Source organism: Micromonospora sp. SL1-18 (genome assembly GCF_047921505.1).
Classification (GTDB): Bacteria; Actinomycetota; Actinomycetes; order Mycobacteriales; family Micromonosporaceae; genus Micromonospora.
Window position 1 is genome coordinate 1 of the sequence record NZ_JBLROA010000019.1, and the last position, 57,671, is coordinate 57,671.

A 57,671-nucleotide genomic window follows, 5' to 3' on the forward strand; every position below is an offset into this window, starting at 1 on the left:
CCGCCGCGCGTCCCGCTGGCCCCGTCACGACTGCTCTCGACTGGAGCATTCTCGACGATGAGCAATTTGAGAGGCTTGTTTCAATATCCTTTCTGAGGCCAGTGGGTACGAAAATGTCCAATGGTTGATGAAGACTAGAGCGGCTGACCGAGGCCGGGATTTGCAAGCGACCCGGGTCAGGGTCGATCCGCTAAGTGGGACGCGTCGAGATCGCGTAATCATCCAGTGCAAGCACTGGCTGTCAAAATCAGTCACGCTGCCTGACATCAGTGACAATGTCTCTCAGATGCGCTTGTGGGAGCCGCCAGTCGTTGATGTGCTTGTGGTAGCAACCAGTGGGCACTTTACCGTTGATGCCGTTCAATGGGCAGAGAAAAGGGATGAAGCACGGGAGCGGCCAACCGTCGAGCTGTGGAGCCGAAGTCATCTAGAATCGCTTTTGGCACAGCGTCCCAATCTCGCTGTGACATTTGGTCTCCGCTAAGACGCCCATGCCATCCCGATGCTGACTCGAAAATCGGTGAGTGAGTGGGCAGGCGGCAGCACCCGGCGGCGCGTAGCGGAGCCGGGTCGGGTTGAGGGTTCTGGTTAGGCGATGGCTGGTTGCGGTGGGGGCTGGAGATCGACTTTCTGGCCGGTGAGTTGTTCGAGCTGACGGATGAGATCACGTTGACGGCGTTGCTTGCTGATCCTTGACTCGTGGAAGCCGGGGCCGAGGTCCTGGTAGCGGGCGTCGGGGTCGGTGAGCAGGTGCCAGACGATGGTCAGCTGAGTTGCCGGTCGCGACGATTGCCCGTTTCTTGCCTCGTCGGCGGGCCAGGCGACGGTAGCGTTCGCCGAGGAAGGTGTTGGTGCGGGAGAGTCCGGCGACTACCTCGCCGAGGGTGGCGGCCAGCCAGGGGTTGCCCTTGCCGGTGGAGTTGGCCTTCTTGCGGCCGGCTGACTGGGCGTCGATGGGGCTGAACTTGGCCCAGGACACCATGTGCGCGGCGGTGGGGAAGACGGTTATGTCCAGGCCGATCTCGGCGATGATCTCCTGCGCGGAGCGCACGCCGACTCCGGTGATCTCATCCAGCTTCTCCACCATCGCTGCGAAAGGGGCGATCAGCTCCTCTACCCGGGCGTCCAGGTCGGCGATGTCGGCAGCGAGGGCGTCGATGCGGCGCAGCATGGTGGCGCAGATGAACGCGTGGTGGTCGTCGAAGTGACCGGTCAACGCCTCGCGTAGTTGGGGGATCTTGCGGCGCATCGATCCGTGGGCCATCTCCGCGAGGGCCTTCGGGTCCCGTTGGCCGTCGATGAGCGCTTGCAGCATCTGCCGGCCGGACACCCCGTGCAGGTCGCTGATCACGGAGTCCAGTTTGATCTGCGCGTCTTCGAGGGTCTTCTCCAGGCGCTGCTTTTCCCTGGTCTGCTCGCGTACCAGGCTTCGCCGGTAGCGGGTCACATCCCGCAGCTGCCGGATCGGCTTGGGGTGCACCAGGCTAGGCCGGCACATCCCGCGTTCGACGACCTTGGCCAGCCACACCGCGTCGAGCCGATCAGTCTTCGGCCGGCCGGGCACGTTCTTGACATGTTTGGCGTTGAGCAGCCAGCACTCGAAGCCTTCTGCCTCGAGCAGGTAGAACACCGGCTTCCAGTAGTCCGACGTGGCCTCCATCGCGACCAGCTCGACCCGCTCGACCCGCAGCCAGTCCGCTAACTCCAGCAACGCCGGCGTCACCGCCGCGTACTCGCGTATCTCCTGCACACGTCGATCCGGCCTGGTGCCATGCGGCACCCGCACACACGCCACCAGACCCGCCTTGCCGATGTCGATCGCGCAGACCCGCGCCACGACCTGGACCGGTTCTTCAGTGATCTCCTCCACGGGCACCACCCTTCGTTGCCGGGCATCCCCCAGGTGGTCGCCCGCGGAAGCATGGGCGGGGAAGGACAGAGGCGGACTCGCGTGCTCGAAGCAACAATGCAGGGCCCCTAGATCACGCTTCCAGCGTCAGACTCCTATGCGGCTTCAAGATGCCAAGCATCAACGACGTCGGCGGGCGACCACCCCAAATTTTCACGCACGGCACGGGCGTCACGACAGGGGCATCGGAGACTCCTATGGACGTCAAGCTCCGTCGGCTGCCGTCTCACCGGCGGAGCTTGACCCCTTCGTCCCGAAAGAACGATCACGTGTCGACGACCTGCGCGAGTCGTAGGGTGCGCTGTCCGAACGGTCCGTCAGCATCCAGGGGCGTCCGTGGTTGCTCACGTCCGTCGTCACCCAGTTGGTCACCCAACCGAGATCATCAGCCGTCACAGCGGAGCCGCCCTGAGACCGTTTCGAGATCGGGTCTACGTACGTTCCACCTGTGTGGGATTCATCGAAGAACGACGAGGCTGCCTCACGTGCTGGAGCCGTTAGAAGGGACCGGACCGCGCGCGCGAGAGTCCGACGAATTGTATCGATCATGGGAGTTGTCGCTGCCGTCTTGCTTGGGGTGCTGCTGCTCCTCGTCATCGGCTTTTTTGCCCTCGTAGCCCTGGGGCTGAATCTCTACGCCCAGCACTCCTGACCAGTCAGTGCTGCACTGCAAGGGTGCATCCGCCTGCCATCACTGTCTGCCGTCGACCCGCCCTCTTGGGGACTGGGCCGCCGCCCGGCCCGCCACGTCAAGCGGACCTTGACGGCTTGTACGGACGCTGGCGGGTCGGGCGGTGGTCTGCTCGGCTCGCCCGGGTCGATGGCAGACGGGATGGCCCACCGCAACCACCCACGGACCGTGACCCGCCGACGGAGCCCCGGCCATCCTGGAGCCGGAGCGCCCCGCCGGAGGCGCAGTGACCGCAACCCGGCGACTGCTGCCAGCTCCGCCGACACGGCCGGCGTGCGCTCCCCTACGCCGCGCGGGCTCGTGGCCGCGCGGCCCGGCCGGTTGCCGGCCCACCACACCCCGGTCAACGGTCTGTCGTTCTGCGGCGGCCCCCGGGCTTCCCCGCTCTCCGCGCCAGCTGCCGGGCGTCAGGCGTGTCGGCCGCAGAGCGACAGCGGCAGCGGCCGGCGCGCGCCCAGGCGGCGGCGCGTGCGGCCCGTCAAGGGCCGCCTTGGAGACGTACAGAAAGTTTGAACCACTTTCGCCGGCAGCCGGCCCCTCGGCCACTCGCAGATCAGCGTCACCCTCAACATCTACGCGCACGTGGCCCCGGAGATCGCGCGGGAAGCCGCGTCACGGCTGGAGGGGGCGCTGTGGTCGGGTGAATGACGTTTGGCTGCTCGCTTGGCTGCTCGGCCTCGCGATCGCAAGCAGAAGGCCCAGGTCATGATCGGCGATCAAGCCGATGACCTGGGCCTTTATATGGAGCCGCCTGACGGAATCGAACCGTCGACCTACGCATTACGAGTGCGTCGCTCTAGCCGACTGAGCTAAGGCGGCAACGATCGCCAAGTGTAGTGCACGGCCCGCCCGAAGCCGAACGGGATCCCCGGTCCACCGAGAGACCCGGACATCGAGGCACATTCGGCACGATCGCGGGAGAGCGTTCCCGTTCGGGCACGACTACCCTGCGGCGGGTGAGCGACGATCACGCACCGCCGCAGCAGCCGACCCCCGAGGCGCACCCCGGTGAGCGGGCCACTCGCCGGCCGCGCAACCTCGATCCGCTGGAGCTGGGCTTCACCCCACGCAAGCCGGTGCCCTGGCTCGCGCCGCTGCTGCTGATCAGCACCGGCCTGCGTACGCTGCTGGCGATGCTGTTCGGGGCGTACCTGGACAAGCGGGAGCTGCAGAACGCTTTCGGCGACGGGACGTTCCGGCAGGTCGGGCCGGACGGCGGGCTCTGGCTGGACTACGTGGCCGACCTGGGCGACGGCTTCGACGCAACGTACTCGGTGGCCTACCTGCTCGCCCAGCCGGAGCTGGAGGTCGACGGGCACCGGCTGCCCCGGGCGCAGACCCTGGTCATGGGAGGCGACCAGGTCTACCCGTCGGCGGCATACGGTGCGTACGAGGACCGGTGCAAGGGGCCCTACCAGGCCGCGCTGCCGGTGGCGCCGCCCGAACAACCGACGATCTTCGCGGTGCCCGGCAACCACGACTGGTACGACGGCCTGACCGCCTTCCTGCGGCTGTTCGTCCGGTCCCGGGACCGGAACTTCGCCGGCTGGAGCACCGGCCAGTCCCGGTCGTACTTCGCCGTGGAGCTGGCCGCCGGCTGGTGGTTGCTCGGCCTCGACGACCAGTCCGGGTCGTACGTGGACGACCCGCAGCTCGCCTACTTCGACGAGGTCGCCCGAAAGCTCACCCCGCGGTCGAAGGTGATTCTGGCGGTGCCGGAACCGACCTGGGTCAAGGCCGTTGACCATCCGACGGCGTACGACTCGATCGACTATTTCATCCGTACCATCATCGCCCCGACCGGGGCGCAGGTGCGGCTGCTGATCTCCGGCGACCTGCACCACTACGCCCGCTACGCCGGCCCGGGGCGGCAGCTCATCACCTGCGGGGGTGGCGGCGCCTACCTCTACCCCACGCACACCCTCCCCGAGCGGCTGGAGGTGCCGCCCCGCGACACGCTGTCCCGCCGGGCCAGCCGCACCCGCGAGTACGACCTGGCGGCCCGCTTCCCGGAGAAGGCCCGCTCGCGGCGCTACGGCTGGGGGATCTTCGCCCGGCTGCCGTTCCGCAATCCGGGCTTCACCGCCCTGCTGGGCACCCTGCACACGCTGCTGATGCTGGCCATGGCCGGGGTGACTGCTGATCGGGTGGGCACCACCGAGCAGCGGCTGTTGAGCGTGCCGCTGGTGATCATGTTCCTGGTGACCATGCTGAGCGCGGTGTTCTTCGCGAAGCCGCCCGGCGCCAGCGGAAAACGGCACGTCCGGCGCTGGATCCTCGGCGTTTCGCACGGGCTGGCCCACGTCACGCTGGCCGCCGCGGGCACCTGGCTCTGGCTGATGCTGCCCTTCTACCACTGGCCGTGGCCGTTGCCGGCCGCCGCGGCAGCGGTGGTGTACGGGCCGGTGATCGGCCTGGTCGCCAGCCAGCTGGTGGCGCTCTACCTGCTGGTGGCCGGGACGTTCGGGGTGAACGTCAACGAACTCTTCGCCGGCCAGGGCATCGAGGACTCGAAGTCTTTCCTCCGGCTCCGGATCGACCCGGACGGTACGCTGACCATCTACCCGATCGCCCTGGACAGGGTCTCCCACGCCTGGCAGCTCAACCCCGACCAGTCCCCCACCGCCTCCTGGCTGACCCCCCAGCAGCCCCTCGCCCCCCGCCTGGCCGAACCCCCCATCATCCTCCGCTGACCAGCCCGCCCAGGTCAGGAGTTGTAGTGCTGGTCGTGGGCTTGGCGGGGGGCGCAGACGGAGGCTCGGCTGCACGAGCAGCGGGCGCCATCGGCATCCAGGCGGACGGTGACCGAATCCCTCGGGATGCTGTGGCCGACGACCTTGCCCTCCCCCTCGGGCGTGGAGACCCGGCTGCCGATCGCCGGGGCGGACTCCTGGAACCGCTGGTACAGCGGATGCTCGTACTTGAGGCAGCACATCAGCCGGCCGCACGCGCCGGAGATCCGCAGCGGGTTGAGCGGGAGATCCTGCTCCTTGGCCATCCGGATGGTCACCGGCTCGAAGTCGGTCAGGAAGGTGGCGCAGCACAGGTCCCGGCCACAGGAGCCGATCCCGCCCTGCACCCGCGCCGAGTCGCGGGCGGAGAGCTGCCGCAGCTCGACCCGGCAGTGCAGGGTGGCCCCCAGGTCGCGCACGAGCGAGCGGAAATCGACCCGGTGCGGCGCGGTGAAGTAGATCGTGGTGCGCTCGCTGCCGGACTCCGGCGTGCCGAAGACGTGGTCGACCGCCACCACCTTCATCGGCAGCCCGTGCTCGCGGATGAGCCGCTTGGCGGCCACCTTGGCGTCGGCCTTGCGCCGGCGTAGCTGCTCGTCGCGGCGCAGGTCGTCCTCCTGAGCCAGCCCGGCCAGCCTGGGGACGCCGGCCGTGTCCTCGTCCACCCACTGCGCGGCCCAGACGCACTCCGCCACCTCGGGCCCCTCGTCGGTGGGCACCAGCACCTTGTCGCCCACCTGCGGGCGCAGCTCGCCGGGGTCGAGGTAGTAGAGGCGCCCGTACCGGTTGAAACTGACCGCGCAGAGCATGCCCATGCCCACCAGCCTACGACCCCGCGGCGGTTCCGGCCCGGCCGCCTGTCGCCGTCCGGTCACCCGGCGCAGTTATCCATCACTGTCGACTCGACCGAGCCGGCCCCGCCCCCTCGTGTCGATGATCCTCGCCCGGACGGCTGAAACATGCGCCAGCCGGACGACAAACGACCGCACACGGCGTTGAGTGGAGGCAGACCTGCGGGGGGTGCAGGGGGTACCACGGCGTCGCCGGCCGACACTGCCGGCGGCGCCGTGGCGCTTGTGCGCGGCCCGAACCGATTTGCTAGCCGATACGCATGGTCGAGTTGATGGTCCGGACGTCGGCCGTCCGCTCCCGCCACGTCGTCTCCGCCAGGCTCGGCGCCCACTGGCGCAGCAGCGTCTCCGCGCCGTCGTATGCCACGCCGAGCACGCCGAGCACCCGCGTGGCGATCTCCGCCGCCGCGAGCGCCCCGGCCCGCTCGTCGCCGCCGGCAGCGTCGGCGGTGTGCACGGTGACCGCCTCGGCCGAGCGCAGCACGTCGGCCAGCGCCCGGGCCAGCGCGAGCCGGCTCCCCTCCACCCAGTCGGCCAGCGCGTCGGCGTAACCGGCGGTCGACTCCAGGCGCCCGACCAGGCTCTCCGGCCCCTCGTCGAGGTGGCGGAGCAGGGCGGTGCGGGCCTCGTCGTACGCCGACGCGGCCGGCCCGGACCAGGCGACCGGATCGGCGAGCATGGCGCAGGCCTCGTCGTACCCCCGGACCAGCCGGCGCACCGCGTGGCCGGCATCCGCCAGCGGCGCCGGGTGCAGGTCGAGGAACTCGCGTACGGCCGCGCCGGGGAGCACCTGCATGCGACGCAGCAGTGGCCAGAGCCGGTGCCCCTCGGGCGCGCCGGCGGCGAGCAACCTGTCGACCCGGGCGAGCAGGTCGAGGCCCGGCTCGGCGAGGCGGTCCAGGGCGTCCATCAGGCCTCCCGGGCGAGCCGGCGGCGAGCGGACTCGTCGGTGGCCACGTAGCGGTCGGCGGCGGCGCGCAGGGCGGCTGCGGCGGCGGCCAGCCGGGTCGCGGCGGCGTGGGCTTCCCGGGCCCGGTCGCCGGTGGCGGTGGTCCACTGCTGATGCAGGGCGCGGCCGATCTCGCCGGGGCGGCCCTCGGCGTGCGTGCCGAAGGCGGGGTGCGGCGGGTCGGTGGCGGTCACCGTGCGGGCCAGGGTGGCGAGGGTGGCGCTGGCCTCGTCAAGGCCGGTGGCCAGCACGCGCAGCGTCTCCATGTCAGGCTCCCGCCAGCGGCCGGTACGCCGCGAAGGTCTCGTTGTGCAGCTTCTCCCGGGCCCACTGCGCCGCGTCGGCGGCGGCGGTGACCGCGGCCTGCACCGAACCGGCGACGTCCCGGGGGTTGCGCTGGTGCAGCGGGGCGAGGAAGCGGACGCCGGTGATCCGCCCACCGGCGGTCACCACCACCTCGACGAGCCCGTCGGGCGAGCGGACGGTGACCTCGACCGTCGCGACCGCCTGGTCGAACTCGGCCTGCAGGGTCTCGATGCGCCGGTAGCGCCGCACCGCCTCCTCGATCCAGGCCTCGTCGATCTCCCCCCGCGGCATGGGCGGACTCCTCCCCGGCTGACCATCACTGAGTGTGCCGCCACGGTCACCGCGGCACCCCGGACCGTACCGCACGTCAATCGCGCGTGTCGATGCCCTGTGGACAACGCCGGAAGCGGGGACCTAGCCCTTCCAGAGGGCGAGCATCATCGCCTCTACCGCGATCCGCGGCTTGACGTTCGCCTCGATCGCCCCCCGGCACTCCAGCACGGCCTCCAGCCGGCGCAACGCCCCTTCGGCGGCCCATTTCTGCGCGCCCGCCTCGGCCAGCGCCGCGGTGTCGGTGTGCACCGGGGCGACCGGCGCTCGCAGCGCGCTGGCCAGCGCGTCCCGGTAGAAGCCGGCGAGATCGACCAGCGCCCGGTCGAGGGCGTCCCGCTGGGCCCGGGTGGCCCGCGACTTCTGCCGCTTCTCCAGGTCCTTGAGCTGGCCGGCGGCGCCCCGCATCGCGGCCGCCGCGCCCCGGCCGGTGCCGCCCGCGCCGAGCGCGGTCTGCAGCGCGGCCCGCTCCGCCTCGTCGAGCTCGGCGACCGACGCCGCGGCCTCCGCCTCGGCCGCTTCGATCAGCGCGGAGGCGGCGTCGAACGCCGCGCCCACCCCGGTCAGCCGGCGCGGCACGGCGAGCACCGCGTCGCGACGCTGCCGGGCCTCCGGGTCGCGGGCCAGCCGCCGGGCCCGACCCACGTGCCCCTGGGCCGCCGCCGCGGCCCACCCGGCCACGTCGGGCGCGATGCCGTCCCGGCGGACGAGCACCTCGGCGACGGCGTCGGCCGGCGGCTGCCGCAGCGGCACGATCCGGCACCGCGACCGGATGGTCACCGAGACGTCGTCCGGGTGGGTGGACGGGGCGCAGAGCAGGAAGACGGTACGCGGCGGCGGCTCCTCGATCGCCTTGAGCAGCGCGTTGCCGGCCGCCTCGGTGAGCCGGTCGGCGTCGGAGATGATGACGACCTGCCAGCGCCCGCCGGACGGCGTGCTGGCGGCCCGCAGCACCAGCGCGCGCATCTCGCCGACACCGATGGAGAGCCCCTCGGGCACCACCAGCCGGACGTCCGCGTGGGTGCCGGCCAGGGTGGTGTGGCAGCCGGGGCACGCGCCGCAGCCGGTGCCGTGCACGCACTGCAACGCGGCGGCGAAGGCCCGCGCGGCCACCGACCGGCCGGAACCGGGCGGCCCGGTGAAGATCCAGGCGTGGGTCATCCCCGCCCCGGCGGCGGCTGCGGACTCGGCCGCCGGGCCGCCGGCACCGGTCGCGGGCACCGCCTCGGCACGCAGCAGTGCGGCGGCCGAGTCGGCGGCGCGGCGCAGCGTGGCCACCGCCTCGGCCTGCCCGACCAGATCGGCGAAGACCTCCGCCATCAGGTGGGCCGCTCCATGGCCACCATTTCCGCCTCGGATAACTCGGGCTGGACCGTGGTGTCCGGGCCGTGGGCCGGGCGCGGGTGCACGATGCCGGCCGGGTCGACCAGGAACTCGTCCACCCGCCGGGCGACCGCCTCGGCGATCTCCTCGGCCGGTCGGGAGGCGTCGAGCACCAGGTAGCGCTTGGGGTCGGCAGCGGCCAGGTCGAGGAAGGCGTACCGGACCCGCTCGTGGAACGCGATCGACTCGGCCTCCAGCCGGTCGGCACCCCGGCTGCGGGACTCGACCCGGGACAGGCCGGTGCGCGGGTCGACGTCGAGGAGCACCACCAGATCGGGCTTGAGCCCGCCGGTGGCCCACGAGGAGAGCCAGGACACCTCCTCCACCGGCAGCGTACGGCCGGCGCCCTGGTAGGCCAGGGACGAGTCGACGTACCGGTCGCTGATCACCACCGCGCCCCGGACCAGCGCCGGCCGGACCACGGTGGCGACGTGGTGCGCCCGGTCGGCGGCGTAGAGCAGCGCCTCGGCGCGCGGTGACGGGGCTTCGGCGCCCTCGTTCTCCAGCACCAGCGCGCGGATCCGCTCACCGACCGCGGTGGCCCCGGGCTCGCGGGTGACCACGACGTCCCGCCCCTGGCCGCGCAGCCGGTCGGCGAGCGCGGCGAGCTGGGTGGACTTGCCGGCGCCCTCGCCACCCTCGAAGACCACGAAGAGGCCGCTGGAGACGAAGGGCTCGGCCGGCATCAGCGGGCGGCCCCGGATCGAGCCCCACAGGTCGGCGAGGACCGGTACGCCCTTCTTGTCGTCCATCTGGCCGAATGCGCTGATCCCGGCGAAGATGCCGGCGATGCCCGCGGCGAGCAGCAGCAGCCGGGTCGAGGAGACCGAGATGCCCAGGTCGGCGATGGTCAGCCGGCGCGAGCCGCCGACCCCGACCAGGATGCTGCTCAGCGCGATGGCCAGGATGAGCACCAGCCGGGTGCCGATCTGCACCACCGCGAAGACCCGGCCGCGTACCTCGTCGGCGACCTCGCCGCCGAGCAGGGTGGTGCCGGCCAGGAAGGCCATGCCGGCGCCCGCGCCGACCAGGATCGCGCCGAGCATCGCCATGGAGAGATGGATCGCGAAGGCGAGCACCAGCACGGACGCGCTGGCCAGCACGATGCTCATGCCGAACCAGCGACGCCGGGACATGTCCCGGACGATCATCGGGCCGGCCCCGATGCCGATCGCCAGACCGATGAAGATCGCGCCGAAGAGCAGGAAGAACGCGGCGTCGCCGGCGCCGAGCGAGGCGGCGAAGAACTTGGCGGTGCCGACCACGATGCCGCCGCCGGCGAACGCGCCGAAGATGCCGAGCACCAGACCCCGGACCAGCGGGGTCTGGCCGATGAACCGCCAGCCCTCGACGAACTGGCGGGTCATGCTCTGCTCGGCGCCGTCCCGCTCGCCGGTGCGCGCCTGGCTGATCTCCTTGATCCCGACGGCCACGACGACGGCGGTGGCCAGCCGGGAGAGGGAGTTGAACCAGAGCGCGAGCTGCGCGGGCTCGGCCCAGTTCGGGACCTGGCCGCCGGTCACCCCCCGGATGCTGCGGTCCAGCACCGCCAACATGAGGGCGGCGGCGATCGGGGTGAGCCCGTACGTGGTGATGAGGGTGAGCTGGTTGGCGGTCTCCAGCCGGGCGCGCGGGATCAGGTTGGGGACCGCGGCCTCCTTGGCCGGGATCCACAGCAGGGTGACCGTCTCGATCAGGAAGGTCGCGATCGCCGCCCAGGTGACCACCAGCCCCCCGCTGGCGCCGGTGAGCGCGTACAGCGGGATGGAGGCGAAGAGCACGAAACGCAGGACGTCGCAGATGACCATCGTCCAGCGCCGGTCGAACCGGTCGGCGAAGACGCCGGCCACCGGGCCGAGCAGCAACGCCGGCAGCAGCCGGATCGCGATCACCGAGCCGAACGCCGCCCCCTTGGCGGTGTCGCCGGAGACCTGGGCGGCGGCGAAGACGGAGGTGGCGAGCAGTCCGAGCCAGTCGCCGAAGGAGGCGGCGCCGAGCACGATCCACAGCCGGCGGAACGGCCGGATCCGCAGCACCGAGCGGATGGCGGCGGCTCCGGAGCGGTCGGCCTGAGCCGCGGGCGACGACACGCCGGGCAACTCGCCGTTGTTCTGGCTTTCGATGGCCGTACCTCCACGTGCCGGCCCAGAGCTGGGCATCCCCGGTGAAACACTCTAGTCGCGGCGGAGGTGTGCCCCCTCCGCGACATTCGCCTGCTCGCCGAGCCTAGGCCGCCGGTGCCGCCGGCTGCAGCCCCGACAGACGTGGGGGTATTTCGCATAGGCACCCACACAGTTAGCGTGCAGACATGTCCACCGGCCGTGACAAACTTCGCGATCGCCTCGATCGGGCGACCGCCCACCTCGACCCGCCGTACGCCGTGGTCGATCTCGCCGCCTTCGATGCCAACGCGGACGCGCTGGTCAGCCGGGCCGCCGGCAAGCCGCTCCGGATCGCCAGCAAGTCGGTTCGCGCCCGGGACCTGCTCAGCCGGGTGCTGACCCGGCCCGGCTGGCGGGGCGTGATGGCGTTCACGCTGCCCGAGGCGCTCTGGCTGGCCCGCACCGGCGTCAGCGACGACGTGCTGGTGGCGTATCCCACCGCCGACCGGGGGGCCCTCGCCGAGCTGGCCGGCGACCCGGCGCTCGCCGCCGCGGTGGCGCTGATGGTCGACGACCCCGGCCAGCTGGACCTGGTCGACGAGGTGTGCCCGCCCGGTCGTCGGCCGCCGCTGCGGATCTGCCTCGACCTGGACGCCTCCTGGCGACCCCTGGGCGGACGGGTGCACCTGGGCGTGCGTCGTTCCCCGGTGCACAGTGCCCGGGCGGCCGGCGCGTTGGCCGCCGCCGTCGCCGGCCGGCCGGGCTTCCGGCTGGTCGGCCTGATGTCGTACGAGGCACAGATCGCCGGCATGGGTGACGCGCCGCCCGGGAAGGCGGTGCTGGGCACCGCGATCCGGGTCGCCCAGCGCGGGTCGTACCGGGAACTGCTGGCCCGCCGGGCGGCGGCGGTCGAGGCGGTACGCGAGCACGCCGACCTGGAGTTCGTCAACGGCGGCGGCACCGGCAGCGTGGCCGCCACCAGCGCCGATCCCGCGGTCACCGAGGTCACCGCGGGATCGGGCCTGTACGGGCCGATGCTGTTCGACGCGTACCGCGTCTGGCGCCCCACCCCGGCGGCGTTCTTCGCCTGCGCGGTGGTCCGCCGGCCTTCGCCCGGGCTGGCCACCGTGCTCGGGGGTGGCTGGATCGCCTCGGGCGCGGCCGGCGAGAGCCGGCTGCCGCGCCCGTGGCTGCCGGCGGGCCTCAAGCTGCTCGGAGCCGAGGGCGCCGGCGAGGTGCAGACCCCGGTCGCGGGCCCGGTCGCGACGACGCTGCGGGTGGGCGACCGGGTCTGGTTCCGCCATGCCAAGGCCGGCGAGCTGTGTGAACGGGTCAACGAGCTGCATCTGGTCGACGGCGACGAGGTGGTCGCGACGGTGCCCACCTACCGGGGCGAGGGCCGGGCGTTCCTCTAGAGAAGTGGGAAACGGCGGGTCCCGGCGCACCTCGGGAACCCGCCGCTGCTCGTTGCGCCCGGTCGCACCCCGGGCACCGCACCGTTTCGCGCGCCGGCACCGTGCCGGCCACGCCTGATTCAGGCCGACTGGGCCTCGGTCCGGGCGTCGACCTGCCGGTACAGGTACTCCCGGATCAGCGCCTTCGCCTCGGCCAGCAGCCGCTCGTCGCCCTCGGCGCGGCGCCGGAACGCGAGCTTGATCAGGGCGTCGGACGCCTCCACCGCGACCTCCAGATTGAACCGGAGTTCGGGTACGTCGGCCAGGCCGAACCGCTCGGTGAGCAGCCGCGCGAGCTGATCGGCGATCACGCCGTTGTTGTCCCGCTGCTCGTCGAGCAGGTGCATGTCGACCACGTCGCCGAAGTGGAGGGTACGGAACCCCGGGACGGTGCGGTGCATCGAGATGTACTCGTCGATCGCCGCGTCGACGCCGTCCCACCAGTGGGTCAGGTCGTCGGAGGCGAACCGCTCGTCGAGCCGCTGGAGGTAGGACTCCATCGTGCGCAGGGTCAACGCCTGCACGATCGCCCGCTTGTCCGGAAAGAACTGGTAGACCGACCCGATCGCCACCTCGGCACGCTCGGCGAGCAGAGTCGTGGTCAGCCCCTCATACCCCACCTCGTCGACGAGCTCGGCACAGGCGTCCAGCATCCGCTGGACCCGCGCGACACTTCGACCCTGCACCGGTACCCGGCGCAGTGGCCCGGTCGTGGCGGCTGGTGTGGACACTCGGCGCCACCCCCCTTCGACGGATGAACTTATCTGCACGTCACCAGACTGTGACTACCGGTACAACGAGCGTGCCCCGATTGCGGTATTTACCAGGAACAACGTTCCTGGTATGAACTCAGTTCGTATTCATGTCGAGGAGCGTGGATGGCCGGTACGCCAGCCGCCTGGTCCAACTGGGCCGGCAACCAGCGCAGCATCGCCGCCCTCGTGGCGCGCCCCCGCACCGTCGACGAGGTCGTCGAGGCGGTCCGGGCCGCCGCCGACGCCGGCCAGCCGATCCGGGCGGTCGGCAGCGGCCACTCGTTCACCGGGGCCGCCCTGACCGACGGGCACCGGCTCGACCTGGCCGACCTGGACACCGGCGTCACCGTGGACACCGCCCGCCGGCTGGTCACCGTGCCGGCCGGGATGACCTTGCGCGCCCTCAACGACCTGCTCGCCGTCCACCGCCTGGCCCTGCCCAACCTCGGCGACATCGACGCGCAGACGGTGGCCGGGGCGCTCTCCACAGGCACCCACGGCACCGGCGCGCGACTCGGCTGCCTGTCCACCTTCGTCACCGGGTTGACCCTGGTCACCGGCACCGGCGAGGTGCTGCGCTGCTCGGCCGACGAGCACCGCGACGTCTTCGCCGCCGCCCGGGTCGGGCTCGGCGCGGTCGGGGTGCTGGTCGAGGTCACCCTGCGCTGCGTCGACGCCTTCGTGCTCCGCGCGCACGAACGGCCGGCGGCGCTCTCCACCGTGTTGGCCGACCTGCCGTCGCTGGCCGGCGAGCACGACCACGTCGAGTTCTACTGGTTCCCGTACACGGCACGGGTGCAGGTCAAGACCAACGACCGGGTGCCCGCCGACGACCGGCCGCTGCCCCGCTGGCGTGGCTGGCTGGACGACGAGTTCCTGGCCAACACCGTCTTCGCCGGGGCCTGCCGGGTGGGCCGGGCCGTGCCGGCGCTCGTACCGGGGATCAGCGCGGTCGCCGCCCGGGCGCTCACCGAACGCGTTTACACCGGCCGCTCCGACCGGGTCTTCTGCACCCCGCGCCGGGTCCGCTTCGTGGAGATGGAGTACGCCCTGCCGCGGGCCACCCTGCCGGCGGCCCTCGACGAGCTGCGCCGGATCGTCGACCGGCTGCCGTTCAAGGTGCTCTTCCCGGTCGAGGTACGGTTCACCGCCGCCGACGACATCTGGCTCTCCCACGGCTACGGGCGGGACTCGGCGTACCTCGCCATCCACCAGTACGTGGGCATGCCCTTCGAGCCGTACTTCCGCGCGTTCGAGGAGGTGGCGGCGGAGTTGGGCGGCCGGCCGCACTGGGGCAAGCTGCACTACCGGGACGCGGCGTCGCTCGCACCGGCGTACCCGAAGTTCCGCGACTTCCTGGCGGTCCGCGACCGCCTCGACCCCGACCGCCGGTTCAGCAACCCGTACCTGGAGCGAGTGTTCGGCCCCTGACGGGAGTCGGCCGGGCACTGACCGGGCCGGTAGTCTCCCCACGTGCCCCGCAACCGCCTGATCAGCGCCGGGGTCGCCGCCTGCCTCGGCGCGGCGCTGTTCCTCGTTGGCTGCGACTCCGCCCCCCGGGTGTCCCACTCGCCCCCCGCGTCATCCGCGAACCCCACCTCGGCGGATCCGGTCACGCCGGCCAGTTCGGGCCCAGCGGACCTGGCCGCCGCGATCATCGACTTCGGCGGGCGGCTGAAGCCCACCGCGGCCTACCGGGACCCGACCGCCGAGGAACGCTCCCGCGTCCGGGACGCGGTCGACCTACTGCTGGTGGGACGGGACGGGCTGCCAAAGGCGACCGGCTTGCTCACCGCCGCCGGCTACCGGAGCACCGTCGGCACCGACTCGGCCACCGGCCGCGAGTACGCCATATACCAGACCGAACCGGGCAGCGACCAGCCCTGGGGGATGCTGGTGGTCGACCTGTCGCGGCCAGCCAGGCTGGCGATCGAGGTGCCGCACCCCAACTCCGACCTGCAGACCGAGGGCCTCGGGGCGCTGTTGTTCCGGGCCGTGCCCGGCTCGGTGCTGCTGGTCGCCGGGTCGCACCGGCGGGCCGCCAAGAACCGGGCAGACGCCGCGCACAACCCCGACGGCATCTTCCAGGTCGTCGCCGGTCAGTTCGCCCGCGCCCGCGTCAACCAGATCCAACTGCACGGCTTCGCCGAGCAGAGCCTGCCCGGAACGGACGCGGTGGTCTCCAACGGGCAGCGCCGGCCAAACCCACCCCTGCGACGCGTGGCCGACGCCCTGCAAGGCGCCGGCTTCGCCACCTGCCGCGCCTGGACCGAGAAGTGCGGGCAGCTGGAGGGGACCACCAACGTGCAGGCCGACGAGGCGCGCCGACGCCAGTCGGTCTTCATTCATGTGGAGATCACCGGGCCGGTACGCCGGGACCCGTCGCGAGGGGCCGCCCTGGTGGCGGCGCTGGCCACCGCCGACCTGCCCGCAGACTGATCCGAAGGTCAGCTCACCGGAACGAGGCCGGCGAGGATGCCGCTGATGATGATCAGGTACGAACCGACCGACACCGCCCCGGTGGCGAGGATGGTCGCCACCGGCGGCTGCCGGACGAGCTGGTAGGCGATCAGGCAGCGCTTGCCGTAGAGGGTCACCACGCGCTGCATGACCTGGGTGAGTGCCCAGTACGGCAGTGGGGTTAGTCACTATTGCCGGCGCTGGTCGCCTTCTTCGGCGCGGTCTTCTTCGCCGCAGTGGCCTTCTTCACCGCGCCGGCCGCCTTGGCGGTGGTCTTCTTCGCCGCCGCCGTCTTCTTGGCCGGGGCCGCCTTCTTCGCCGCAGCCTTCTTCCTCGGCGCCGGACCCTTCGCCCGCTTCTCGGCGAGCATCTCGGAGGCCTCCTCCAGGGTCAACGCCTCGGGGGTCTGCCCGCGCCGCAGCGACGCGTTGGTCTCCCCGTCGGTGACGTACGGCCCGAACCGGCCGTCCTTGATGACCAGCGGCTTCTCGGTCTGCGGGTCGGTGCCCATCTCCCGCAGTGGCGGCGCGGCGGCCCGCCGCTGGCGGGTCTTCGGGGCGGCCAGCAGCGCGAGCGCCTCGTCCAGCGTGACGGTGAACATCTTCTCTTCCGAGTCCAGCGAGCGGAACTCGTCACCGCGCTTGACGTACGGGCCGTAGCGGCCGTTGTTGGCGAACACCTCGACCCCGTCCGGGGCCACCCCCACGAGCCGGGGCAGGCTGAGCAGCTTGAGCGCCTCGTCGAAGGTGAGCGAGTCCGGCGACTGCGAGCGCAGCAGCGATGACTTGCGCTCCCCGCTGGCCACGTACGGGCCGAACCGGCCGGACTTGAGCACGATCGGCTCGCCGGTGGCCGGGTCGTCGCCGAGCTTGCGCTCGCCCCCGCCGCCGAGGAACAGCTCGTGGACCTTCTCCGGGGTCAGTTCGTCCGGCGCCAGCCCCTCGGGGATCGGTGCCCGGTCGCCGGGGGTGCCGCCCTCCTCGCCCTCACCGGCCGGCGCGGGCTGCTCGCCCGGCAGCGCCCGCTGCAGGTACGGCCCGTACCGGCCGACCCGGACGACGACCTCGCGCCCCTCCTCGTCGGTGAAGAGCGGGATCGAGTTGACGCTGCGCGCGTCGATGTCGCTGAGGTTCTCCGTCACCAGCTTCTTCAGGCCGCCGGCGTGGGCGATGTCCCGGTCGCCGACACCGTTGGCGCTGCCGAAGTAGAACGCGGTGAGGAAGTCGACCGCCGCGTGGTCGCCGCCGGCGATCTCGTCCAGCTCGTTCTCCATGCTGGCGGTGAAGTCGTAGTCGATCAGCCGCGGGTAGTGCCGCTCCATCAGCCCGATCACCGCGAACGCCAGGAACGACGGGATCATCGCCTGGCCGCGCTTGGAGACGTAGCCGCGGTCCTGGATGGTCTGCATGATCGACGCGTACGTCGACGGGCGGCCGATGCCCAGCTCCTCGAGTGCCTTGACCAGCGACGCCTCGGTGTAACGGGCGGGCGGCTGGGTGTGGTGGCCCTGCGCGGCCAACTCCTCGGCCGTCAGCGGCTGGTCCTTCACCAGGGTGGGCAGCCGCCGCTCGGCGTCCTCCGCCTCGGCGTTCTCGTCGTCACTCGACTCCACGTACGCGCGCAGGAAGCCGGGGTCGGTGATCGTCTTGCCGGTCGCGCCGAAGTCGGCCTCCTCCTGTGCGGAGGAGACCGCGCGGATGCGCACCGAGACGCTGGAGCCGACCGCGTCGGTCATCTGGGAGGCGATGGTGCGCCGCCAGATCAGCTCGTAGAGCTTGAACTCCTCGGCCGACAACTCCCTGGCCACCTCACCCGGGGTGCGGAAGTTGTCCCCCGCCGGGCGGATCGCCTCGTGCGCCTCCTGCGCGTTCTTCACCTTGCCGGTGTATCGGCGCGGCTCCGGCGGCACGCTGCGCTCGCCGTACAACTCGACGATCTGCCGGCGGGCCGCCGCGACGGCGGTCTCCGACAGGTTCACCGAGTCGGTACGCATGTAGGTGATGTAGCCGTTCTCGTACAGCCGCTGCGCGGTGCGCATCGTCTGCTGCGACGAGAACCGCAGCTTGCGGGCCGCCTCCTGCTGGAGGGTGGAGGTGATGAACGGCGCGTACGGGCGGCGCCGGTAGGGCTTCTCCTCGACCCGGGTGACGGTGAACGGCCGCCCCTCCAGCCGGGCCGCCAGCCCCCGGGCCCCGCTCTCGTCGAGGTGCACGACGCCCGCGCCGGCGCGAACCCGGCCCGTGGTCGGCTCGAAGTCCTTGCCGGTGGCGATCCGGTCGCCGTTCAGCGCGATCAGGGTGGCGTTGAAGGCCCGCGGCCCCTCGCCGCCTTTCGCCACCGCGAGGCTGGCCAGGATGTCCCAGTATTCGGCGGTGCGGAAGGCCATCCGCTGCCGCTCCCGCTCGACCACGATCCGGGTCGCCACGGACTGCACCCGGCCCGCCGAGAGCCTCGGCATGACCTTCTTCCACAGCACCGGGGAGACCTCGTAGCCGTACAGCCGGTCGAGGATGCGTCGGGCCTCCTGCGCGTCGACCAGATCGCGGTCGATCTCCCGCGGGTTGGCCACCGCGGCCTGGATGGCCGGCTTGGTGATCTCGTGGAAGACCATCCGCTTGACCGGCACCTTGGGCTTGAGCGTCTCCACCAGGTGCCAGGCGATCGCCTCGCCCTCGCGGTCCTCGTCCGTCGCCAGGAAGATCTCGTCGACCTCCTTGGCCAGCTTGGTCAGCTTGCTGATCTGCTGCTTGCGGTCCGGCGAGACCACGTAGAGCGCGTGGAACCCGTTGTCGACGTCCACGCCGAGCCGCGCCCACGGCTCGCCCTTGTACTTGGCCGGCACGTCGGCCGCGTTGCGGGGCAGGTCCCGGACGTGGCCGAAGCTGGCCTCCACGACGTACCCCGGGCCCAGGTAGCCCGAGATCGTCTTGGCCTTCGCCGGTGACTCGACGATGACCAGACGGGTGGTTCCAGCGTTACTCGGCACGTCTCTCTCCCACCTCACTCCTGCGTCCGGCCCGCGCCCGGGCCGTCTTACCTACTGCCCGTTTCAGGCAGTGTTGCACCAGCCGGACCACCGGCGGTCCGGATGTCCAACGTAACGCGCCGTCCGCGCTTCGGGTTCCGTGGGCGGCAAACGGTCCGGTTCGGGGGACCGCCGTCCGGCGCGGCGGCACCCGCCGGACGGCGTCACCGTACACCGTGGGTAGGGCGTCGAGCTCGTCACTGTGACGATCACGCACGCTCGGGCGAGCGGTCACCGGCCCGTTTTCCTGCGCGAACCCGTCGTGAAGGTGTCCAGGATCGGACAGCCGGCAGGGTTGCGCCGTCAGCCGGCGCCCGGCCACTCGGCCGTCGGCGTGGCCTTGGGACGGTCACCCACCAGCTCGGCCAGCCGGGCCACCCGCCGCCCGGTGATCCGGTACGCGGGCCCACCCTCGTCCGGCTCCACGAACGCCGCCGGCAGCCCCACTGCGGCGAGCGCCGCCCGTACCCGCGACCGGCACTCCTCGTCGGCCGGGCCGAGGCCGAGCTGGACGCCGACCGGGCCGACCACCCCGGCGGCGGTCAGCCAGAGCCGCAGCCGGCGCCCGTTGAGGTGGAAGCCGGTCGGGGGCCGCTTCGCGGTGCCGCGCAGCCAGGCCGTGGCGAGCGGCGCCAGCGTGGTGGCGTACGCGGTGCGGACCAGGTGCCGGCCGTCCTCGGTCGGCTCCCAACTCGCCGCCACCCCCCGTGCACCCAGCTCGGCCACCAGCACGTGCACCCGCCAGGCGGCCCCCACCACCACGGCGAGCCGTGCCGTGCCGCCCATCCGGACCACCTCCCCCGGCCCGGCGAGCAGGCCGGCCAGGTCCGCCAGCGACGGATCCGCCGCCTCGGTGGAGAACAGCGAGGGCTGGCGGACCGGGTGCGGGGATGGGGGCGTCAGCGACACTCCGGGACCTCGTCGAAGGCCTCTTTGAGCTCTGGCGAGTTGAGCTTGCTGGTATCCAGCGCGCTCGCGTCGTACTCCTTGTTGAGGGTGTCCACCGCGGCCCGCACCCCGTCGTAGAAGGGGCCGGCCTGGGCAATGTCCAGCCGGTCGATGGTGTCCCGGGCCCGACCGTACGCGTCCCGCATCTTGCTCAGGGAGGTGCGGAACCCGGCGGAGATCTCCTCGCCGTGGTCCGTCTCCGGCACGCCGGCCTGCTCGATCTTGCGCCGGGCGGTCTCGCTGGCTTCCTCGGCCCCGGCGAAGAGCCGGACCAGGTTCTCCTTGGCCTGCGCCGGGGTGGTCTGCGCGGTCATCTGCTGCTGGGTGCTGCTGGTCAGCTTGTTGATCTCGGAGCGCCACGGGGTGAGCGCCTGGCAGACCGTGGCGGCCCAGGCCCGAGGGCTGGGGCCGCCGCACCCGGCGACGAAGAGGCTGAGCGTGGCCAGGACCACCGTGAGCTTTCCGGCGGTTGCCGCCCGGCGGGTACGCATGCGAAGCAGCGTACGACCTCACGGTGGAAGTACCAGCGGTCAGGTTTCGGACCCGGAGCCACCGGGTCGGCCCGGTTCCCGGCCGGCAGAAACGCCGACCGGGAACCGTCACCGCTCTCTCGTCGGCTCAGGCGCCGACCGGCTCCACCCGCTCCTCCGGGCTGCCGGCACCGGTGTCGCCGCTGTCGGAGTCGCCCATGGCGATGCCCTTGCGCTTGCTGAACACCACGGCCGCGACGATGACCAGCGCGGCCACCACGGCAATCGTGATCCGCAGGCCGTTGCTCTTGTCCGCGCCCACGCTCCAGGCCACCACGGCCGGCGCGATCAACAGCGAGACCAGGTTCATCACCTTGATCAGCGGGTTGATCGCCGGACCGGCGGTGTCCTTGAACGGGTCGCCGACGGTGTCGCCGATGACGGTCGCGGCGTGCGACTCGGAGCCCTTGCCGCCGTACGCGCCGTCCTCCACCAGTTTCTTGGCGTTGTCCCAGGCGCCGCCGGAGTTGGCCAGGAAGACCGCCATCAGCGTGCCCGCCCCGATCGCACCCGCCAGGTACGACGCCAGCGCGCCCGGGCCGAGGCCGAAACCGACCGCGATCGGCGCCATGATGGCCAGCAGGCCGGGGGTCATCAGCTCGCGCTGCGCGTCCCGGGTACAGATGTCGACGACCTTGCCGTACTCGGGGCGCTGGGTGCGGTCCATGATGCCGGGCAGCTCGCGGAACTGCCGGCGTACCTCCATCACCACGGCGCCGGCCGAGCGGGAGACCGCGTTGACGGCCAGGCCGGAGAAGAGGAAGACCACCGCCGCGCCGACGATCAGGCCGACCAGGTTGCGCGGGTTGGCCACGTTCAGCAGGTCGGCGATCGCCGCCTCGACATCCCTCACCTTCGCGTCGCCGTACGCGGTCTTCAGCGTGTCGGTGTACGAGCCGAACAGCGCGGTCGCCGCCAGTACCGCGGTCGCGATCGCGATGCCCTTGGTGATCGCCTTGGTGGTGTTGCCGACGGCGTCCAGCTCGGTCAGCGTCCGCGCGCCGTGCTCGTCGATGTCGCCGGACATCTCGGCCACGCCCTGGGCGTTGTCGGAGATCGGGCCGAAGGTGTCCATCGCGACGATCACGCCGACGGTGGTGAGCAGGCCGGTGCCGGCCAGCGCGACCGCGAACAGCGACAGGGTGATCGAACTGCCGCCGAGCAGGAACGCGCCGAACACGCCAGCGCCGATCAGCAGAGCCGAGTAGACCGCCGACTCCAGGCCGACGCCGATGCCGGCGAGGATGACGGTGGCCGGGCCGGTCTGCGAGCTCTTGCCGATGTCCTGCACCGGGCGCCGGTCGGTCTCGGTGAAGTAGCCGGTGAGCGCCTGGATCGCGGCGGCCAGCACGATGCCGATCACCACCGCGCCGATGGCCACCATCTGCGGGTTGCGGTCGACGTCGGTCAGCCCGCCCTTCAGCTCGGCGAAGGTCGACGGGAGGTAGGCGAAGGCCGCGATCGCCACCAGCACCGCGGAGATGAGCGCGGAGAGGAAGAAGGCCCGGTTGATGGCGGTCAGGCCGTTGCGGTCGGAGGCGCGCAGCCGGGTGATGAAGACGCCGATGATCGCGATGATCGCGCCGATGCCGGAGACGATCAGCGGGAAGACCAGGCCCTCCGAGCCGAACGCGGCCCGGCCCAGGATCAGCGCGGCGACCAGGGTGACCGCGTACGACTCGAAGAGGTCGGCGGCCATGCCGGCGCAGTCGCCGACGTTGTCGCCCACGTTGTCGGCGATGGTGGCCGCGTTGCGCGGGTCGTCCTCCGGGATGCCCTGCTCGACCTTGCCGACCAGGTCGGCGCCGACGTCGGCGGCCTTGGTGAAGATGCCGCCGCCGACCCGCATGAACATGGCGAGCAGCGCGGCACCGAAGCCGAAGCCCTCCAGCACGGTCGGGGCGTCGCCCTTGTAGAGGATGACGACCAGCGCGGCGCCGAAGAGACCGAGGCCGACGGTGAGGAAGCCGACCACGCCACCGGTCCGGAAGGCGATCTTCATGGCGCCCTCGCGCCCGCCTTCCCTCTCCCGGGCGGCCGCGGCGACGCGCAGGTTGGCGCGGGTGGCCAGCCACATGCCGGCGCCGCCGATGAACGCGCTGAACCCGGCGCCCACCACGAAGAAGAACGACCGGCCGATCTTCACCCAGGTCTCGCTGCCGTCGGTGTCGTGCACCGGCAGCAGGAACAGCAGCACGACGGCGATAACGACGAAGATCGCCAGGGTGCGGAACTGCCGCAGCAGGTACGCGGTGGCGCCCTCCTGCACGGCCCCGGAGATCTCCTGCATGTTCTTGGTGCCCGTACCGGCTGCCAGCACCGCCTTGGTCAAGGTGGCGGCGAAGACGAGCGCCACCAACGCGATGACCGCGGCGATGACGACATACGCCATATTGGCTCCGGTAAGGGACAGAGCGCCGCCGTCGGCGGCCAAGGTCCCGGACATCTACGTCCTCCTGTACCGAACACTCGCGCCGACCGGTGGAGACGCACGGGCCGACGCCTGGATGCGGATTCGCAAGCGAGCGCCAACCCACCCTGGCGGACCAGCGATCGGCACCCATTCCCGCTGGCTGCGGGCCGGATCACTTGCTGACAACCCGCGTACTGTAGCCCTCCAGCGTGTTGAGGGTCACACGCAGGGGGCACCATTCGCAGATGATCTTCGTCGCTGTGCTATGCGAAAAAATCTGATATATGGCCCCGGGCGGCACGACGAGGCCGCGCTCCCTGGGCGGGAACGCGGCCTGCGGGTGATACGTCAGGAGCGGCCGACCGGCCAGACCATCCGGACCTCGGTGCCGACACCCTCGTCGACCGGGCGTACCTGCAGGTCCTCCACGAAGCCGGCGAGCAGGGCGAAGCCGACGCCGGTGGTCAGCGCATCCTCGCTGAGCGACTCCTTGGCCAGCTCGTCCGGGGGCAGGGCGGCCAGACCGATGCTCGCCTCGATCGGGGCGCGATCCACCACCCGCACCGCGTACGCCCCGCTGTCGGACATCTCCACCAGCACCGGGTCGGGCAGCCCGTACTGCCGGTGCAGGGCGACCGCCCTGGTGCACGCCTCACCGATCGCCAGGCGCACCTCGTCGAGCAGGTCCTCGCGTACGCCGGCCCGGCGGGCCACCGCGACGCCGACCAGGCGGGCGGTGCGGACGTGCACCGGGGCCGGCGAGAAGGCGAGCTTGACCGTGGCCATCACGCGCCGGCGCCGGTCGGGTCGGCGCTGACCGCCGCATCGACCGTGGGATGCAGCGGAAAGACCTGGTCCAACGCGGTGATCCGGAAGATCTTGAGAAGCGGCTCCTTGTCGCAGACCAGGGCGAAGGAGCCGCCGGCCGAGCGGAGCCGCTTCAGGGCGCCCACCAGCACGCCGAGACCGGTCGAGTCGAGGAAGTCCACCCGCCCCAGGTCGACCACGACCTGGCGGGCACCACCGTCGATCAGTTCGAGGAGCCGTTCCCGCAGGCGTGGCGCGGTGTACACGTCCACCTCACCGCCGACCTCGAGCACCGTGTGCTCCCCCACGGTGCGGGTCGCCAGCGACAGCTCCATCGGCCCCTCCTCGGTAAGCTCTCCTGGGCATCTAACCACCTCCGCCGACACGCCCATGGCCACCGGCCGGTGCTCTCCCTTACCCAGGCCCCCCGCGTTTCATCTCTCCGATCGTGCTTCTGAAGGTGCAGGACGTGACCGACGCCGTATCCGCGCGCAGCGGCCCCGGGCGACCGCCGGCCGAGCTGCTGCGTCGGCTGCGCGCCCGGCACGCGTGCGACCCGGTCACCCACGTCGAGCGGGTGCCGGCCCGCGCCGGGGAGCCGGCGCCGTGGCCGGCGTGGGCGCCGGAGGAACTGCGAGCGGCGTTCGCCCGGCGCGGCGTGGTCGCCCCGTGGCGGCACCAGGCCGAGGCCGCCGAGCTGGCGTACGCCGGGCAGCACGTGGTGGTGGCCACCGGGACGGCGTCCGGCAAGTCCCTGGCGTACCAACTGCCGGCGCTGGCCACGCTGCTCGCCGATCCGCGCGCCACCGTGCTCTATTTGGCCCCGACCAAGGCGCTCGCCGCCGACCAGTTGCGCGCCGTCGCCGACCTCCAGCTGGATGGGGTACGCCCCGCCTGCTACGACGGGGACACCCCGCGCGCCGAGCGGAAGTGGATCCGCCAGCACTCCCGATTCGTGCTGACCAACCCGGACATGCTGCACCACGGCATCCTGCCCGGGCACGCGCAGTGGTCCGGCTTCCTGCGCCGGCTCGCGTACGTGGTGGTCGACGAGTGCCACACCTACCGGGGCGTGTTCGGCTCGCACGTGGCGCACGTGCTGCGCCGGCTACGCCGGCAGTGCGCGAAGTACGGCCGCACTCCTGGTCAGGCGCTCGCGGGCTCGCACAGCACCCCCGGTCAGGTGCTCGCGGGCTCGCACAGCACCCCCGGCTTCGTGCTCGCGTCCGCCACGTCGGGCGACCCGGCGGCGGCGGCCGGGCGGCTCACCGGCCTGCCGGTCGCGGCCGTCACCGAGGACACCTCGCCGCGCGGCGGGGTGACCTTCGCGCTGTGGGAGCCGCCGCTGCTGCCTTCTGACACGTCGGCTACGTCGGCCTCGGCGGCGGACCTGGCACCGGTGCGCCGGTCGGCGCTGCGGGAGACCGCCGACCTGCTCGCCGACAGCGTGGTCGAGGGCGTACGCACGCTCGCCTTCGTCCGGTCCCGGCGCGGCGCCGAGGTGGTCGCCGCCAACGCCCGGCGCGCGCTGGACGAGGCGGTGCCCGGGCTCGGCGCCCGGGTGGCCGCCTACCGGGCCGGCTACCTGCGGGAGGAGCGGCGGGAACTGGAACGCGCGCTGCTGCACGGCGACCTGCTCGGGCTCGCCTCCACCAACGCCCTCGAACTCGGGGTCGACCTGGTCGGGCTGGACGCGGTGCTGATCTGCGGCTGGCCGGGCACCCGGGCGTCGCTCTGGCAGCAGGCGGGCCGGGCCGGCCGCTCCGGTGACGAGGCCCTCGCGGTGCTGGTGGCCCGGGACGACCCGCTCGACACCTACCTGGTGCACCACCCGGAGGCGCTGTTCGGCCGGCCCGTCGAGGCGACCGTGCTCGACCCGGCCAATCCGTACGTGCTCGCCCCGCAGCTCGCCTGCGCCGCGTTCGAGGCCCCGCTCACCCCGGCCGACCTGGAACTCTTCGGGGAGGGGGCGAAGGAGGCGGTCGACTCGCTGGTCGAGGCCGGCGCCCTGCGGCAGCGACCCACCGGCTGGTACTGGCGGCACCGGGAACGCCCCGAGGTCGACCTGCGCGGCGAGGACGGGGCACCGGTCTGCGTGGTCGAGGCGTCCACCGGGCGGCTGCTCGGCACCGTCGACGGCGGTTCCTCGCACTTCCTGCTCCACCCCGGCGCGGTCTACCTGCACCAGGGCGTCTCGTACGTGGTCGACTCGCTCGACCTGGCCGACGGGTGCGCACTGGTGCACGCCGAGGAGCCGGACTGGTCCACCCACGCCCGGGACGTCACCTCGCTGTCCGTGGTGTCGGTCCGGTCGTACGTGGACGCCGGGCCGGTCGGGCTCTTCCTCGGCGAGGTGGACGTGACCAGCCAGGTGGTGTCGTACCAGCGACGGCGGATCGCCACCGGCGAGGTGATCGACACCCGGCCGCTGGACCTGCCGGTACGCGAGCTGCGTACCGTCGCCGTCTGGTTCACCCTCTCGCCGGAATCCCTGGCTCTCGCCGGTGTTGAGCCCGCCGACGTGCCGGGCGCGCTGCACGCCGCCGAGCACGCCGCGATCGGCCTGCTGCCGCTGATGGCGACCTGCGACCGCTGGGACATCGGCGGGCTGTCGACCGCCGTGCACCCGGACACCGAGGCACCCACCGTCTTCGTGTACGACGGCCACCCCGGCGGCGCCGGCTTCGCCGAGCGGGCGTACGGGACGGCGGCGGCCTGGCTGGGCGCCACCCGCGACGCGATCGCCGAGTGTGGCTGCGAGTCGGGGTGCCCGTCCTGCGTCCAGTCCCCGAAGTGCGGCAACGGCAACAACCCACTCTCCAAACCGGACGCGGTCCGGGTTCTCGACGTGGTCCTGGCCAACCTGGCCGCGGCCACCGGGCCCCGGGGCGAACGCGGGACGGCCCTGCCTCGGCAGGACAACCGGTCGTCGGAACGATCGGTCACCGAGGGGCGCGCTGCGGAGACCGCCTGATCCCGTTCCCGTCGCCGGGCTTCCCGCGCCTACCGTCGGGCCCGCAGGCTTCGGTCGGAGCGGCGTCCCGCTGGTGTGTCTGTTTGTTGGTCGCTGACGCCGGCCGGGCCGGTCGGAGTCGGATGGTGGCCGGGCGGTCGGAGTCGGATGGCGGCCGGGCCGGGCGGACGCTGAGGGGTGCGGGCCGGCGGGTGCACGTCGAGGGCCGAACTGTGCAAAACTCCGGCGTTCATTTCTTGAAGGAGACCGGATGCAGCTCGACAGCTTGCAGACCCAGCACCAGTTCCTCATCCGCCAGCGGATCCGGATGATGGTCAACCAGTACGAGGTCCACGCGGTGGCGCCGGACGGCTCCGAGGGCGCACTGCTCGCGTTCGCGCAGCAGAAGCGGCTCGCGTTCAAGGAACAGGTGACCATCTACACCGACGATTCCAAGCAGACCCCGCTGCTCGGCTTCAAGGCCCGCCAGGTGATCGACCTCGGTGCCACCTACGACGTGACCGACCACGCCGGCACCCCGGTCGGCCTGTTCCGCAAGGACTTCGCCCAGTCGCTGCTGCGCTCCACCTGGCACGTCGAGCAGGCCGGCCTGCCGCAGGTCACCGGGCAGGAGCGCAGCCTGCCGGTGGCGCTGCTGCGCCGGTTCGTCGACTTTCTCTCCTGGCTGCCGTACCACTTCGACTTCGTGGCCGGCGGTCAGCCGGTGTTCTCGGTCGTGAAGAAGTGGGGCCTGCGCGACCGGTACCTCGTCGAGATCCAGCACCCGCAGATCGACCGACGGTTGGTCATCGCCATGGCGGTCGCCCTCGACGCGCTGCAGAGCCGCTGAGGCGTCCGCCTCCGTTTGTCGGCCGTCGGTCGGGCCGAGCGCCCGGCCCGACCGTGGTCGATCCGGTTGCCCGGATTCCGCCGGGCCGCCCGGCTTGGTCCAGTCCACCAGCGTCTCCGCAGATGGCCGGGCCGGAAGCCGGGCTTCCCGACCGACGCACACCGCGGTCGACCCCGGCCCGATCGGCGCCGGTCAGCCGCGCACCGGGCCGGCTCGGGACGTCGCGGTCGCGGTGCGTGCGAGCCCCGGCAGCGGCGCGACCCTGACTTCGGCCGTGACCAGGACGTCGAGCCCGTCGAGCCGGCACGCCACCAGCCGTCCGCCGTTGGCTCGAGCCAGCTCGTCGGCCCGTCCGCACGCGACGCCGTCGCTTTCGAGCGCCCGGCCGGCGCCCGCCAGAGCTCCGAAGTCGGCCGCGTTCCGGGCCTGCTGCCGCGCCATCCGGGCCGCGCCCAGCGCCGCACCGAAGAGTCCGACCAGCACGAACACGAGACCCACGGCGAGCAGACTGATGGTCGCCCCGCCCCGGTCCGCCGCCTGGCAGGCCGGGGTGCCAGCCCTGTTCCGGTACCAATGCGCGCTGGTGTGGGTGTGGGTGTGGCCGAGCGCGGTGCGGATCGATGGCCGGCCCGCGGTGGCGGGCAGGGAGAGGGCGATGCCGTTGCTCACGGTCGTGGTCCCGGCGTACCAGGTCCTCACGGTCGTGGTCCCGGCGTACCAGGTTCGACGGCCGCGACCGCGGTGGCCGACACGGTGATCCGGGGCAGCCGCGCGCCGAGCGCCCGGACCGGTGCCCGGACGGTCGCGGTGACCCGGTCGCCGGAGACGGTGACCGAGATGTCGGCACCCGCCGGGGCGTGCCGGGCCCCGACCGCCGATCCGGGCTCACCTCGGGAAGCGGCAAGCGCTGCTTCCCGAGCCGCGTCCAGGCATCCGGCCCGTGTGGTCACCGCCTCGACCGTGGTGAGGCCGGCGAGGAGCAGCAGGACGAGCGCCGGCAGGCCGGCCGCCAGTTCGGCGGTGAACGAGCCCCGCTCCGCAGCACCCCACCCCCGAATGGCGATGGTGGTCGTCACCTTCGCATCAGGCGAACCCGCGGTCGGGAGCGAGGTCTCCGCAGGACCGGGCGCCGTGTCGGATGCCTGAACCCGATGCGGTGCCCTGAAGCCCGTGCCGCACCGGCGACGGCCGGCCCACCGGCGCCTGGTCACTTCAGCGCCCGGTCGATGACGGCGGTGAGCGCGGACTGCACGTTGCCGGAGGTGAGCACCTTCAGCAGGATGCCGGCGAAGGCCACCGCAGCGAGGGTGCCGACGGCGTACTCGGCCGTGTTCATCCCGGCGTCACCCCGCAGACGGGCGAGAAGTCTGCGCATGTCGTACTCCTTTCGTCGTGGATTCACAGCACGTCGCCGAGGACGGCGACGATCACCGGCACCAGGCCGGCGAGAATGAAGGCGGGCAGGAAACAGAGCCCGAGCGGCAGCACGATCAGGACGCCCGCCCGCCGGGCCGTCGCCTCGGCCGCGATGGCCCGGTCGGAGCGCAGCTCGTCGGCGAGGCGGGTGAGCGCGCCGGCCAGCGCCGTACCACTGTTGGATGAGCGGATCGCGGCCGTCACCAGGCGCTCTGTCCCGGCCACGGGATTCAGGTGGGCCCACGCCTCCGCTGCCGTACCGCCGAGCTCCAGCGTCCGGCCCACCCGTCCGAGCCGGTCGGCGAGCGGTCCGCCGAGCGCCTCGGCGACCGCCAGCACCGACCGGTCGACCGGCGCGCCCGCCCGGAGCGCGGCCGCCAGCAGATCGGCGGCAAGGGGCAGATCGGCGACCTCTCGGAGCCGGCGGTCGCGGACGGCCCGCGGCTCGATCCGCCGCAGCAGGCGATCCGCCGCCAGACCGGCCAGCATCCCTACGATCAGGCCGGCCCAGCCGTCGACCACGACCAGCACCGCCACCCCGGTCAGGCCCGCGCCGAGCCGAATCCGGTCAGGCCACCACGGTGGCCTGGACCGCTCCACCACCACCGGTCGGATGAGCAGTCGAAGACGTCGCCCAGGGCGGACGGCCGGCCCAGCGCCGGTGCCCAGGAGCAGCGCCGCCCCGGCGACACAGCCGGCGGCCGCAATCTGCCGGTACATCATTCGTCCCGCCCGGGCGCCGCGCCGAGCCGTTCGGCCCAGAGCAGCCCACCGATCTGCAACGCGACTGCCGCGAGCGCGCTGCCACCGCCGATGGTCGTGTGCAGGAGTACGGCCACCGGATCCACGCCGATGGCGTAGCCGAGACCGATGCCGCCGAGCGGCAGTGCGGCGAGCAGCCAGGCGGTCGCCCGTGACCCGGCGGCCTGGGCGGCAGCAGCGGCGAGGCCACGGTCGGCGGCCCGGGCATCCGCCTCCACGCGTTCGAGCAGCTCTGCCAGAGGTGCCCCGGTGCGGTCGGCCAGCCGCACGGCAGCCCGGGTCAACCGGGCGATCCGGTGCGGGCCGTCAACGGCCGCACCCCCGACCGGCAGCCCGGCACGCAGGCCGGCAGCGAGGTCGCAGAGCTGATCCAGCTCATGGCGGCGCGCCCGGTCGGCCAACTGGCGGGCCCGCCGGCGCCGGACCGCCCGGACCGCGAGCACGCCGTACGCGGCCAGCACCGCCGCCGCCACCGGCCCGCCCAGTACGGCTCCCGTCCCGCCGCCCACCAGAATCGCCAGCAGCAGGCCGTGCCGGGACACCAGCGCCTCAATCCGCTCCGGCGGCCGTCCTCGACCGGCGACTCGAGTGGTCGCCAGCCTGGCAGCCCCGCTGGTGTTGGCGCTTCCGGTGGGCTCGCCGGGTAGCGGATCGGCGGCAGGGCGACCGGGCGCCAACATCACCGCGGCACTGGCCGAGGCCGGGCTGATCGACAGGGCGGCACGGGGCCGCCGCCCGTCGACGGGTACGGGCGCGGCGGCCGGGTGGGTGGCATCGTGCCGCCCGGATGGGCGGACCGGAAGCGGCCGGTCCGCGACGGGCTCTCCCCAGCGTCCGCCACGAACCGTCGTCCGGGCTCCGCTGATTCTCGGCCCGCCGGCGACGTGGGACCACGACGGCACCGGGTTCCGGCGCGCCGATCCGAGGACGGCACGCCGCCGGGCCCGGCCGGCGCGCACCGGCCAGGCCACCGCCGTCGCGGCGGCGACCAGGAACACGATCACCAGCCAGCCCTGGACGGTCACGACGGGCCCGCCGACCCCGGCCAGGCCGCACAGAGGATGGGCGGTACGGTCACGTCCCGCACCCGCAGCATCGCGCCCAGCGGCCGGGCGGCAAGGCCGAGCCCGCGCCCGCGTACCCAGGCGGGAACCACGGTGACCAGGCGCTCCGGCCCCTCGGGCAGCAGCAGGCTGACCGAATCCAACACCCGGCCTTCGGCGGTGCGCCGCATCTGCAGGAGCACCTGGAGCGCTGCGGCGACCTGGGCGTGCAGGGCGGCCCGGGGCAGACCGCCGAGCAGCCCGAGCGCCTCCAACCGGGCCGGTACGTCCGTCGGGGCGTTGGCGTGCAGCGTCCCCGCGCCACCGTCGTGGCCGGTGTTCAGCGCGGCGAGCAGGTCGACCACCTCCGCGCCCCGGCACTCGCCCACCACCAGCCGGTCCGGCCGCATCCGCAGCGCCTGCCGGACCAGGTCGCTCAGTCCTACCGCCCCAACGCCCTCCACGTTGGATGTCCGCGCCTGAAGGCCGATCACGTGCGGGTGCACGGGACGGAGCTCGGACGCGTCCTCGACGAGCACGATCCGCTCGGTCCCGGGCACCAGCCCGAGCAGCGTGTTGAGCAGGGTCGTCTTCCCGGAGCCGGTGCCTCCGGTCACCAGGTACGCCAGCCGGGCCGCCACGACGGCGGCCAGCAGCGGGGCCACCGGGCGGGGCACGGTGCCCTGGCGTACCAGCTCGTCGAGGGTGAACGGCCGCTGCCGGAAGGTACGCAGCGATAGGTACGGCCCGTCGGTCGCCACCGGCGGCAGCACGGCGTGCAGCCGGGTGCCGTCGGGCAGCCGGGCATCGGCGTACGGGGAGGCGTCGTCGAGCCGCCGCCCGGCTGCCGCGGTGAGCCGCTGCGCCAGCCGGCGTACGTCGTCGGCCGTGCCGAGCGGCACCGCTACCTGGTGCAGGCCGCGTCCCCGGTCGACCCACACCCGGGTGCCATTCACCAACACGTCGGTGACCTGGGGATCCGCCAACAGCGGAGCGAGCGGCCCGGCACCGACGAGGTCGTCGCGCACCCGGTCGGCGATCCGCAGCAGAGCCGTGTCCCCGAGCACGGCGCCCGGCTCGGCGCGTACGGCGGAGACGATCGCGGCGGGGGTGACGGGGGTGGCCGCCTCCGCGAAACGCTGCCGGACACGGACGGCCAGCTCTCCCGAATCGGCCGGGCCGGTCACGCCGCACCCCTCGCCGGGACGCCGGTCAGCTCGTCGAGGATCCGCTGGCAGAGCGCGGCGAGCGGTCCCTTCCCGGCGGCCGCGGGTGCCTCGCCCCGCTCGAGGCCCCGGCAGATTCCCGGCTCGGGACGCAGCGTGCCGGCGAGCGGCAGCCCGAGCGCCCGAGCCACCTCGCCGGCCTTGAGACGACCCGGGGCCGGACCGCGCACGATCACCGCCAGGTCGGCGCAGTGTGGGGCGGCGACCGCCACCACCCGGGCCGCGGCGGCGGTGGCCCGCAACTCGGCCGGTACGACCACCAGCGCCCGGTCCGCGGCCTGCAACGCGACGACGGCCGCGTCGTCCAGGTATCGGGGCAGGTCGAGGACCACGATGTCGCGGCCCCGGCGGGCAGCATCGACGGTGGCGGCCATCGCCTCGGCCGGCAGGTGCAGCAGGTCACCCCGGTCCCAGGAGAGCACCACCAGGTCGCCCCGGCTGGGCAGGGCCCGGACGAGCGACGGCGGGTCCACGCGCCCGTCGGTGTCGGTCAGGCCCGGCCAGCGCAGCCCTTCCAGCTGCTCCCAGCCGAGCACGAGGTCGAGGCCGCCCCCGAGCGGGTCGGCGTCGACCAGGAGGGTACGCAGCCGAGCCCTGGCCGCGGTGATGGCGAGCCCGCCGGCCAGCACGCTGGCCCCGGCGCCGCCGCGCCCGCCGAGCACCGCCACGACCCGTGCCCCACCGGAGCCGGGCAAGCCGCCCGCGCACTCGGCGAACCGGTCGACCAGCCACGGCTCGGCGGCGGGCAGCGTGGCGACGTGCTCGGCGCCGATCAGCTCAGCAACCTGCGTACCCGGGTCGAGGTGTCCGGAGCGGCCGACCAGCACCGTCCGGGGTCGGCGCGGCAGCCGGGCCCGCAGGCAGGCCTGCGCCTGGTCGGCGCCGACGAGCACCAGCGGGGCCGGCGCCCAACGAGCCCGGGCCGTGGCCGGATCGGCGGCCAATTCGACCTCGGTGCCACCGGCCGCGGCGAGCCGCAGCAGCTCGTCGAGGAGTTCACCGTCGGCGGTGACGAGCAGGGGAAGGCGGTGGTGCGGCGGAAGCGGGGTACGGGGCGGCATGGCGGCCTCCAGCGGTCGGACTCGGACGTGCCGCCGGAGAGCCTGCCGGGACAGCCGGAGTCGAGACCCGCATCCCGCGCTCCCCTGTGGATGACGGAAGGCACTGTGGACAGGCCACCGCCAGCGAGATGATCTGCTATGGGCGTAGGGGATCGGCGATCGACGCCGACGATTGCGTCACGGCCGGCGAGAATTGCGCGGTTGTTCCTGCTTCTGCAGCTGCTGAAGTCTCCGAAGCTTCCTTCGCTTCAGCTTTGGGGGCCTCGGGCGATCCGCGGGGTGCGGCTTGATCCACGACCACTTTCGCGTGCCTAAGCCAAGAAAGGGACGACCCCCGTCGGGGGAGACGGGGGTCGTCGGGAGGTTCGGCTCCGGGGGGGTCGAGCCGAACCGCTCAGCGGCCACGGGGGGTGCAACCGCCGAGGGCCTTTTGGCCGACGAGACGTGAACTCTCATCGCGAGCACAAGCATGCCGCAGCAGGCCGTGTACGTCGAGTGGTGTCCGCTCCACCCACCGCTAAATCGTGTTCGCAGAGTGTGATTGCCATCACGGTTAGCTGAACTCGACATCCCGTGTCGCCGCATGCGTCACCCCCGGGCATCCGCTCGTTGGTCTCCGTCGGGCTAGACTTTCGCGCCGTGGGCCGAGGTGCCGCTTTTTTCGATCTCGACAAGACCGTCATCGCCAAGTCGAGCGCTCTTGCGTTCGGTCGGCCGTTCTACCGGGACGGGCTGATCACACGGCGTGACGTGGTCAAGTCGGCGTACGCGCAGCTGATGTTCCGGCTGGGCGGCACCGACGAGCAGACCATGGCCCGGACCCGGGACTACCTCGCCACACTCTGCAAGGGCTGGCAGGTGGAACAGGTTCGCCAGATCGTCGCGGAGACGCTGCACGAGCTGATCAACCCCTACGTGTACGCCGAGGCCGCCGCGCTCATCGAGGAGCACCAGGCCGCCGGCCGGGACGTGGTGCTGGTCTCCGCCTCCGGCGAGGAGATGGTACGGCCGATCGGCGAACTGCTCGGGGTAACCGACGTGATCGCCACCCGGATGGCGGTCGAGGACGGCCGCTACAGCGGCGAGGTCGAGTTCTACGCGGCCGGCCCGGCCAAGGTCGACGCCGTCGGCGAGCTGGCCACCGAGCGCGGATACGACCTGGCCGACTCGTACGCCTACTCCGACTCGCACAGCGACCGGCCGCTGCTGGAGTGTGTGGGCCACCCGACCGTGGTCAACCCGGACCGGGCGCTGCGCAAGCTGGCGGCGGAGAACTCCTGGCCGGTGCTGGAGTTCCGGCACCCCGTCCCGCTCGGCCGGCGGCTGCGCGAGCGGCCCGCCGTGCCGGTCGCCGCCGCGGCGCTCGGGGTCGGCGTCGGAGTCGCCATCGGCATCGCCTGGTACGGCCGGCACCGTCGCACCCGCGCCGCCACCACCGCACCCACCGCCTGACAGCCTCCCGTCGCAGGGTCAGGCGGCGAGGACCTCGTCGCCGATCAGGGCGATCTGGTCCGCGCCGACCTCGACCGCCGACATGTAGTGACGTAGCCAGGAGCGCAGCCCGTCGGGTGTGCCGGTAGCGAAGGCACCGGCCGCGCCGACGTACTCCGGCTCGCGCTCCCGGTGGCCGACGTCGACGGCGACCAGCCCGCGCGGGTCGAAACCGGTGGAGATCATCACCAACCGGGCGGCGGCCCGGGCGATCACCCCGGACGGGCCGGCGAACGGACGCAGGTTCAGCAGCTCACCGTGTACCACCGCGGCCAGCACCAGCGGCGGCGCCTTCGTGCCCCCGGCGACCAGCCCGGCCAGCCCGTCGAGGCGCGCCGCGACCACCGGGTCGGCCACCGGCCGGCCCAGTTCCGCTTCGGCGACGACGTCCCGGGCGGCGAGGACGTGCAGCCGCGCGAGGACCTGGCGGGGGGCCTTCGGCCAGAGTTCGCTCAGCCCGGGCAGCGCCCCGGCCACCCGCAGCGTCCCTTGGACCACCGGGTCGGTGACCGTACCGGCGCGTACCTCCTCCCGCTCGTGCACCCGGCCCTCCAGCGCGGCGCTGGCCACCGCGCTGCGGAGGCTGACCTCGGCGGCGACCTGGCCGCCGTGACGGCGCAGGGCGCGGTGCCGGTGGGCCTGGTCGACCCGGTCGCGGGCCCGCTCGACGGCGGGCGCGACGTCGGCGAGCGCAAGCAGCGGGGCAAGCGGGTCGGTGGTCACCCCGTCACGCTATCCACCGCGCCGCCCCTGCCGGGCGCCGCCCGCCGCGGCGGCGATCCCGACCACCCGGGCGTACGCCCCGCTTCCGCTCCCGGCGGCGTGAGAAGGGAACCCTTCTCTACCGCAGGCGTTAATAGGGGGCCCTTCCTTACATCTCGGCGCGTTGCGCGGGCCGCTGGGCGCGCGGCGGCTCACCGGCGTCGCGGTGGCCGGTGCGCCGGGTCTAACCTCATGCGGATAGGAGACGCTGGTCACGCGAGAAGGAGAGTCACCGCATGAGCGAGGCATTGGCCAACTTGCTGAACGAGACGCGGCAGTTCCCGCCGCCGGCCGAACTCGCCGCGAAGGCCAACGTGACGGCCGACGCCTACGCGGAGGCGGAGCGCGACCGGCTCGGTTTCTGGGAGCGCCAGGCCGGGCGGCTGACCTGGGCGAAGCAGTGGGACCAGGTGCTCGACTGGTCGAACGCGCCGTTCGCGAAGTGGTTCGTGGGCGGGCAGCTCAACGTGGCGTACAACTGCCTGGACCGGCACGTGGCGGCCGGCCGGGGCGACAAGGTGGCGATCCACTGGGAGGGCGAGCCCGGCGACACCCGCACCCTGACCTACGCCGACCTGCACAGGCTCACCTGCCAGGCGGCTAACGCGCTGACCGACCTGGGCGTGGTCGCGGGCGACCGGGTGGCGATCTACCTGCCGATGATCCCCGAGGCGGCGGTGGCGATGCTGGCCTGCGCCCGGATCGGCGCCACGCACAGCGTGGTCTTCGGCGGCTTCTCCGCCGATGCGCTGACCAACCGGATCCAGGACGCCACCGCCAAGGTGGTGATCACCGCGGACGGCGGCTTCCGCCGGGGCAAGCCGTCGGCGCTGAAGCCGACCGTGGACGAGGCGGTGGCGAAGTGCCCGTCGGTGGAGCACGTGCTGGTCGTCCGCCGTACCGGCGAGGAGGTCGCCTGGTCGGCCAAGGACCACTGGTGGCACGAGACGGTGGAGACCGCCTCCCCGGCGCACACCGCGCAGCCGTTCGACGCCGAGCACCCGCTCTTCATCCTCTACACCAGCGGCACCACGGCCCGGCCTAAGGGCATCCTGCACACCACCGGTGGCTACCTGACCCAGACGTCGTACACCACGCACGCGGTGTTCGACCTGAAGCCGGAGACCGACGTCTACTGGTGCACCGCCGACATCGGCTGGGTCACCGGGCACTCCTACATCGTGTACGGCCCGCTCTCCAACGGCGCCACCCAGGTCATGTACGAGGGCACCCCGGACACCCCGCACAAGGGCCGGTTCTGGGAGATCGTCGACAAGTACCGGGTCACCATCCTGTACACCGCGCCGACCCTGATCCGCACGATGATGAAGTGGGGCGAGGACATTCCGGCCGGGTACGACCTGCGCTCGCTGCGGCTGCTCGGCAGCGTCGGCGAGCCGATCAACCCGGAGGCGTGGATCTGGTACCGCCAGCACGTCGGCCGGGGTGAGCTGCCGGTCGTGGACACCTGGTGGCAGACCGAGACCGGCGCGATCATGATCTCCCCGCTGCCGGGCGTCACCGAGGCCAAGCCGGGCTCGGCGATGGCCTCGCTGCCCGGCATCGTCGCCGACGTGGCGGACGACCAGGGCCAGTCGGTGCCGAACGGCGGCGGTGGCTACCTGGTGCTCAGGGAGCCATGGCCGTCGATGCTGCGCACCATCTGGGGCGACGACAACCGGTTCATCGAGACCTACTGGTCGCGGTTCGGGGCGGGCGCCTCCGGCGGGGACGGCGAGTGGTTCTACTTCGCCGGCGACGGGGCCAAGAAGGACGACGACGGACACATCTGGCTGCTCGGCCGGGTCGACGACGTGATGCTGGTGTCCGGGCACAACATCTCCACCACCGAGGTGGAGTCCGCCCTGGTCAGCCACCCGTCGGTGGCCGAGGCGGCGGTGGTGGGGGCGACCGACCCGACCACCGGCCAGGCGATCGTGGCCTTCGCGATCCCCCGCGGCAACGCGGACACCTCCGGCGAGGCCGGCGAGCAGCTCATCGCCGACCTGCGCAACCACGTGGCTAAGACGCTCGGCCCGATCGCCAAGCCACGGCAGATCATGCTGGTGCCCGAGCTGCCGAAGACCCGCTCCGGCAAGATCATGCGCCGGCTGCTGCGGGACGTCGCGGAGCACCGCTCGCTCGGCGACGTCACCACTCTGCAGGACTCCTCGGTGATGGAGCTGATCTCCGCCGGCATGGGTGGCGGCAAGTCCGACGAGGACTGACCGCAGGCGTACCCCGAGATGGGTGACGGTCCGCGTGGACCGTCACCCATCGTCGTCTTCGGAGCGTACGGATCGGAAGTTTGGTGGAGGCCTGGCGGGGCTGAACGGGCACAGGGAGGTCCGCCCCCTGTTGGTGAGGGCCTCTCATCCTCTAGGTTCAGCCGGGCCGGATCGGCTCGACCGCCGTCACTGCGGCGAGCCCGGCCGACTTTCTTTCCCCATGCCGACGAACGGAGTGGCATGAACACATCGCAATCCGGGTCGCGTCGACGCCTACTCGTCGCGCTGCCCGCCCTCGCCCTCGCCGCCACGTCACTGACCGTGACGGGCAGCGCGGCCGCTCAGGAGTCCGGCCCCGCCCGGGTCATCGGAGCGGACGAGTACTACATCAACTATGCCGAGCCGCAGGTGCAGCCGGACACGGCCGGCAAGGAGGTCAAGGGCAAGAACGGCATCTTCACGTCCGGGATCGACGAGGCCCGGGCGTACGACCGCAAGTTCGCCGAGGGTAACCCGGTGACGGCGCGGGAGCTGGCCAAGCTGGAGGCCAAGGCGATCAAGACGGGCCAGAGCCCGCGCCAGATCAAGCAGGCCAAGAGCACCCAGACGGCCAAGCTGCTGACCCTGCTGGTGGAGTTCAACGACCAGGCGAACGACGACTTCACCAACGTCATGGTGCCGAAGACGGTCAACGACGACCGGAGCTGTGTCCCCGGCACCGTCCAGAACGGCCCGACGCACAACAACATCCCGAACCCGGCCACGCTGCCGCACGAGGACAACAACTCGATGTGGGTGCCCAACTTCTCGCCGGAGCACTACGACAAGATGCTCTACACCAAGGAGGGCATCACCGAGCGGGTCCGCACCGACCTGACCGGGCCGGACGGCAAGCCGGGCGTCAGCCTGGCCGGCCGGACCATGCACAACATGTACCTGGAGATGTCCAAGGGCGCGTACACGGTGAACGGGCAGGCCAGCCCGTGGATCACCATGCCGCACTCGGAGGCCTGGTACGCCGCCTCCCGCTGCACAAAGGACGACAAGGGCAACTGGGTCGCCGGGCGGCAGCAGTCGATGAACGGCCACCCGGACAACCCGCAGGGCGCCGGCCGGCTCGCCATCGACGCGGTCAACGAGCTGGCCAAGATGGACCCGAACTTCCCGTGGGCCGACTACGACGTCGAGGACCAGAGCGACTTCGACGGCGACGGCAACTACAACGAGCCGGACGGCGTGATCGACCACCTCGTGCTGGTGCACGCCGGCAAGGACAAGTCCGGTGGCGGCGGCGCCGAAGGGGTCTACTCGATCTGGGCGCACTCGTCGGCGGTGGCCGGCGGCTACACCATCCCGGGCACGAAGATCAAGGTGGCGAACTACATCGTCCAGCCGGAGGACTCGGGGGTCGGCGTCTTCGCCCACGAGTACGGCCACGATCTGGGCCTGCCGGACCTCTACGACACCTCGGGCAACGCCGACTCGGACGTCGACTTCTGGGACCTGATGTCCTCGGGCTCGCACTCCGGTGAGATCTTCCAGGCGCTGCCGACCCACATGGGACTCTGGGACAAGTGGGTGCTCGGTTGGGCGGACCCGCTGACCGTCAACCCGGGTGACGACGCGCGCGCCGTGCAGCTCGGCCAGACCTCGAACACCCCGGTCGGCACCAAGGACGGCATCAAGATCAACCTGCCGGACAAGGTGATCACGCTGGCGCAGCCGCACAGCGGCGCCAAGATGTGGTATTCCGGGGCCGACCAGAACTGGGCCGACGTCAAGCTGAGCCGTACGGTGACCGTCCCGAACACCCCCGACGCGAAGTTCTCGATGTGGAACAACTACGTCATCGAGAAGGACTGGGACATGGGCTTCGTCGAGGTCTCCACCGACGGCGGGGCGACCTGGTCCGAGCAGAAGGTCTACGACGCCACCGGCAAGCTGGTCTCCACCAACGACGGCTACGCCGACCCGAACGGCCGCATGGTCGACTACGGCAAGGCAAGCGGCGTCGACCGCAAGAAGTACGGCCTGACCGGCACCACCAACGGCTGGCGGCACGACTACGTCGACCTGTCGGCGTACGCCGGGCAGACCGTGCAGGTGCGGCTGCGGTACGCCACCGACGCGGCGTTTGTGGAGCGGGGCTGGTTCGCCGACGACTTCTCGGTGACCGGCGGCGGCGCCACCACGTGGAGCGACGACGTCGAGGGCGGCGCCAACGGCTGGACCCAGACCGGCGGCACCTTCACCGACACCAGCGGCGCGGGCTGGTACACCGACTCGGGCACGCAGGTCAAGGCGCACTACTACCTGGCCGAGTGGCGCAACTTCAACGGCTTCGACCAGGGCCTGAAGTACACCTACGACACCTCCTACTCCCACGACGAGTGGAAGGTGGAGAAGGTCGCCTACAACGCGCCGGGCATGCTGGTCTGGTACCGGGACACCGCGCTGGGCAACGTCAACCACACGACCGCCCAGCTGACCGCGCTGCCCAGCTACGGCGCCAAGGGCGGGCTGCTGATCGTCGACTCGCACAACGAGCCGCTGCGCCGGCAGGGCGAGGCGGCGGTCAAGGACCCCTCGGTGCTGGACAACCTGCCCAGCCGCCCGCAGTCCTCGAACGCGGCCTTCTCGCTGAACCCGACGTACCCCTTCCGGGAGTGCCTGGAGGCAGCCGACGAGCCGTACAGCGAGTACTGCACCAACTTCGCGGCCCTGGCCCCGGTGCCGGCGTTCACGGACGCCAAGGGTTGGTACCCGGGCATCGAGATCCGCGACGATGGGGCGTACGCCCGGGACAGCGACGCCTCCGTCGTCATCCCGTCGCGGGGCGGTGCGATGTACACGACCCGGGTGACGCACCCGGACGGTACGCCGGCGCCGGAGTACTACGGGGCGACCCTGGGTGGCGGGGCCATCGTGCTCGGCACCGGCAACCCGGGTGACGCGGGCGTGGCGTACGGCGTCTCGATCACCATCAAGCAGGCCGCCAAGGACAACTCGTCCGCCACGGTGTACGTGACCTCGGCGAAACGATGACCTGACCCGCTGTCGCGGACCAGGCACATCGGGCGGAGCCCGTCCGGAGCGCACCGCTCCGGGCGGGCCCCGTCGTTTCTTACCGGTCCTCCGGTGGTCTCCCGGAGAATCCCCTGATCCTCAGCACCTGCGCGGCCACCGGCGGGATGCCGGCCCTAGGCTGTGCCACATGACCGACCACCGAGGCGGGCCCGTCGACGAGTCCTGCGTCCTCCCCGACGGGCCGTGGACGCACCGGTTCGTCGGCGCCAACGGGAGCCGCTTCCACGTCGTCGAGGCCGGCACCGGCCCGATGGTGCTCTTCCTGCACGGCTTTCCCGAATACTGGCTGGCCTGGCAGGAGATCCTGCCGGCGGTCGCCGACGCGGGATTCCGGGCGGTCGCGGTGGACCTGCGCGGATACGGCGCGAGCGACAAGCCACCCCGGGGGTACGACGGCTACACCCTCGCCGCCGACGTGGCCGGGCTGATCCGGGCGCTCGGTGAGCGGTCGGCGACGCTGGTCGGCTCCGGGGCCGGCGGCCTGATCGCGTGGACCGCCGCCTCGTTCCACCCCAGCCTGGTTCGGCGGTTGGTGGTACTCGGGGCGCCGCACCCGCTCCGGCTACGGGCCGCCATCTTCGCCGACCCGCGCGGCCAGTTCGCCGCCTCCACCCCGGCCCTGAAGTTCCAGCTACCCCGCTATGAGCATGTGCTGACCCGGGACGACGCCGCCGAGGTGGAGGCGATCCTGCGGCGTTGGGGCGGGCCACGCTGGGTGAACGGCCCCGACTTCGCGGCGTACGCCCGGTGCTGCCGGGAGGCGATGCAGATCCCGCAGGCGGCCTTCTGCGCCATGGAGGGCTACCGCTGGGCGTTCCGGTCGGTGCTGCGGCTGCACGGCTACCGGTTCGTCAAGCTGATGCAGCGGCCGCTGGTCACGCCGACCCTCCAGCTGCACGGCGCGCTGGACCGGGCGGCGTTGCCGCGTACCGCCCAAGGCTCGGGCCGCTACGTGACCGCCCCGTACGAGTGGCGGCTGCTCGACGACGTCGGCCACTTCCCGCACGTGGAGGCCCCGGACGTGGTGCTCGGCGAGATCCTGCGCTGGGCGAAGTCCTGACTCACACCCGCTGCTCGGTCCTGACTCACACCCGCTGCTCGCGCAGGTCGGCGACCTCGTTCGCCGGCGCCCAGCCCTGGTAGACCCCGAAGTCGAAGGCATCCAGGCCCAGCGCGCGGGCCACCGGCCACCGCCCACCGGTGTACTCCACCCGCAGCCAGCCGTCGTGCTCGGCCAGCACGATGAACGGCTGCCCATGCCAGGTGCAGGTGGTCCGCACGTACGCCACCTCGTCGACCTCGGCGGCCGGCACCACCCGCACGTGCCGGCCGGGGCGTACCTCCTCGAAGCCCTCACCCGGTTCGGGCTGGTAGAGGCGGACGTCGTCGCCGTCCGGGCTGGCCTGGTACTCCTGGCCCCGCCAGCGGGCCACGTAGCCGTCGCGGGTCACGACTCACCGACCCGTCGCCAGAGCAGCGCGTCGGCGTCCAGGATCGCCACCACCCGTTCGCTGCCATCCGCGCCGATCCGGCACAGCTGCGCGCCGTGCGGCAGCCGGGCACTGTCCACCTTGAACTCCGCGACCACGTCGCTGCTCTCGCCTGGCGCGAAGCCGTTGCCGCGGAACGGGGGACGCTCGATCACCCAGCCCTCCATCGCCCGCATCGCGGCCTCGTTCTGCCCGCCGTACGGGATGCGGTAGAGGCTCGGCCGGTACGCCGGCCAGCGCAGCACGTAGATCTCCTCGGCGTCGGGGGAAAACGGCGAGTCGGGGTGGCTCAGGCCGAGCGCGTCGTACAGCTGCGCCGGGGTGTTCAGGTGGGCCAGCTCGCCGGCCCGGTGCACGAAGCCCGACACCCGGTCGTAGCCGCGTTCCAGGTAGTAGGCGAGCTGGCTCGGCGCGACCGCCTTCTGCATGGTCACCGGCAGGCTCGGGTCGACCGGCGGCACGGCGGGCCGGGCCGCGGCCGCCGGATCCGCCTCGGCGGCGGCCGCTTCCGGCTCGCTCTCCGGGTCGTCCCCGAGCCCCACCTCGGCAGCCCAGTTGGCCAACGCGAGGACCTGCTCGCCGGGGTACTTCGCCCCGACCGGCGTGCCCGGATTCACCGCGAACGACCAACTCTCGTCCGGCCAGCGCCGGATGAGCTGGACGAACTTCACGCGTACGGTCTCGACCGACGGGTCGACCCGGTCGGCCAGCCGCTCCGGCGAAGTGTAGACCACCACGTACGTCTCGCCGTCGAGCTGCTCGGTCCGCCAGACGAAGCCGGGGTCGCCGGGCCGGCTCTCGGACACGGAGTCGGCCGCGACGGGCAACAGCACCCGGGCCAGCAGCAGGGTGGAGAGGAAGCCGTCGGTGCTGCCGCTGCCCGCCGCCCCGAGCAGTTCCTTCTCGACGTCGTTCGCTGGCACGAAGTCGGGCGGCACCGGCGCAGGCGGTGCCGGCTCCGGCGGTGCCGGCTCCGGCGTGGGCGGTTCCGGCGTGGGCGGCGCGGCGGATGAGGCCGGAGCGGTGACCGACGCCGCCGGCTGCTCCGACGGGACGAGTGGCTCGGCCGAGGAGGTGGTCCCTCGGTCCGCCGCAGCGGCCGGCTCGAGGAGCGAGGCCGACGGGGCTGGTGGGGCCGGTCGCGGGTACAGCGGCACGGTGGCTCCGCCATACGGCTCGGGTGCCTCGGGTGCTGGGCCGGAGGCCGGGCGGGTCGGCGACCGCTCTTCGGGCCCGGTGAGATCCCGGGACTCGATCACGGTGCCCTCGATGACGATCGGCTTGAAGCCCCGCTGCGGCGCGGGTGGACCGGACACCGGTTCGGCGATCGACGGGTGTAGTTCCTCCGCCTCGTCCGGCGCGAAGGCCCCGGCCCCCGGGCCGTTGGGAAGCGGCTGGGTCCGCTCGGCCGCGCCCGACCCGTCGCCGGGCAGGGGGCGACGACGAGGCAGCGCCTGGGTCGCCTCCTCGGCCGGGGCCGCCGGGGCGGGTTGGAACGACCGGACCGGTTCGTCCCGGCGGAGCGGCTGCGTGGCCTCCGCGTCGTCCACCGTCAACGGCCTCGTGGGCTGCGCCGGTACCGGCTCGGCCAAGGGGCGGCGACGCGGGAACGGCTGGCCGTCCCGGCCGAGCCGGGGCGGCGGTACTGCACGCTCACCGGCCCGGTGCACCGGGTCCAGCGACGACGGCCGGCGGGACGAACGACCCGGGGCGGATTCGAAGAACGACCGGGCGGGCGGCGGCGCGGGTTCGCCGGACCGGCCGTTCGCCGGATCGGTACGCCCGGTGCTGGCGAACGGATCCGGCTCGTCCGGACGCCGCCGCAGGTCGTCCAGCCAGCCGGAGAGGTGGCCGGAGCCGGGATCGGGCTGGCCGGCGGTGCCGCGGACGGGAGCGGTGCGGGCCACTCGGGCGGGCCCGTCGTCCCCGGGACGCCGGTCGAGCGGGACCGGGCGGTCCGGCCCCGGGCGGCCGGTCATCGGCTCCGGGGGGCCGGTCGCCGGTGGACCGGCCGGTTCGGCCGCGCCGGGGGCCATGGGCCGGACTACTGGCGTGGGGTTCGGTGCCGCCGACGGCTCACCCCCGATTGCCGGAGCGCGACCGCCCGGCGCGGGCGGAACCGGCGCGGGCGGAACCGGCGCGGGCGCGCTATGCGGCGGTGACGCCGTGGCGCCCCGGTCGGGGGCGCCGGCACGGACCCGAGCGGCGGTCTCCGCTCGCTCCAGTCGTGCACGGGCGCCCATGGTTCGGCCCGGCAGCCGGACGTCGCCCCGGGAGAGCTGCGCCACGAACCAGGCGGGCAGGTAGCCCTCGATCGGCAGGCCGGGATTGACCGCCAGCCACCACTCGTGGTTCGGCCACCCGGTGGCCAGATCCGCGTACGGGATGCGGCGGGTGGCACCCACGTTGTCGCCCAGGCAGGCCCGCAGTGCGGTGACGGAGGTGAATGCGAGGATGTGCGTCCGGCCGCCGGTGGTCCAGGTGCCCCAACCCGCCGGGTTCTGTCCCTCCGCGGCCACCGGCAGCAGCAGATCGACACGGGCCAGGATACGGAAGTAGAGCTGCTGATCCTGCGCGCTCAGCGCGTCCCGCATCGCCACCTCGGCCTCGGTGGCCGGTTCCCATTCGATCACGGCCACCATTCCTTCCGTACGCAGGCCATAGGCATCGCCTACAACCTACAAGGTGGTAACAACATCACAATGGCTGGCTGTCGGCGGTGAGCTGGGCCACCAGTGAGCCGCTAACATCCTGTTCCGGAGCCGATACGTTACGGAGGCGGTCGATGTCCCGGCCCGTCGCGCGCCCGACTCCAGGGCGTCTCCTGGCCGTCCTGGCGGCCGTCCTCGTCGCCGTGCCTCCGGCCGGCCCAGCGGCGGCCCGCGCCCCGTCGGCCTGCGCCGAGCCGCCCACCCCGGCCCGCCCCGTCACGGACCAACCGTGGCCGCAGCAACGGTACGCGCCGGACCGCCTCGCCCCGCTCGCCACCGGTGCCGGGGTGACCGTCGCGGTGGTCGACTCCGGGGTGGACCGCGGCCATCCGCAGCTGGCCGGGCGGGTGCTCGCCGGCACCGATTTCCTCGATCCGGGCGGCGACGGCACCCGGGACTGCGCCGGGCACGGCACCGGGGTGGCGAGCATCATCGCGGCGGCGCCCCGGCCGGGGGTGGCGTTCCAGGGGCTCGCCCCGGATGCCCGCATCCTCCCGGTACGGGTCAGCGAACAGCAGGTGGTCGAGGGGCGGGAGTCGGGGCGTACGGTCGGCGCGGCCGACTTCGCCCGGGCCATCCGGTGGGCGGTGGATCACGGTGCCGACGTGCTCAACCTCTCCGTCGTGCTGTACGCGGACAGCCCCGCCGTCCGGCTCGCGATCGCGTACGCGGTGCACCGGGACGTCGTCGTGGTGGCCGCCGCCGGCAACCTGCACGACAGTGGGAATCCCCAGCCGTACCCGGCCACGTACGACGGGGTGCTCGGGGTGGGCGCGATCGGGGCGGACGGCGTCCGCTCCGGCTTCTCCCAGACCGGCCCGTACGTCGACCTGGTCGCCCCCGGTAGCGACGTGCTGATGGCGGCGCCCGGGCAGGGGCACCTCCGGGCGGAGGGGACGAGCTACGCCACGCCCTTCGTGGCCGCCACCGCGGCGCTGCTGCGTCAATATCACCCCGAGCTGACCGCGGCCGAGGTGGCCCGGCGGATCCTGGACAGCGCCGACCCGGCCCCGGGCAACGGAGGTGAGTCCGGTGCCGGGGTGCTGAACCCGTACCGGGCGGTCACGGAGTCGCCCGGGCCGGCGGTGGCGCACCCGCGCCGGGGCGCGGCCCTGGCGGTGGACCGGCCCGACCCGGCCGAGGTGGCGCAGCGGACGCGACGGGCGGCGGCCCGGGACCGGGCGCTGGTGGTGGCCGGCGCGGCGGGAGCGGCGGCCCTGGTGGTGGTGCTGCTCGCCGTGGTGCTGCCCCGCGGGGCTCGCCGCCGCTGGCGCCCCGCCGGCCCGGCCTGACCCACCCCCACCTGGCCCCGCACCATTCGCGCCGGCCCGGGCGGGATGGTCACTGGAACAGGTTGGCGTTGCGCTTCTCGGTGTCGAGGTAGTCGGCGGCGGAGTCCTCCACCGCCAGCTTGATGTCGCGCAGCATGGCCTGCAGGTCCTGCGAGGCGGCGCGCCAGCGCGCCTGCCGCTGCTCGTACGCCTGGCGGGCCTCGCCGGCCCAGCTCGCGACCAGCGGCGCGGCGTCCCGCTCGAGCTGGCCGAGCTGGCTGTCGAGGGTGTTCAGCGCCCTCTGGATGTCCGCGCCGGCCTGCTGCAGCGCGGCGAAGTTGACGACCAGCACACCATGGTCCATCGGATCAGTCCTTCCGTCATCAGAGCGGCAACTGGATGCCGCGGTGGGTGCCGGCGACCCGGCTGGCGGCCTCGGTGTCCGAGACGTCGTACTGTGCACCGGCGGTGCGGATCGCGGTGGCGGTCTCCCGCAGGGCCCGCTGGAGCGCCGCCTGATCCTGTGCCCACTGCTGCTTGACCTGCTCGAAGGAGCGCCCACCGGCGCCCCGCCAGGCCTGCTGCAACACCTCCAGCTCGGCCATCAGGCCGCTCAGCATGGTCTGCAACGACTGGTCCACCTGCTCGAACTTCGCGGCGGTCTGCTGCATCACCGCGGCTTCTGCCTGGGTCTGGGACACCCCGGACGTCACCTCGTCTCCTCGTTCGTGGCTGGTCGCCGGAACGACCGCCGTGGACTCACCGGGCGCGGAACCGAAATCGGGGGGTGGGGACGGTGGACACCCGGCGGAACTCGTCGCTGACGGTAGCCGCCCGACTCCGGTTCTGCCACCCCCTCGGCTCCCCTGTGGACAACAAAGCTCTACTACCATGAGCCACGCCAACGTCACACGACGAACAGGCGGAGGAGGTGCGGTGGCGGCGACCACCACCGGACGGCCGGCACCCGGGGCTGCGCAACCACCGGCACAGTGGACGGCGGCCGGCGTGCGGGCCGGGCAGGTGGTGGCGGCGCAGGTCGCGGCGGCGGTGCTGGCCGCGACCATCGGCCGGGGGATGGCGGTGACCGCGGCCGCCCTGCTGTCGGCGGCGCTGCTGCTGCCGGGTGCCTGGGTGCGGTTCCGCGGCCGGTGGCTCTACGAGTGGCTGCTGGTGGGGCTGGGGCACCTGACCCGCCGGCGGTCCCTGCCGGCGACCTCCGGGGCGGACGAGGTGCTGGAGCTGGTGGCTCCCGGCGCGGCGGTCCGCCCGGCCGAGCTGGCCGGCGGCCCGGCCGCCGTGGTCGACGACGCCGACGGGATGACCGCGCTGCTGGAGATCGATGACCCCGGCGACCTGCTCGGCGACGGCCCGCAGGCCCTTCCCGGACCGTTGTCCCTGCTGCCGCCGCCGGGCCCGGAGAGCCCACGGGTCCGGCTGCAGCTGCTGCTCTCCGCCTCCCCCGCCCCCGCGCTGGCCGCCGCCTCCGGCGCGGTCGGGACGTCGTACCGCCAGCTCACCGACGGGCGGCTGGCGGGCCGGGCCCGGGCGGTGCTCGCCGTCCGGGTGCTGCGGGCCGACGGCTGGTCCGACGAAGAGCTGCGGCGGGCGCTGTCCGGCACGGTCCGCCGCATCGTGCGCCGGCTCGGCCCGCTGACCGGCCGGCCACTGGGCGCAGCGCCGGCGCTCCGGGTGGTCGCCGAGCTGGCCCACCACGATGCCGGGGCTCCGGTCCGCGAGAGCTGGCCGGCGGTGACGGTGGGCGGGCTCGCGCAGACCACCTGGCGGCTGCGGCGCTGGCCGGATCCGGGCACGGCCCCGGCCCGACGGCTGGTTTCCCGGCTGCTCGCCCTGCCGGCCACCGCCGTCACCGTCTCGCTCTGCGTCGGTCCGCGCGCCGATGCCGACACCGCCCCGGTGCCGGCCGAACTGACCGTACGCCTGGCCGCCCCGAGCGCCGCGGAGCTGTCCACCGCCGAGCGGGCGCTGCGCCGGCTCGCCGGTGGCCTCGGCGCGGAGCTCCGGCGGCTCGACGGCGAGCACCTGGACGGGCTGGCCGCCACCCTGCCGCTGGCGGTGGCCCGGGCCGCGACCACCCCGGCCCCGGCCGACCTGGACGCGCTGGAGCTCTGCCTCGGCGAGTCCGGGCTGATGGTGGGCAGCAACCGGCACGGCGACCCGGTGACCGTACGCCTGTTCCGCCCCGGCGCGACCCGGCTGCTGCTGGTCGGCGGGGTACGCGCCGCCCAACTCCTCGCGCTGCGGGCACTGGCGCTGGGTGCCCGGGTGGTGGTGCAGACCGCCCGGCCGCGAGCGTGGGAGCCATTCGTACGCGGGGTGGGTGCCCCCTGCGGCGCCGTGCCGCTGATCCCGCCGGGGCGGCCGGTTGGCGGTGCCCCGGGCTCACCGCTGCACCCGTTGCTGCTGGTGGTCGACGCCGGGCCGGCGCCACCGGAGGTGGCACCGGCGGCGGCCTGGCAATCCGTCCTGGTGGTGCGGGACGAACTCACCCCGGCCGACACCGCGGCGCTGGCCCGCGCCGACCTGGCGATCCTGCAACCGCTCGACCGCGACGAGGCGGCGCTGGCCGGCGCGGCGCTGGGCCTCGGCGGCTCGGCGGAGTGGCTGACCCGGATCCGGGACGACATGGTCGCCGTGGTGAACCGCCGGGCGCTGCGCTGGGCGCTGGTGTCACCGACGCCGATCGAATCGCAGCTGGTCGGCCGGCCGAGCCGCCGCTGAGCCGGCCGGATTCGTCGATCTTCACGGGTTCCCACGCTGGGCTCGGCGTGGCACGATCCCGGCCATGGAATTCCTGAAGGGTCTTCTGATCCGAGTGGCCTCGACGGCGGTGGCCTTCTGGCTGGCCACCCTGATCATCCCGGGCATCACCCTGAACGCCGACACGGTCACCGAGAAGGTGCTGACGCTGGTGCTGGTCGCGGCGATCTTCGGGGTCGTCAACGCGGCGCTCCAGCCGATCATCAAGACCGTCGGCTGCGCCTTCTACCTGCTCACCCTCGGCCTGATCGCCCTGGTGGTCAACGGCCTGCTCTTCCTGCTGACGAGCTGGATCGCCGGTCAGGCCGGGCTGCCGTTCCACGTGGACGGCTTCTGGCCGGCCGCCGTGCTGGGCGCCCTCCTCGTCGGCATCGTGACCTGGCTCCTCGGCACCGTCCTCGACCGCGACTGACGACCAACAGCCTGGATCTTGGACAGTTGCCGTCAGCAGCGGACGACAACTGTCCAAGATCTCCGACAGCGGGGCGTCCGGCCAGGCCAGTGGGCGGGAATTGGCTGGTGAGCGGCAGGTCCACCGGCACTAGCGTGGCTAGGGTGTTCACCCTGACCCGCCCCGACGGCTACCAGCTCAGCACCGATCCGGTCCGGCTCGACCTCGACCGGGTGCACCGGTGGCTCTCCACGGACGCGTACTGGGCGCTCGGGCGGGAGCGGGACACGGTCGAGCGGGCCTTCGCCGGCTCGATCGGCTTCGGCGTCTACCGGCCCGGCGACGGCCAGCAGGTGGCGGTGGCCCGGGTGGTCACCGACGCGGCCACCTTCGCCTGGCTCTGCGACGTCTACGTGGACCCGGCCGAGCGCGGTCGAGGGCTGGGCACCTGGCTGGCCGGCGCGATCCGCGACCACCTGGCCGAGCTGGGCGTACGCCGGATCCTGCTGGCCACCGCCGACGCGCACGGGGTGTACGTCAAGGTCGGCTTCACCCCGGTCGAACCCAACCGCTGGATGGAGTTCGACCAGCGGGTGAACCGGGTCACCGGAAAGGATCAAACCGCCGGTTCACCACTTACGGTGGAGGCGTGAACCAGACCCGCCTCGGCTACCTGTTCGGCTTCGGCGCGTACCTGATCTGGGGCTTCTTCCCGATCTACCTGAAGCTGCTCCGCCCGGCCGGGCCGGTGGAGATCCTCGCGCACCGGATCGTCTGGTCGGTGGTCTTCGTCGCTCTGCTGCTGGCCGCGCTGCGCAACATCGGCTTCCTGCGCGCGCTGGCCCGGCGCCCCCGGGCCCTGGCCGGCATCGGCGCCGCCGCCGTGCTGATCGCCGTGAACTGGGGCACCTACATCTACGGGGTGAACTCCGACCGGGTGGTCGAGACCGCCCTCGGCTACTTCATCAACCCGCTGGTCATCGTGCTGATCGGGGTCTTCGTGCTGCGCGAGCGGCTGCGCCCGGCACAGTGGGCCGCGCTCGGCGTGGGCGGCCTCGCGGTGGCGGTGCTGACCGTCGACTACGGCCGGCCGCCCTACCTGGCGCTCGTGCTGGCCTTCAGCTTCGCCGGGTACGGCCTGGTCAAGAAGCGGCTGGCGCTGCCCGCCGCGGAAGGGCTCTTCGTCGAGTCGGCGGTGCTGGCGCTACCGGCGCTGGCGTACCTGGGCTGGCTGACCCGGGGCGACGCGGCGACGTTCGGGCACGTCTCCGCCGGGCACACCGCGCTGCTGGTGCTGGCCGGCGCGGCCACCGCGATCCCGCTGCTGCTCTTCGCCGGGGCGGCGAACCGGCTGCCGCTGTCCACCATCGGCATGCTGCAGTACGTCGGCCCGATCCTCCAGCTCGGCTGCGGCGTGCTGATCTACCACGAGCCGATGCCGCCGGCCCGGCTGGCCGGCTTCGCCCTGGTCTGGCTCGCCCTGGTCGTCTTCACCGCGGACGCCCTCCGCCAGGCCCGCCGCACCCGCGCCGCGGCACGCGCGACCACCCCGGTCCCCGCCCCGACCCACTGACCGGCAGACCGGCAGACCGGCGGAATCAGCGGAGGTCGTAGGCGAGGATGGGGGTGCCGTCGGCGCGCAGCAGGTCGAGGCGGACCAGTTCGCCCCGGGTGAACCGGGTGGCGCCGGTGAACCGCAGGTCGTCGCCCGGAGCGGCCAGCCAGGAGCCGACCTGCTCGGTCGCGCCGTCCGGGCCGTGCGCCACCAGCCGGAAGGTGTACGTCTCGTGCTCACCGGCCTGCTGCTCGTACCCGCAGTGCGTGGTGACCTCGGTGCCCCAGCCGGTGTCGGTGAGCCCGATCTCGGCGTGCACCGGGACCGTGCCGGCGACCGGCCGCATCGCGGCCAGGGGCACCTGCGGCGTCGCCGGGGCGGCCGGGCGGACCAGGGCCACCCCGACCCCGGCCAGCACGGCGAGGACGGCCGCGGCGAGCACGGTCGAGGCGTACCGCAGCCGGGACCGGGACCGCTCGCGGCGCTGGCGCTCCCGCGCGGCGTCGAGCAGCGCGGGCACCCGGGAGGTCTCCACCGCGGACGGCAGGAACTGCTCCAGCCCGGCCGGGTCGAGCCGCCCCAGCAGGCCGGGCAGCACGGCGATCTCGGCGATCGCGTCGCGGCAGGCGGCGCAGCCGGCCAGGTGCCGCTCGTAGGCGGCCCGTTCCGCGGGGGCGAGGGCGCCCAGCACGTACGCGCCGTCGTCGTGCGCGAACTCGCAGCGACTCATCCAGTCACCCCCATCTCGGCCATCACCAACCGTAGTGAGCGCAGCGCGTAGTGGGTACGCGACTTCACCGTGCCCGGCGGCACGCCGAGCCGGGCCGCGGCCTCCGCCACCGACCGCCCCTGGTAGAAGCACTCGATCAGTACCTCGCGGTGGGTCGAGCTGAGCCGGTTCAGCGCCTCGGCCACGGTCCACGCCTCCACCGCGCGCTCTGCCTCGTCGATCGTCTCGGGGGGTTCGGGCACTTCGTCGGTGTAGACCTCCCCGATCCGGGTGGACCGGCGCCGCCAGGCATCGATGGCCAGGTTCCGCGCGGTGGTGAAGAGCCAGGCGCGCACCGAGCCGCGCCGCGGGTCCAGCGACTCCGGGTGCCGCCAGGCCCGCAGCAGGGTCTCCTGCACCAGGTCCTCGGCCCGTGGCCGGTCGCCGTTGACCAGCCGGAGGGCGTGCGCGAAGAGCGCGTCGCCATGCTCGTCGTGCAGTGCGCGCAGCAGTTGGGCGTCGTGGTCGCTGATGGCGGTCTCCTCGCTCCCGGCGAGTCCAGCATGCCTCCGCCTGTGCATACGCGTGGTGACGCCGTTCGGTTCAGCCCAACTCGCCGCGCACGCTTGATCGGCTCGGTCGCGGCCTCTCGGCGCCGAGCCGTTGGCAGACCCCGCGACAGGCCGCACCCTCGGCGCGGGCGGCCCGACCGGGATCAGTGCTCGGCGGCGAGGCCATCGGCGATCGCGCGGGCCGTACTGAGCAGCTTGGCCCGGACCACCCGGGCGGAGGTCATCATCTCGGCGGCCGGCAGCGCGCAGGCCAGCGCCACCCGGCGCTCTATGTCCTTGTCCGGGGCGACCAGCACCGCCGCGCAGGCCACCCCCTGGCGGAACTGCCCCAGCTCCAGCTGCATGCCGCGCCGTTCGCCGGCGGCCAGGTCGGCCTCGAAGGCCTCGGGCGTGGTCAGGGTGGCGCTGGTGAACGGGCGCATACCGAACTCGCGCAGGTAGCGGAGGCGCTGCTCGGGGGTGAGCGTGGCGAGCAGGCTCTTGCCGAGGGCGGTGGCGTGCGCCCCCTCGTCGAAGCCCGGCACCAGATCCTCCAGGTACGGCGAGCGGGGCCCCTCGGCGACCGCCGTGACCGCCACCTGGCCGCCCACGAAGCGCCCCAGGTAGTGACTCCAGCCGGTGTCCACGGCCGCCCGCCGCAGCGACTCGCCGACCGCCGGCGGCCCCCGGAACGCGGTCACCAGCTCGCGGTAGCGGTCGGCCACCTCCAACCCGACGATGTACGTGCCGTCCTCCCGCCGGATCACGTAGCCCTCGTACGCCAGGGTGCGCACCAGGTGGTAGGTGGTGGCGACGGTCAGCTCGCACCGACGGGCGATCTGCTTGACGGTGAGTCCCCTCGGGGCACGACCGACCGACTCGAGCACTCGAAGCGCGCGGGAGACACTTCGGATCAGGTCCGAAGGTTCCGCCAAGGGGTCACGCACAACCACCTCCGCCGCCGGGGACTTACACCATATGAAAAACAGGCCTCGTGCGAAATGCCTGTTCGGATCGAGGATGCCAGAACAGCGGGCACAGCCCGTGCACCGACAGACACGATGCGCTGCCAAAACGCTACGGAGTCCGCCGAAAGGCCACCGGCGTAGGTTTGGTTGGCCATGACTGACACCGTGCTGCATCCCTCGCCCGCGGCCGTCCGCGCTACCGTCCGCGTCAGCGGGGGTGCCGTCGCCACCACGATCGCCTGCGTCCTGCCCGTCTTCCTGGTCGGCGGCCTCGCCGTGCAGATGGGCCACGATTTGGGATTCTCCCCCGCCGGGCTGGGGCTGGTGGTGGCGGTCTACTTCGGGATCAGCGCGCTCGCGTCGGTGCCCTCCGGCGCGCTCGTGGAGCGCTACGGCGCGGCCGTGGTGGCCCGCGCCGGCATCCTGCTCTCCGCCGGCTCGCTGCTGGCCGTGGCGGGGCTGGCCCGGTCGTACCCGGTGCTGGTCGGCCTGCTCGGGCTCAGCGCCGCCGCGAACGCCCTCGGGCAACTCGCCAGCAACGCCGCGCTGGCGCAGCACGTGCCCGCCCACCGGCAGGGGCTCTCCTTCGGGGTGAAGCAGTCGGCCATTCCGGTCTCCACCCTGTTGGCCGGCGCGGCGGTGCCCACCATCGCGCTGACCGTCGGCTGGCGCTGGGCCTTCGTGGCCGCCGCCGGGATGGCGCTGGCCGCGCTGCCCGCCGTACCCGCGGCGGCGAACGACCCGGCGCGGCGGACGACCGCCGGACGGTCGGGCGGGGCCACTACGGCGCTGGTGGTGGTCGGCCTGGCCGCCGCCCTCGCTTCGGGCGCCGCCAACGCCCTGGGCACCTTCGTGGTCGACTCGTCGGCCGGCCGGGGCCTGTCCCCGGCCCTGGCCGGTCTCACCCTGACCCTGGGCAGCGCGGTCTGCGTCGTGGCCCGGGTCGGCGCCGGCTGGCTCGCCGACCGCCGGGAGACCGGGCACGTCGCGCTGATCGCCGGGATGCTGCTGGTCGGTGCCGTCGGGCTGGCCCTGCTGGCCCTGGCCGGCGCCGGGCCGCTGGTCGCCGGCGTGGTGCTCGGCTTCGGGCTGGGCTGGGCCTGGCCCGGGCTGATGAACTTCGCGGTGGTCCGGCTCCACCCGCAGGCTCCGGCCGCGGCCACCTCGATCACCCAGACCGGGGTGTACGCGGGCGCCAGCCTCGGCCCGCTGGCCCTCGGCACCCTGGCCGACCAGCTCGGCTACCCGGCGATGTGGGCCACCGCGTGCGTGTCCATGCTGCTGGCCGCCGTCCTCATGCTCCTCGGCGCCCGACTCCTCTCCCGCCCTACCCCGGGAACCCGGTGATCAGGGAGTTTGCGTCCGCATGGGCTATTTCCCGACGCAAGCTCCTTGATCAACTCATCGAGCCGGGGGGTCAGCTGGTGCGGTCGGCTATGTAGTCGCAGAGGGATTCGAGGGCGCGGCGGGCCGGGCCGTCGGGGAGGGGAGCGAGCTGCGCCCGCGCGTCCTCGGCGTAGCTGCGGACCGTCTCCCGGGCACGCTTGAGTGCGGGAGACTCGCGGAGCAGGCCGAGCGCCTCGGCGTGCAGCGCATCGTCGACCAGCGGGCCGGTGGCAAGGATCTCCCGCAGCCGCACCGAGGCGGCGTCGGAGTCGTCCAAGGCGAGCGCGTAGAGCACCGGCAGGGTCGGTACGCCCTCCCGCAGATCGGTGCCGGGCGTCTTGCCGGACTGCACCGACTCGGAGGCGATGTCCAGCAGGTCGTCGGAGAGTTGGAAGGCCAACCCGATGATCTCGCCGTACCGGGCCAGGGCGTCGATGTGCTCGGCGGAGGCGCCGCCGAACATGCCGCCGAAGCGGGCCGAGGTGGCGATCAGCGAACCGGTCTTCTCCGCGATGACGTGCAGGTAGTGCTTGACGGGGTCGCCGTCGCGGGGCCCGACGGTCTCCGCGATCTGCCCGTGCACCAGCCGGGCGAAGGTGCGCGCCTGCAGGCGTACGGCCTCGGGGCCGAGGTCGGCCGCGATGTCCGCGGCCCGGGCGAAGAGATAGTCGCCGACCAGGATGGCGACCGAGTTGGTCCAGCGGGAGTTGGCGCTCGGGGCACCCCGCCGCACGACCGCCTCGTCCATCACGTCGTCGTGGTAGAGCGTCGCCAGGTGGGTGAGCTCCATCACCACGGCGGCCGGTACGACGTGCGCGCCGGCCGGATCGCCGAACTGGGCGCCCAGCGCCACCAGCAGGGGGCGGAACCGCTTGCCGCCGGCCTCGACCAGGTGCCGGGCCGCCTCGGTGACCAGCGGGTCGGCACTGGCCACGCTGGACCGCAGCTCGCTCTCGACCCGATCGAGCAGGCCCAGCACGGACGCCTCGACGCCCGGGTCGGCGAGGTGCAGGCCGAGCGCGCCGAATTGACCCGTGCCCTCCGGACCCCGACGACCGCCGGAGCCGGTGGCACCTGAACGCTCGCCAGCCGGAATCCCCACGCCCTCAACCATGCCACACCCGTTCGACCTGCTCGGAAAGGGGATACGGACGGGGGCCGGTACGCCACGGCATACCGGCCCCCGACGGGAGAACCACTGTCATCGCACGAATTCGGCGGCACCGTTGGCCAGGTCGAGCAGCGGTGCCGGGGCGACGCCGAGCGCCAGGGTGGCCAGCACGCCGATGACCAGGGCCGCCGAGGTCAGCGCGCCCGGGACCGTGACGGTCGGGGTGGCCTCACCCGGCTCGGAGAGCCACATCATCACCACGACCCGCAGGTACGGGAAGGCCAGCACCATGCTGGTCAGCACACCGGCGATCACCAGCCAGACCTGGTTCGCCTCCAGCGCCGGGGCGAAGATCGCGAACTTGCTGGTGAAGCCGCTGGTAAGCGGGATACCGGCGAAGGCCAGCAGGATGAAGGTGAAGATCGACGCGAAGAACGGCGACCGCCGGCCCAGCCCGGCCCAGCGGGACAGGTGGGTGGCCTCCCCGTCGGCGTCCCGGACCAGGGTCACCACGGCGAACGCGGCGAGCACCGAGAAGCCGTACGCGACCAGGTAGAACATCGTGCCGGAGAGCCCGGCCTTGCTCGGCGCCAGCACGCCCACCAGCAGGTAACCGGCGTTCGCGATCGACGAGTACGCCAGCAGCCGCTTGATGTCGGTCTGGGTGACCGCCAGGACCGCGCCGACCAGCATGGTCAGCACCGCCAACGCGCCGAGCACCGGGGTGAAGTCCCAGGCGGCACCGGCGAAGGCGACGTGGAAGACCCGCAGCAGGGCGCCGAAGGCGGCGACCTTGGTGCAGGCGGCCATGAAGCCGGTCACCGGGGTCGGGGCGCCCTGGTAGACGTCCGGGGTCCAGACGTGGAACGGCGCGGCAGCGGCCTTGAAGAGCAGACCGATGGCGAGCAGCGCCATACCGGCGAAGAGCAGCAGCTGGCTGGCCGAGGACGATCCGACCGCGGCGTGCACGGTGGCGAAGTCGACGCCGGCCGACCGGCCCTCGACGCCCGCAGTGAAGCCGTAGATCAGCGCCACGCCGAACAGGAAGAACGCCGAGGCGTACGCGCCGAGCATGAAGTACTTCAGCGCGGCCTCCTGGCTCAGCAGCCGCCGGCGGCGGGCCAGGGCGCAGAGCAGGTAGAGCGGCAGCGAGAAGACCTCGAGCGCGATGAACATGGTCAGCAGGTCGTTCGCCGCCACGAAGATCAGCATGCCGCCGATCGCGAACGTGGTCAGCGGGTACACCTCGGTGGTGCCGCCGGCCCACTCGGCCTGCCGCCGGTCGTCGGGCGAATCGGCGGTGACCGCGGCGTGGGCCACGAAGGCCCCGCCCCGCTCCACCGCGCGCTCACCGATCAGCAGCAGCGCCATCACGGCCAGGATGAGGATCGCACCCTGGAGGAAGAGCGTCGGCCCGTCCACCGCGATGGCCGCGCCGGCGGTGATCAGCCGGTCGCCGGCGTTGAGGATGACCATGGTCAGCGCGGCGAGCACGGCCGCCAGGGCGAGCAGCAGCTGCACCGGGTTGCGTAGCCGCCGCGGCACGAACGCCTCGACCAGGACGCCGACCAGGGCCGCGCCCAGCATGATCAGGATCGGAGCGAGCGCCGCGTAGTCGAGCGACGGCAACTTCAACTCGGTCATTGCAGCCTTCCATTCGCGACAGACGCTTGCTCTGCTCCCGACTGCGGGGCTCGCTGCGCTCGCTCCTCGCGCTCGCGGTGGGGCCCACCCGCAGCCGCTCGTTCACTCCTCGCGCTCATCACTTTGCGGCCTCCTGGACGCTGCCGACCGTCGGGGCGGGGTCGGTCCGACCGACGTCCTGCATGGTCGCCTTGACGGCGGGGTTGATGACATCGGTGACCGGCTTGGGATAGAAGCCGAGCAGCACGATCAGCGCGATCAGCGGGGCGACCACGATCTTCTCGCGCAGGCTGAGGTCACGGCGCATGCCCTCCACCTGGGTCAGGGCCGGGTTCAGGGTGCCCTGGGTGGTGCGCTGGATCATCCACAGCACGTACGCCGCGGCCAGGATGATGCCGAGGGTGGCGATCACCGCGACCGGCTTGTTGGTGGTGAACGTGCCGATCAGCACCAGGAACTCGGAGATGAACGGCGCGGTGCCGGGCAGCGCCAGCGACGCGAGACCGGCGAAGAAGAACACCCCGGCCAGCACCGGCACCAGCTTGCCCGCGCCGCCGAAGTCGCTGATCAGCGCCGAGC

Annotated in this window: 50 protein-coding genes and 1 tRNA gene (1 of these 51 running past the window's edge); 17 read left to right on the forward strand and 34 right to left on the reverse strand. The window is 72.9% G+C overall.

The features are described from left to right. Positions 1–85 precede the first annotated feature (85 nt). The gene (locus ACNAW0_RS11870) at positions 86–484 is read left to right on the forward strand and encodes a restriction endonuclease (protein ID WP_416287939.1); all 399 of its coding nucleotides are present in this window, start codon (positions 86–88) and stop codon (positions 482–484) included. 180 nt (positions 485–664) lie between these two features. Here the strand turns inward: ACNAW0_RS11870 and ACNAW0_RS11875 are convergent, their stop codons facing one another. Then, on the reverse strand, positions 665–1,870 hold the full coding sequence (locus ACNAW0_RS11875; protein WP_416287850.1) for an IS110 family transposase: 1,206 nt from the start codon (positions 1,868–1,870) through the stop codon (positions 665–667). Positions 1,871–3,342: 1,472 nt separating this feature from the next. Further along, positions 3,343–3,419 (reverse strand) — tRNA-Thr (locus ACNAW0_RS11880). 137 nt (positions 3,420–3,556) lie between these two features. Here ACNAW0_RS11880 and ACNAW0_RS11885 point away from each other — a divergent pair. Then, a complete protein-coding gene (locus tag ACNAW0_RS11885) occupies positions 3,557–5,293 on the forward strand; it encodes a metallophosphoesterase family protein (protein WP_416287852.1) in 1,737 nt (578 codons plus the stop codon). Positions 5,294–5,307: 14 nt separating this feature from the next. On the opposite strand, the gene ACNAW0_RS11890 is transcribed toward ACNAW0_RS11885, so the two are convergent. The 6 genes from ACNAW0_RS11890 to tmk all read right to left on the reverse strand — a co-directional run bounded on the left by ACNAW0_RS11890 (position 5,308) and on the right by tmk (position 11,241). Further along, entirely contained in the window at positions 5,308–6,147 is an 840-nt protein-coding gene (locus ACNAW0_RS11890) for a PSP1 domain-containing protein (protein ID WP_416287853.1), read from the reverse strand. Positions 6,148–6,430: 283 nt separating this feature from the next. Beyond that, the gene (locus ACNAW0_RS11895) at positions 6,431–7,093 is read right to left on the reverse strand and encodes a hypothetical protein (protein ID WP_416287855.1); all 663 of its coding nucleotides are present in this window, start codon (positions 7,091–7,093) and stop codon (positions 6,431–6,433) included. Further along, a complete protein-coding gene (locus ACNAW0_RS11900; RefSeq protein WP_416287857.1) occupies positions 7,093–7,398 on the reverse strand; it encodes a hypothetical protein in 306 nt (101 codons plus the stop codon). The genes ACNAW0_RS11895 and ACNAW0_RS11900 overlap by 1 nt, the downstream gene beginning before the upstream one ends. Position 7,399: 1 nt before the next feature. Then, positions 7,400–7,729: a YbaB/EbfC family nucleoid-associated protein gene (locus ACNAW0_RS11905; protein ID WP_416287858.1), complete on the reverse strand. Its 330-nt coding sequence runs from the start codon at positions 7,727–7,729 to the stop codon at positions 7,400–7,402. Positions 7,730–7,852: 123 nt separating this feature from the next. After that, a complete protein-coding gene (locus ACNAW0_RS11910; RefSeq protein ID WP_416287859.1) occupies positions 7,853–9,088 on the reverse strand; it encodes a DNA polymerase III subunit delta' in 1,236 nt (411 codons plus the stop codon). Continuing rightward, positions 9,088–11,241, reverse strand: coding sequence for a dTMP kinase (gene tmk, locus ACNAW0_RS11915; RefSeq protein WP_416287861.1), 2,154 nt, complete (start codon positions 11,239–11,241; stop codon positions 9,088–9,090). Before tmk ends, ACNAW0_RS11910 begins: the two co-directional genes overlap by 1 nt. Before the next feature lie 218 nt (positions 11,242–11,459). Here tmk and ACNAW0_RS11920 point away from each other — a divergent pair, with 218 nt between their 5' ends. Then, positions 11,460–12,668 carry an amino acid deaminase/aldolase gene (locus ACNAW0_RS11920; RefSeq protein WP_416287862.1) on the forward strand — a complete coding sequence of 403 codons (1,209 nt, stop codon included), beginning with the start codon at positions 11,460–11,462 and terminating at the stop codon, positions 12,666–12,668. A 119-nt stretch (positions 12,669–12,787) separates the two neighbouring features. Here ACNAW0_RS11920 and ACNAW0_RS11925 read toward each other — a convergent pair whose 3' ends face one another. Further along, positions 12,788–13,360 (reverse strand): TetR family transcriptional regulator, encoded by a 573-nt coding sequence (locus tag ACNAW0_RS11925; protein WP_416287940.1) that lies wholly within the window; start codon positions 13,358–13,360, stop codon positions 12,788–12,790. Positions 13,361–13,585: 225 nt separating this feature from the next. Between ACNAW0_RS11925 and ACNAW0_RS11930 the strand changes: the two genes are divergently transcribed. Further along, entirely contained in the window at positions 13,586–14,893 is a 1,308-nt protein-coding gene (locus ACNAW0_RS11930) for a D-arabinono-1,4-lactone oxidase (RefSeq protein ID WP_416287863.1), read from the forward strand. Between the two features lie 42 nt (positions 14,894–14,935). Beyond that, complete coding sequence (locus tag ACNAW0_RS11935; RefSeq protein WP_416287864.1) at positions 14,936–15,901, forward strand: hypothetical protein; 966 nt, start codon at positions 14,936–14,938, stop codon at positions 15,899–15,901. 8 nt (positions 15,902–15,909) lie between these two features. Here the strand turns inward: ACNAW0_RS11935 and ACNAW0_RS11940 are convergent, their stop codons facing one another. From ACNAW0_RS11940 to ACNAW0_RS11970, 7 genes are all read right to left on the reverse strand, one after another. After that, complete coding sequence (locus tag ACNAW0_RS11940) at positions 15,910–16,071, reverse strand: hypothetical protein (protein ID WP_416287865.1); 162 nt, start codon at positions 16,069–16,071, stop codon at positions 15,910–15,912. A gap of 32 nt (positions 16,072–16,103) precedes the next feature. After that, complete coding sequence (topA, locus tag ACNAW0_RS11945) at positions 16,104–18,908, reverse strand: type I DNA topoisomerase (protein ID WP_416287867.1); 2,805 nt, start codon at positions 18,906–18,908, stop codon at positions 16,104–16,106. A 342-nt stretch (positions 18,909–19,250) separates the two neighbouring features. Next, positions 19,251–19,856 (reverse strand): hypothetical protein, encoded by a 606-nt coding sequence (locus tag ACNAW0_RS11950; RefSeq protein ID WP_416287868.1) that lies wholly within the window; start codon positions 19,854–19,856, stop codon positions 19,251–19,253. Continuing rightward, positions 19,847–20,386 (reverse strand): hypothetical protein, encoded by a 540-nt coding sequence (locus ACNAW0_RS11955; RefSeq protein ID WP_416287869.1) that lies wholly within the window; start codon positions 20,384–20,386, stop codon positions 19,847–19,849. The genes ACNAW0_RS11950 and ACNAW0_RS11955 overlap by 10 nt, the downstream gene beginning before the upstream one ends. A 127-nt stretch (positions 20,387–20,513) precedes the next feature. Then, positions 20,514–22,871 carry a sodium-translocating pyrophosphatase gene (locus tag ACNAW0_RS11960; protein WP_416287870.1) on the reverse strand — a complete coding sequence of 786 codons (2,358 nt, stop codon included), beginning with the start codon at positions 22,869–22,871 and terminating at the stop codon, positions 20,514–20,516. A 315-nt stretch (positions 22,872–23,186) separates the two neighbouring features. Further along, a complete protein-coding gene (locus tag ACNAW0_RS11965; RefSeq protein WP_416287871.1) occupies positions 23,187–23,624 on the reverse strand; it encodes an ATP-binding protein in 438 nt (145 codons plus the stop codon). Next, positions 23,624–23,980, reverse strand: coding sequence for an STAS domain-containing protein (locus ACNAW0_RS11970; RefSeq protein WP_416287872.1), 357 nt, complete (start codon positions 23,978–23,980; stop codon positions 23,624–23,626). The genes ACNAW0_RS11965 and ACNAW0_RS11970 overlap by 1 nt, the downstream gene beginning before the upstream one ends. A gap of 125 nt (positions 23,981–24,105) precedes the next feature. On the opposite strand from ACNAW0_RS11970, the gene ACNAW0_RS11975 reads away from it, so the two are divergent. Further along, positions 24,106–26,619 (forward strand): DEAD/DEAH box helicase, encoded by a 2,514-nt coding sequence (locus ACNAW0_RS11975; RefSeq protein WP_416287941.1) that lies wholly within the window; start codon positions 24,106–24,108, stop codon positions 26,617–26,619. A gap of 250 nt (positions 26,620–26,869) precedes the next feature. Next, a complete protein-coding gene (locus ACNAW0_RS11980; RefSeq protein WP_416287873.1) occupies positions 26,870–27,448 on the forward strand; it encodes a hypothetical protein in 579 nt (192 codons plus the stop codon). A 192-nt stretch (positions 27,449–27,640) separates the two neighbouring features. Here the strand turns inward: ACNAW0_RS11980 and ACNAW0_RS11985 are convergent, their stop codons facing one another. The 7 genes from ACNAW0_RS11985 to ssd form a co-directional block, all read right to left on the reverse strand. Continuing rightward, complete coding sequence (locus tag ACNAW0_RS11985) at positions 27,641–28,093, reverse strand: Rv3654c family TadE-like protein (protein WP_416287942.1); 453 nt, start codon at positions 28,091–28,093, stop codon at positions 27,641–27,643. Positions 28,094–28,143: 50 nt separating this feature from the next. After that, complete coding sequence (locus tag ACNAW0_RS11990; protein WP_416287874.1) at positions 28,144–28,524, reverse strand: TadE family type IV pilus minor pilin; 381 nt, start codon at positions 28,522–28,524, stop codon at positions 28,144–28,146. A gap of 131 nt (positions 28,525–28,655) precedes the next feature. Further along, positions 28,656–28,823 carry a DUF4244 domain-containing protein gene (locus tag ACNAW0_RS11995; RefSeq protein WP_091062778.1) on the reverse strand — a complete coding sequence of 56 codons (168 nt, stop codon included), beginning with the start codon at positions 28,821–28,823 and terminating at the stop codon, positions 28,656–28,658. 23 nt (positions 28,824–28,846) lie between these two features. Further along, positions 28,847–29,584, reverse strand: a complete 738-nt coding sequence (locus ACNAW0_RS12000) for a type II secretion system F family protein (RefSeq protein ID WP_416287875.1) — start codon at positions 29,582–29,584, stop codon at positions 28,847–28,849. Next, the gene (locus ACNAW0_RS12005; protein WP_416287876.1) at positions 29,584–30,651 is read right to left on the reverse strand and encodes a type II secretion system F family protein; all 1,068 of its coding nucleotides are present in this window, start codon (positions 30,649–30,651) and stop codon (positions 29,584–29,586) included. Before ACNAW0_RS12005 ends, ACNAW0_RS12000 begins: the two co-directional genes overlap by 1 nt. Then, positions 30,648–31,856 (reverse strand): TadA family conjugal transfer-associated ATPase, encoded by a 1,209-nt coding sequence (locus ACNAW0_RS12010; RefSeq protein ID WP_416287878.1) that lies wholly within the window; start codon positions 31,854–31,856, stop codon positions 30,648–30,650. The genes ACNAW0_RS12005 and ACNAW0_RS12010 overlap by 4 nt, the downstream gene beginning before the upstream one ends. Next, entirely contained in the window at positions 31,853–32,956 is a 1,104-nt protein-coding gene (ssd, locus tag ACNAW0_RS12015; protein WP_416287879.1) for a septum site-determining protein Ssd, read from the reverse strand. The genes ACNAW0_RS12010 and ssd overlap by 4 nt, the downstream gene beginning before the upstream one ends. 639 nt (positions 32,957–33,595) lie before the next feature. Between ssd and ACNAW0_RS12020 the strand changes: the two genes are divergently transcribed. Then, entirely contained in the window at positions 33,596–34,408 is an 813-nt protein-coding gene (locus tag ACNAW0_RS12020; protein WP_416287880.1) for an HAD family hydrolase, read from the forward strand. An 18-nt stretch (positions 34,409–34,426) separates the two neighbouring features. Here the strand turns inward: ACNAW0_RS12020 and ACNAW0_RS12025 are convergent, their stop codons facing one another. Next, on the reverse strand, positions 34,427–35,170 hold the full coding sequence (locus ACNAW0_RS12025) for an oxidoreductase (RefSeq protein WP_416287881.1): 744 nt from the start codon (positions 35,168–35,170) through the stop codon (positions 34,427–34,429). A gap of 275 nt (positions 35,171–35,445) precedes the next feature. Between ACNAW0_RS12025 and acs the strand changes: the two genes are divergently transcribed. The 3 genes from acs to ACNAW0_RS12040 all read left to right on the forward strand — a co-directional run bounded on the left by acs (position 35,446) and on the right by ACNAW0_RS12040 (position 41,584). After that, positions 35,446–37,437, forward strand: a complete 1,992-nt coding sequence (gene acs / locus ACNAW0_RS12030; protein ID WP_416287882.1) for an acetate--CoA ligase — start codon at positions 35,446–35,448, stop codon at positions 37,435–37,437. Between the two features lie 240 nt (positions 37,438–37,677). Beyond that, complete coding sequence (locus tag ACNAW0_RS12035) at positions 37,678–40,482, forward strand: immune inhibitor A domain-containing protein (RefSeq protein WP_416287883.1); 2,805 nt, start codon at positions 37,678–37,680, stop codon at positions 40,480–40,482. 169 nt (positions 40,483–40,651) lie between these two features. Beyond that, positions 40,652–41,584, forward strand: a complete 933-nt coding sequence (locus tag ACNAW0_RS12040; protein ID WP_416287884.1) for an alpha/beta fold hydrolase — start codon at positions 40,652–40,654, stop codon at positions 41,582–41,584. A gap of 25 nt (positions 41,585–41,609) precedes the next feature. Here ACNAW0_RS12040 and ACNAW0_RS12045 read toward each other — a convergent pair whose 3' ends face one another. Next, complete coding sequence (locus ACNAW0_RS12045) at positions 41,610–41,975, reverse strand: hypothetical protein (RefSeq protein ID WP_416287885.1); 366 nt, start codon at positions 41,973–41,975, stop codon at positions 41,610–41,612. Then, complete coding sequence (locus tag ACNAW0_RS12050; protein ID WP_416287886.1) at positions 41,972–44,647, reverse strand: SseB family protein; 2,676 nt, start codon at positions 44,645–44,647, stop codon at positions 41,972–41,974. The genes ACNAW0_RS12045 and ACNAW0_RS12050 overlap by 4 nt, the downstream gene beginning before the upstream one ends. Positions 44,648–44,799: 152 nt before the next feature. Here ACNAW0_RS12050 and mycP point away from each other — a divergent pair, with 152 nt between their 5' ends. Further along, positions 44,800–46,017: a type VII secretion-associated serine protease mycosin gene (mycP, locus tag ACNAW0_RS12055; protein WP_416287887.1), complete on the forward strand. Its 1,218-nt coding sequence runs from the start codon at positions 44,800–44,802 to the stop codon at positions 46,015–46,017. 49 nt (positions 46,018–46,066) lie between these two features. On the opposite strand, the gene ACNAW0_RS12060 is transcribed toward mycP, so the two are convergent. Further along, positions 46,067–46,360, reverse strand: a complete 294-nt coding sequence (locus ACNAW0_RS12060) for a WXG100 family type VII secretion target (protein ID WP_416287888.1) — start codon at positions 46,358–46,360, stop codon at positions 46,067–46,069. Between the two features lie 19 nt (positions 46,361–46,379). Beyond that, positions 46,380–46,697, reverse strand: a complete 318-nt coding sequence (locus ACNAW0_RS12065; protein ID WP_416287943.1) for a WXG100 family type VII secretion target — start codon at positions 46,695–46,697, stop codon at positions 46,380–46,382. Positions 46,698–46,887: 190 nt separating this feature from the next. Between ACNAW0_RS12065 and eccE the strand changes: the two genes are divergently transcribed. The 4 genes from eccE to rarD all read left to right on the forward strand — a co-directional run bounded on the left by eccE (position 46,888) and on the right by rarD (position 50,741). Continuing rightward, a complete protein-coding gene (gene eccE / locus ACNAW0_RS12070; RefSeq protein WP_416287889.1) occupies positions 46,888–48,738 on the forward strand; it encodes a type VII secretion protein EccE in 1,851 nt (616 codons plus the stop codon). Positions 48,739–48,802: 64 nt separating this feature from the next. Further along, positions 48,803–49,189, forward strand: coding sequence for a phage holin family protein (locus tag ACNAW0_RS12075; RefSeq protein WP_416287890.1), 387 nt, complete (start codon positions 48,803–48,805; stop codon positions 49,187–49,189). A 143-nt stretch (positions 49,190–49,332) separates the two neighbouring features. After that, a complete protein-coding gene (locus ACNAW0_RS12080) occupies positions 49,333–49,821 on the forward strand; it encodes a GNAT family N-acetyltransferase (protein ID WP_416287891.1) in 489 nt (162 codons plus the stop codon). Continuing rightward, entirely contained in the window at positions 49,818–50,741 is a 924-nt protein-coding gene (gene rarD / locus ACNAW0_RS12085; protein WP_416287892.1) for an EamA family transporter RarD, read from the forward strand. The genes ACNAW0_RS12080 and rarD overlap by 4 nt, the downstream gene beginning before the upstream one ends. 25 nt (positions 50,742–50,766) lie before the next feature. On the opposite strand, the gene ACNAW0_RS12090 is transcribed toward rarD, so the two are convergent. From ACNAW0_RS12090 to ACNAW0_RS12100, 3 genes are all read right to left on the reverse strand, one after another. Beyond that, positions 50,767–51,453, reverse strand: coding sequence for an anti-sigma factor family protein (locus ACNAW0_RS12090; RefSeq protein ID WP_416287893.1), 687 nt, complete (start codon positions 51,451–51,453; stop codon positions 50,767–50,769). Continuing rightward, positions 51,450–51,944, reverse strand: coding sequence for a sigma-70 family RNA polymerase sigma factor (locus ACNAW0_RS12095; RefSeq protein ID WP_416287944.1), 495 nt, complete (start codon positions 51,942–51,944; stop codon positions 51,450–51,452). The genes ACNAW0_RS12090 and ACNAW0_RS12095 overlap by 4 nt, the downstream gene beginning before the upstream one ends. A gap of 203 nt (positions 51,945–52,147) precedes the next feature. After that, the gene (locus tag ACNAW0_RS12100; protein ID WP_416287894.1) at positions 52,148–52,930 is read right to left on the reverse strand and encodes an IclR family transcriptional regulator; all 783 of its coding nucleotides are present in this window, start codon (positions 52,928–52,930) and stop codon (positions 52,148–52,150) included. A 174-nt stretch (positions 52,931–53,104) separates the two neighbouring features. Between ACNAW0_RS12100 and ACNAW0_RS12105 the strand changes: the two genes are divergently transcribed. Beyond that, positions 53,105–54,298 (forward strand): MFS transporter, encoded by a 1,194-nt coding sequence (locus tag ACNAW0_RS12105; RefSeq protein ID WP_416287895.1) that lies wholly within the window; start codon positions 53,105–53,107, stop codon positions 54,296–54,298. 70 nt (positions 54,299–54,368) lie between these two features. On the opposite strand, the gene ACNAW0_RS12110 is transcribed toward ACNAW0_RS12105, so the two are convergent. From ACNAW0_RS12110 to ACNAW0_RS12120, 3 genes are all read right to left on the reverse strand, one after another. Continuing rightward, positions 54,369–55,451, reverse strand: coding sequence for a polyprenyl synthetase family protein (locus ACNAW0_RS12110; protein ID WP_416287896.1), 1,083 nt, complete (start codon positions 55,449–55,451; stop codon positions 54,369–54,371). An 87-nt stretch (positions 55,452–55,538) separates the two neighbouring features. Continuing rightward, positions 55,539–57,092, reverse strand: a complete 1,554-nt coding sequence (nuoN, locus tag ACNAW0_RS12115) for an NADH-quinone oxidoreductase subunit NuoN (RefSeq protein ID WP_416287897.1) — start codon at positions 57,090–57,092, stop codon at positions 55,539–55,541. Positions 57,093–57,210: 118 nt separating this feature from the next. Next, positions 57,211–57,671, reverse strand: partial view of an NADH-quinone oxidoreductase subunit M gene (locus ACNAW0_RS12120; RefSeq protein ID WP_416287898.1) — the 3' end only. Its footprint extends 1,072 nt past the window's final position; only the last 461 of its 1,533 coding nucleotides appear in the window; the start codon falls outside the window, past its right edge; the stop codon is at positions 57,211–57,213.

Bases quoted from the DNA above. Each gene is read 5' to 3' on its own strand.
- ACNAW0_RS12110 (WP_416287896.1), bottom strand. From the start codon at position 55,451: ATGGTTGAGGGCGTGGGGATTCCGGCTGGCGAGCGTTCAGGTGCCACC.
- ACNAW0_RS11895 (WP_416287855.1), bottom strand. From the start codon at position 7,093: ATGGACGCCCTGGACCGCCTCGCCGAGCCGGGCCTCGACCTGCTCGCC.
- ACNAW0_RS11905 (WP_416287858.1), bottom strand. From the start codon at position 7,729: ATGCCGCGGGGGGAGATCGACGAGGCCTGGATCGAGGAGGCGGTGCGG.
- ACNAW0_RS11940 (WP_416287865.1), bottom strand. From the start codon at position 16,071: ATGCAGCGCGTGGTGACCCTCTACGGCAAGCGCTGCCTGATCGCCTAC.
- acs (WP_416287882.1), top strand. From the start codon at position 35,446: ATGAGCGAGGCATTGGCCAACTTGCTGAACGAGACGCGGCAGTTCCCG.
- ACNAW0_RS11890 (WP_416287853.1), bottom strand. From the start codon at position 6,147: ATGGGCATGCTCTGCGCGGTCAGTTTCAACCGGTACGGGCGCCTCTAC.
- ACNAW0_RS11960 (WP_416287870.1), bottom strand. From the start codon at position 22,871: ATGTCCGGGACCTTGGCCGCCGACGGCGGCGCTCTGTCCCTTACCGGA.
- ACNAW0_RS11910 (WP_416287859.1), bottom strand. From the start codon at position 9,088: ATGGCGGAGGTCTTCGCCGATCTGGTCGGGCAGGCCGAGGCGGTGGCC.
- ACNAW0_RS11970 (WP_416287872.1), bottom strand. From the start codon at position 23,980: ATGGAGCTGTCGCTGGCGACCCGCACCGTGGGGGAGCACACGGTGCTC.
- ssd (WP_416287879.1), bottom strand. From the start codon at position 32,956: ATGCCGCCCCGTACCCCGCTTCCGCCGCACCACCGCCTTCCCCTGCTC.
- ACNAW0_RS12000 (WP_416287875.1), bottom strand. From the start codon at position 29,584: ATGTACCGGCAGATTGCGGCCGCCGGCTGTGTCGCCGGGGCGGCGCTG.
- ACNAW0_RS11925 (WP_416287940.1), bottom strand. From the start codon at position 13,360: ATGCTGGACGCCTGTGCCGAGCTCGTCGACGAGGTGGGGTATGAGGGG.
- eccE (WP_416287889.1), top strand. From the start codon at position 46,888: ATGAGCCACGCCAACGTCACACGACGAACAGGCGGAGGAGGTGCGGTG.
- ACNAW0_RS11995 (WP_091062778.1), bottom strand. From the start codon at position 28,823: ATGCGCAGACTTCTCGCCCGTCTGCGGGGTGACGCCGGGATGAACACG.
- ACNAW0_RS12060 (WP_416287888.1), bottom strand. From the start codon at position 46,360: ATGGACCATGGTGTGCTGGTCGTCAACTTCGCCGCGCTGCAGCAGGCC.
- ACNAW0_RS11920 (WP_416287862.1), top strand. From the start codon at position 11,460: ATGTCCACCGGCCGTGACAAACTTCGCGATCGCCTCGATCGGGCGACC.
- ACNAW0_RS11980 (WP_416287873.1), top strand. From the start codon at position 26,870: ATGCAGCTCGACAGCTTGCAGACCCAGCACCAGTTCCTCATCCGCCAG.
- nuoN (WP_416287897.1), bottom strand. From the start codon at position 57,092: ATGACCGAGTTGAAGTTGCCGTCGCTCGACTACGCGGCGCTCGCTCCG.
- ACNAW0_RS12040 (WP_416287884.1), top strand. From the start codon at position 40,652: ATGACCGACCACCGAGGCGGGCCCGTCGACGAGTCCTGCGTCCTCCCC.
- ACNAW0_RS11900 (WP_416287857.1), bottom strand. From the start codon at position 7,398: ATGGAGACGCTGCGCGTGCTGGCCACCGGCCTTGACGAGGCCAGCGCC.
- ACNAW0_RS11965 (WP_416287871.1), bottom strand. From the start codon at position 23,624: ATGGCCACGGTCAAGCTCGCCTTCTCGCCGGCCCCGGTGCACGTCCGC.
- ACNAW0_RS12075 (WP_416287890.1), top strand. From the start codon at position 48,803: ATGGAATTCCTGAAGGGTCTTCTGATCCGAGTGGCCTCGACGGCGGTG.
- ACNAW0_RS12105 (WP_416287895.1), top strand. From the start codon at position 53,105: ATGACTGACACCGTGCTGCATCCCTCGCCCGCGGCCGTCCGCGCTACC.
- mycP (WP_416287887.1), top strand. From the start codon at position 44,800: ATGTCCCGGCCCGTCGCGCGCCCGACTCCAGGGCGTCTCCTGGCCGTC.
- ACNAW0_RS11930 (WP_416287863.1), top strand. From the start codon at position 13,586: ATGGCCGGTACGCCAGCCGCCTGGTCCAACTGGGCCGGCAACCAGCGC.
- ACNAW0_RS12035 (WP_416287883.1), top strand. From the start codon at position 37,678: ATGAACACATCGCAATCCGGGTCGCGTCGACGCCTACTCGTCGCGCTG.
- ACNAW0_RS11955 (WP_416287869.1), bottom strand. From the start codon at position 20,386: ATGCGTACCCGCCGGGCGGCAACCGCCGGAAAGCTCACGGTGGTCCTG.
- ACNAW0_RS12090 (WP_416287893.1), bottom strand. From the start codon at position 51,453: ATGAGTCGCTGCGAGTTCGCGCACGACGACGGCGCGTACGTGCTGGGC.